Below are 57,671 nucleotides of genomic sequence, written 5' to 3'. Positions count from 1 at the left end.
TGGGCGGCGGGTGACGCCGGTCATCTGAGTACGCGGCGGAGAGGACCCGGCGGGCGTGAGCAGCCGGGTCCTTCACGAAGCTGAGCAGCGTACCTGGAGCCCGGTGCTGTTCATCCGCCCGAGGCGCTCGGGGAGGCCGCCCCTGACGCTGCTGCTGAGGGAGTGGCCGCACACTTGAAGACCTGGCCATCGAGATAGTTCGTGGCGAGAGTCAGGGCGGAGGCGAAGGCCTTGGTCAGCTCGTCGTCGAGGGTCCGCGCCGGGGGCGGCTCCTTCACCTCGATCTCGAGCATCGCGTGATCACGAGTCTTGTCTCCCGGCATGGCACAAGGCACAGCCAACCACGCCCGGTTCTGATGGATGTATCCCTTGGCGACCCGCACCTTGGTCCTCTCCAGGTATCCGGTGGTCGCACCGACCGTGAAGGTCTTGACGGTGCCGGGGCCCGGGGACTTGTAGCGATCGAGCTTTCCGAGGGTGTCCGAGTGAAAGAGGTAGTCGATATGTACGGCGTGTTCCTTTCCGTACAGATCGCATGACCCGGCAGCGGTCCACTCCGTGGGCGAGAACTTTCTGACGTCGTCCTGGACGACACCACCGTCACCGGCGAGCGTCTGGAACGCGTCTCCGCGAAGCTTGCCCCCGCACACTGGTTTGTTCACGTCATGGGTCTGTTCGCCCGAACTGGTGCAACCTGCCGCAGCCACCAACGCGACCGCGGACGTGATCAAGTAACCAGTTCTCCGGGCAGCGCGTGACAACACAGCGATCACCGTCCATTCACTGAGGAGTTCCAAGTGGCGCCCGCCGTGTGCCCCGACTTCGCGGCCTGCTCCACGGAGCCGGCCAGCACATTGAGGTTCTCGTCCGACATCTGCCGACCGGAGTTCTCGACGGCTTCCCTCACCGATTCGGCACTGGACTTTCCGACCGCGGTCCACCCTTGGGCATACTTGGTCGCCGCTTCCTGCTTCGCCTCGTCCGTGGTGTCCTTTTGAACCTGTTCCACCACCATTGCCTGGATGTCCTCGACGGCCCACCCGGCGATGGTTCCCACAATCGGTGCGGCGGTGCCCGTCGCCGCACCTACCGCCATGCCGAGGCCACGTCCAGCCCATTTGTCACCAGTGGCCACGGCGTCGTTGAAGTCCTTGTCGGAAGCAGAGTGCTCTTCGAAGATCGCCTGGTCACGAGAGTCGCTGAGGATCCCCGCCACGACGCCTCCGGGATAGGTGACGTTCTCCATGGCAGCGTTCAGGTCCGACGGGTTGCCCTTGGCCACCTCCTGCATCCAGATAGCCGTGTTCGCCTGTGACGCCTCGGTGATCGCTACATAGGCATCGGGATCCCGCCCGACCGTCGAAATGAACGGCTCCAGCGTGCCCGGGTCCAGGTGAGCATCCGCCCCGAAGGGCTTGATGGTTCCCTGTTCGTTGGCGATGGAAGCCTGTACGTCCGCCATGTACTCCGCCGTCATGTTGCCCAGGCTGTCGCGGAGCGCGTCCCGGTGGGAGTCAGTGGCCAGACTCGGGTCACCGCCGATGGTGTCGACCACTTCCTTCATCAGAGCCGCACGCTCAGGAGTGTGCTTGACGGGAGCACCGTCGTCGTCGAAGGCGCGACCCGAGGTGGCGGACTCCATCGCGTGACCGAGGTTGTTGTAGCCGCTCGGGTTGGCAGGGTCGCCCGTGTATCCGGGTCCCTCCGGCCAGTGCCGGTCCTTGAGCAGGTAGTCGAGGTGGTCCACCTTCTCACCGTCGATCGTGGCCTCCGAGGTGAGGAACTCGGTGGATGCGTCGGGGTTGTGCCCCAGGGCGTCCATGAAGCCGGTCATCGGGTCGAGCGCCCCGATGTTGGTCGTGCCCAGCGTCCGCGGGTAGCCCCAGTAGGCATCTGGGTTCTGCCCCCCGTTCGCGCCGTTCTTCTCCGCGGTGATCAGTGCGTCACCGTAGTCCTGGAGGAAGTCCTTGTCCCACTTGCCCTCGCTCATCAGGCTGCTGGTGAGCTGGTAGCCGCTGAGGCCGTACGGGGACTCGGTGGGGTTGGCGTTGAAGTCGCGCTGGCCCGCCTTGAGGAGGTCGTTCTGGAACTTGGTGATCTCCGGGTCGGGACCGCCCTTGCGGTGGTCGTCCGACGTCGTGGCCGTACCGATGGTCGTGCCCAGGTTCGCCTTGAGCTCCTTGAGTTGGGCCAGCTGCGCCTTGGAGAGCGTGGTGCCGGCCGGCGGGCTCATGAGCTCGTTGTACTTGCTGAGCATGTTCTCGCCGCCGGTCTTGACGGCGAAGTCCCTTGAGAACTCGGGGTCGTTCTTGTTGGCGGACAGAAGCAGGTTGAGCTTGGTGATCTCGGCGTCGGAGAGCCGGTCCTTCTTGTTCATCAGCGCGGCGGCCTGATCGGCCTCCACGGCATCGAGGGTGGTGTAGACGCTGGTGTTGAAGGACTCGCTGTCCCCGCCGTTGGCGTCGCGCTCCAGGGCCGAACTGGCCGCCTCGTCGGCGGCGGTGGCCACTTCCAGGACCCGCGTCAGCCGGGAGACGAGCGAGTCCAGCTTCTTCTTGCGCTCCTCGGCGAGGCCCGGCGAGGCGGACGCGGTCGGGCTGTCCTGCCGCGGGTCGACGTCCTCGACGCGGCCGTCGTCGTAGACCTTGTAGTGGTCGTCGCGCGCCTCGTCGAGCAGAGCGTGCAACTGCTTCTGGGAGGCGGCGAATTCACCGTGCGCGTCCTGCAACAGCTTGCCGATGCGCTCCGCCTCGGTGGCGGCGTTCTCGTACTCCGTACGGGCCTTGCCCATGGTGACGAAGGCGGCGTCGGCCGCGTCCCCGTCCCAGTGGCCCTTGAGGTGGTTGACGACGCGCTGCTCGAACTCCCTTTGCAGCGCCTCGTACTTGGCCGGCAGGGCAGCCCAGGACGCGGCGGCGTCGGCCAGCGGGGCGAGGTCGGCCTTGTCGAGGTAGGGAATGGACACCATGTGCGACTGCTCCTTGTGACGGGGTTCCGGTACGACTCGGTGGCGCTCCGGGTGCCGCGTCTCTACGACAACGCAGCCCCCGGGCCTCAACTCACCCGAAGGGCGTGCTGAACCGGTTCTGCCGGGCCCGTTCCTCCTGCTCGGTGCGGGTGTAGTGCCCGCTGGTGGTGTGGAGCTTGTCGCTGATGTCCTGGAGCAGTCGCTTGAGGTTCAGGACCTGGGAGCCCCAGCGGACGTCCATGGTCACCAGGGAGCCGGCAGTCGCCCAGGAGCCGCCCTCGGCCATCCCGCCTGCGGTGTGCTTGTTCAGGCCCCGGGAGGCGCTGAGGCAGTCGTCGTCGGCGCCCTTGTCGACGTTCTCGGTGTCACCGCGCAGCTCGACGAGGGCGTTGGCGGCTTCGTCGAGGCGCTGGGTGTCGACGTTGGTGCCACCGCCGCCACCGCCTCCGCCGCCGCCGTCCGCGGGCACGGAGTTCAGCCGCGTCCGAGGAGTTCCGCTCTGTGATGCCCCGTCGAAGGGAGTACTCATCCCTTGTCCCATCCCCGTTGTGTCAGTGGTGGACATGCCCGGTTCGCTCACAGGACCGCAGGTTGCGTTGCGCACGTGAACCATGAGGTGCCCATTCCGGCCGAACCGAGGGCTCGGCGCCTAGGCAAGGACATGCCAATCAAGCAGGCCGAACATACCGGATCTTTCTTTGCGTGGACCAGCCGTCATCGGACTGTGAGACCCAGGCGGCTTGACGGACTTCTGCCCGCCAAGCCATAAGTCGTCGATCGGCCGCTGACGCCCCCTACTGCCGAGGCGGCCATTGGCCAGGCGGTGGAGCGGGCTGCTGGTATGGATTGTGCTGTGGCGGAGCGGGCTGCTGGTAAGGGCTCTGCTGCGGCAGAGCGGTCGGCGGGACGGACTGCGCATAGGCGACAGGACCGTGGGGCTCGACACCCCAGGAGCCTTGCGCCTGCACTCGACGACCGCTCTTGAAGAGCCAGAAGCCGCAGAGCAGGAGGAAGAAGGTGATTAGTGCTCCTACAGCCGAAACGCCGACCTTGAAGAAGTCCACCCCCTGCGAGTACCTCTTGGGTGTGCCGTCATCTCCGGGCCCGAAGTGCAGGCCGGTCCCCGTCTCACCGATTGTCACCGTCTTTTCTGGAGTGAGTTTCGCCGCAGCCTGTAGTGCCGCTTCGGCATCGATCACCCCGTAGCCGGTCTCCGCGCTGTACCCACGGGTGGCATGTGAAGCAGTCCGCTCAAGGACGGTTTCCACCTGGCGCGGCGTGAGATCCGGGTACTTCGAGACGATCAGCGCGCTTACGCCCGCAGCCAGGGCGCAGGCAGCCGATGTCCCCCCACCGGACGTACGCCCGTTGGAGCGGGAATCCGCTTCGTTGATGGCAACGCCCGGGGCCGCGATGTCGATGTAGGAGTGCACGGACGAGAACGTCGCGCGCGAACCGTCCTGGGTCGAAGCGGCTACGGTGATCACGCCCGGGTAGGCGGAAGGGTACGAAATGGCGTTGTCATGCCCCGCCCGCTTGTCCCCCAGGTTGCCGACTGCACCAAGAATGGTGACGCCCTTCGACAGGGCGTAATCGATGGCTTTCAGATCCCCCACTTGGTAACTGTCAAAGAACTTCCTGGAACCGAGGGACATGGAGATGACATCGGCTCCGTGGTCCGTCGCATAGGTGATCGCCTGCGAAAGCGCGTCAGGGTTGCTCAGGCGGCCGCCCTGGTAGTCGGGGTCATCCTCATCTCGGATCACCCGCAGGCCGAGGACCTTCGCTCGGGGAGCGACGTCGAGGACGCTGGAGGCCATCGCTGTCCCGTGCTCGCCGTACCACGGCTGGGACTTGTCATTGGCCTTGAGGAAATCCGGCCCCTCGGTGGCACGGCCTTTCAGCTCTGGATGGTCGGTGCGGATGCCGGTGTCAATCACCGCGACGGTGACGCCCTCCCCCTGGCTGAGGGCGTGGGCGGCCGGCACGGACATGGCGGGGAGTTCCCAGCCCTGCGACGGAGCGGCGGATGCGGTGGTCGCCGTGCTCAAGGTCAGGGTCGCCGCCAAAAAGGCACCCGTCACGATTGGTTTTTTTCTCACTTCTCCAACACCGTCCTCCGCAGGTCCTCGGCGTAGATCGCCGCGAGGGCCTGTGCGGTTTCCCTGTAGGGATGCCGCTCCTCCCAGCCGATGAAAGTCCAGGGCTCAGGCAGCTGACCGACCGGACGTGCGGGGTCGATGGGCCCGGTGGTGATGGTCACGGCATAAGGCGAATCCGGCATGAAGACCTGGGCAGAAGCGCCTCCAATGCCCAATTTCTGGCTCCAGTCGGCAGCCTGTGTGCCAGGAACGGCAAACGGTCGAACCGTCGGCGCTCGATCCGAACCCACGGCGTCGCTCTGGATTCTCTCGATCTTGGAGTACACGGCGTTCGCGGCCGTGGGCGAATCAGCTACGACAAGTCCGATGGTCGCGGCCATTTCGCCGCTCAAGTCGGTGTACGTCGCTCGGAGTACGACCTTGCATCCGTTGGCCGTCACATCCCTCGCGAGATCAGCGGTGAACGCCACCTCACAGGAAGTGTTTTTGGAAATCCCTTGGCGGGCCCAAACGCTGGCATCACTGCCGACTGTCTCGCTGGTGAGGCGAGCCGGAAAAATCTCGTCGCTCTGCAAGTTGTGCCAGGCTTTGGGGATGAAGGCGTCATTCGAGTTGCGCTCCTGCGAACTCTGAAGGGTCTTATAGACAGTCAGAGTGGTACCGAGGAGCGGAATAATGCTGAACAAGATCAGCAAGATCCCGAATACTTTGCGGGCCCCACCTTGCGATTTACTCTGAGGAGCCGTCGGATATACCGACGAGGGCCCTGCCGAAGCAGGATACGGCATCCCTTGGGAAGGTCCACCGTATTGGGGAGAATCGGGCTGGATGTGCCCTGGAGGCGGCTGACTGGATTGCACTGACTTCCCTTTGCTTTGGCACAACTGAATCCAGCAGATGTGCCACCATCGCTCGCGCCATGTGGGTACGGTCTGCATCGATTGCCATATGAGCCCCTGGCACCACCGGGCGGCCGAGCGATTACTCGGCGGCCCCTTGCAGTACGGGTGGGGCGCCCAACGGCGTCCCACCCGTACAACGATTCAAGTCATTTTCGGCTACTGCTGCGGCGGCCACTGACTGTGGGGCGGCGCGGGCTGCTGGTACGGGTTCTGCTGTGGGGGGGCAGGTTGCTGGTACGGGTTCTGGTGCGGCGCGGGCGCGGCGGGTTGCTGGCCGTACTGGGGGTGGCTCGCGGGGCCACCAGGGCCGCCACTGTTATTCCTGTTCCGCTTGGACGCCCTGACGACCAGGAAAACGATCAGGCCGACAACAGCGAGGCCAAGGACACCGATGACAGCCCAGATGAGCATTGCTTTGTTGTCGGCCTTTTCTTGTTCAGTAGCCGATGAACCCGGCGACGAGGTCGCGGACTTTTCCTTCAAAGACTCTGGGACTGTGAGCGGGCCGTACTTCGAGCCTGCCGGGATATCCTCTTTGAGGGCTGCAAGCGGCTGGATGATCCCATACCCATATCCCTTATCCGGGAGGGATAGATCCTTCTCAGAATCCGGCAAAGCCGCCGTCTTCACCAAGCGGTTTACGATCTGCCCTGCCGTCAAATCAGGATACTTGGAACGGAGCAAGGCAACCGCCGCTGACGTGTAGGCAGCAGCGTCTGATGTACCGCTCGCCGCATGATAGCCGTCACCATCCGCGTTCGCGGAGACGATATTGGCGCCAGGCGCGCTCAGCGCGACGAAACTACCAGTGTTGGATCCACCCCAGAGGAGGCCGTCATTCTTTACGGCACCAACCCCCAGAGCTCCAGGCGAGGCGGCCGGATAACACTTTCCACCTTTATCATCCTCATTGCCAGCCGCGCCGACGACCAAAACGTCTTTACTCAAAGCATAAGCCACAGCATCTGATACATCTTTCAGCGCTTGCGGATCACTAGAACCAAAGCATGAAGAGACATTAATAACGGAGGCGCCATTGTCAACGGCGTACCTAATTGTCCCTGAGAGCTTCACCTTGACCGAGTCCCGAATCGGCAAAATTTTCGCCTTCGGGGCGAGCCCCATCACTCCATTGTCTACCCCGTGCCCATGGGCGGCGATGATCGAAGCCATGGCTGTTCCATGGTTTTCCCCAGGATTCGGCGCAGTGCTCCCCCCATCTACAAAATCCTTACCTTCTAGGACATTTCCTTTTAGGTCGATATGATCTGCATTCACCCCGTTATCGATTACAGCAACAACGACGCCACTACCCTGGGAGATTTTCCACACGGACTCGGCGTTAAGAGCCTTCAGCGCCCACTGATCATCTCTAACTTGATCTGCCGCTGCGGTCGGCGCAGATGCAATCAACACCCCGCTGACCGCTACGCCGGATCCCAAAACCCGAAGTGTTCGCCCGAAGCCCATCTGTGTTTCCTCCCTGAGGCCGACGCGGGGGATGCATCCCGCGAGTGCATCCCCCCGCCTTCCTACCAGCTACAGCACGCCGACTGGCTTATTCCTCGATGACCCGAGGCGCCACGTCACGCTGCGGAGTCCAGGTCTCTTCATCCTCGACCAAGTAGTCGGGACGCTCGCCCTCGCGCTGTTCGTCTTCCTTGCGTCGCCCAGTACGTGAGCCGGGGGCGCCTGCGATGCCGCCCTTGCGGACAGCACTGGCGCCCTTGCCTACGGCACCGCGGCTGCTGTGCAGACCCGACCCGCCGGCCGTGCCTCTGCCCGCGCCCGAACCAGACTTTGGCGTGCCGCCGACCACACCACCACGAGTCGTGCCTCCGACACGTCCGGTCGCACCCTTGGCACCGCCAGCGCCTCCAGCACCTACGCCGCCAACGCCTCCGGCACCAGCGCGACCCGCCATACCAGCAGCGCCCGCACCTGCACGACCCGCCATGCCGGCCCGAGCGGCACCGGCTCCAACGGCCCCGCCGCCCGCGGCACCACCGATGAAGCCGCCTCCGCCACCGATGCCACCACCGCTAGCCGTTCCACCACCGGCCGTGCCCGGGCCACCAACCGTGGTGCCCCCTGTACGGCCACCCGCGATGCCGTCAATTGCAGTCCCGACATGTCCTGTCGGTGGAGTCGGCTTGTGGGCTCCACCGGTAACTCCTGAAGGCGGAGTCACAGCCTTGGACGAGCCGATACCACTCGTCTGCGCCGTTCGGGCTGTACCAGAGGACACACTTTGCGGGCTCCGAGGCGAACGGGCCGTCGGCACTGGCACGGGTGTCGGAGCAATTCCGCCGGGATCCCCCGGATAGTCATGCTCATCTTCACGCCGGGGAAGCCTGTTCCACGACCCCATAGCCTTGGCCTGAGAGTTGTAAGAAGCCCCCAGCGTCTCCATCTTCGCGGCCATCTTCAGCTGCGCCTCCCGGCCTGCCGAAAGGTCGTCCGCGTTCGCGTCGAGGGCGTCCTGCGCGCCCTTTCCGGCAGCCAGGTCCTTCTTCAAGCCGTCGTCGCTGCGCGTGAAGCCGTCGCCCAGGCTGTTCATCGCGCTGGAAAGCTTGCTCGGCTTCTCCATCGCCATGACTTCGGGCTTGATGAGGCTCAGCGTGTGACCCGCGTTCGCCATCGCCGTCGAGGTGTGGCTGGCGTACTTGGCGGTGTCGCCGATGCTCTTGCTGACCTGCTTGGCCTTGGAGGCGAACCTGTCGGCAGCCGCGCCCTTCCAGTGTTCCTGGATGCGGGCCACTTCCTTCTCGAACTCCGACTGGATTCTCGTCAGCTGGGTCGACAGCCCCATCCAGCCCTTCGCCACGCCGGACACGAGTTCAGGCTTGGCGTGCTGCACCATGGCCTTCATCTCGTCCATGTCCTTGCCGCTGGCAAAGGGCGTTGTGTGCTTCTCGTTGAAGCACATATTCATCTCGGTGTAGTCGTAGTCGATGTGGCCGTCGCTCTCAGCCATGCCCCTGTGCCCCCTCGTTGATTCGCACCTCAGCCCTTACCATGATCATGGATCACTGCTTTCCCGCGTTGGGAAAGCTTGCCTGGGCGTCATAGTCGGAGTCCTGATACGCCCCGTGAGCGTATTTCGTCTTCTGGCCGAACTCGTCCATGACGGAATTGAGGTACCTCACAGCATCCTCGATGTACGTCTTGATCTCGTTGTGAGCGTTGGCGAGCTTTTCCGCCTCGCCAAAGCCCGTTCCCAGGGCACCTGCCGGAAGGTAGGTGTTGGTCTTCGAGTCGGTGTCCGCCTTGCCGAGATCACTGAGGACTCGGTTCAGTGCGGTGACGGTCTTCTCGAGCTCGTCGAGATCGACGCTTACTTCTTCAGCCATGCTCAGCTCCCCGTTGACTCCACGTTGTTACCCACACCCTGCTTGCGTCGCCAGTCGCCCAGTACCCGGCCGCCGCCCACCAGCAGCAGCACCAGGGCGAATCCCGCGGCGACCACGTACAGCGCGTAGCGTTCCGTGCGTTGCTGTTCCGTCTCGCCGAGGACCAGTGTCGCGGCCTGGACGTCGGCCGCGTCGCCCACGGGGCCGGCCGAGTCCGGCTTGGGGCCGTCGGCCGAAGGCGTCGTCGTGTCGTCGTTGACCGCTGCGGTCGGGTCGACGACGCCCCAGCCTACGAAGTCGTCACGACCCGCCTTGGTCCGGTCCGCCGTCTGCTCGATCTGGGTGATGACCTGCTTGTAGTCCCAGTCCGGGTGCTTGGCGCGGATCAGGGCGGCCACACCCGAGACGTAGGGCGCCGCGAAACTCGTGCCCTGGTCGACGCAGTTGCCGCCCACCGGGACCGTCGAGACCATGTCGATGCCCGGTGCCGCCACACCCACGAACGGGCCCGACTGGGAGAAGGGCGCGCGGGCGTTGTTGCGGTCCGACGCTGCGACCGCCAGGACGCCGGGGTACGCCGCCGGGTACGTCTCCTTGACCTTGCCGTCCGCCCCGTCGTTGCCGGCCGCGGCCACGATCAGCGCGTCCTTCGACTGGGCGAACCTGATGGCCGACTGGAACTCGGCGTCGACCGCCGGGTCCATCTTCGACGCGGTGTCCTGCGAGATGTTGATGACCTTCGCGCCCTGCGAGGCCGCCCACCTGATCGCGTTCATCATCGTGCCGACATTGCCGCTGCCCTGGTCGTCGTTCTGACGGACCGGCAGGATCGTCGCTTCCGGTGCGAGGCCGATGAAACCGGTGCCGTCGAGCTTCCGGGCCGCGATGATGCCCGCCACCTTGGTGCCGTGGCCCACCTTGTCCGTCTTGCCGTTGCCGCCCGCGTGCAGGTAGTCCTTGCCGTTGACGACGGCCGTCTTGAGCTGTGCGTTGACGGTGTCCACGCCGGTGTCGATGACGGCGACCTTGACGCCCTTGCCCTTGGTGTCCTTCCACAGCTGGTCGAGGACCACGCGCTGCAGCGACCAGGGCGTTCCCTTGATCACGTCGGACGGGAACGAGCAGCTGGTGTCGTCGACCTGGAAGCGCACGTCGTCGTCGGCCAACGCGGTCCGCACCCGGTCCGCGGCGGCTGCCGGCGCGGCGCCCGCGAAGGGCAGCCCACAGGCCAGGACCGCCAGGGCGGCGGTACCTGCGGCGCTCCGGCGCGCGGCGGCGGTGCCTGCGACGCGTCGACGCGCCGCGCGCGATGCCCCGGATCCCACGGATCCCACTTGTTACGTCCTCCCGTTGTGTTTCCCCGTACGGCGTGTGGACCAGCGGCGGCGAGCCAGTGGCCCGGCCCCGCTCAGAACTCGGTCCCACACGGGACCCGGCCCCGCACAGGTCAGGGGTCCGTCCCACACCAGCGACGCGCTACGCACCAAAGCCCCGGCTATGAACCGAAACGTCCACACACCCCGTGAAGCACCGATGGGGGCGAGCGCGCTGTCGCGCACTCGCCCCCATCAGGCGGTCACGTCAGCCGCCCCAGATCTGGGCGTTCTTCGACTCGGTCGCCTGGTAGTTCTGCGCGGCGCTGTCGAGGGCCTTGGCGATGGCCTCCAGCGTCTGCTGCATGGAGGCGGCGCGCTGGTCCCACTCGGCCTGCTTGGCGCGGTAGGACTCCTGGGCCGAGCCTTCCCAGCTCGCGGAGATCCGCTTCACACCGCTCTCGAGCTCGTCAAGCTGCGTACGGATCTTGCCCGCGGTGCTGCGGACGTCCTGCGCGGCCTGGGAGATCGTGGCGAAATTTACAAGAATCTGCCCGGACATCTCTTCTGTGTCTCCTCAGATGTATGGATGGTCGATCACGGACGTACGCCGCGGCGCACGGGTGCGATCATCCGAAGGGGGACGAGGCCGCGATGTTCTGGATGGACGCGCGCTGCTCCTCTTCCGAAGCCGCGTAGGCCTTGGTGCTCTGGTCGATCGCTTCCTTGATGTCGTTCAAGATCTGGTTGATCTTGTTGGCATCCTGGTTCACCTGCGACTGCAGGTTGTTGTACGCGGTGGCCGCCGAGCCCTTCCAGCCGCCCGTGATGGTGTCGATCACGGTCTGCAGGCGGGAGATTTCGCCCTGGATCGAGGAGTTGACCGAGGAGATCTTGCCGCTGAACGCGACCATCTCCTCCTCGGTCATGGTGAACTGCTGTCCAGCCATGTCGTGTCCCCCATGAGACGTAGGAGTTCTGAGTAGACCCTCGCTCGGAACGCCGGCCCCGAAGGGGGTCGGTCGTACCCAGTCCGGTCTGGTTCCACTCTAGTCGCATCCGCTGACAGAGCGAACATCAGTTGGGGCATGTAGCAAGATCGCGATGAAGTCAACTCACCATTTTCACAAGTGCGTTAGTGAAGTGTGAGCACCCCGCGACCATGTAGCGGGACTACGACCCCTGTGCCTGCTCCGCGTTCCCGCTGCTGAGTTCCGGCCCCGCCGCCAGCAGGTCCGCCCACATCGCCGGCACCACCGCCGCGCGGATCTTGCCGTAACCGAGGCGTACCTGGGACGTGTTGGTCTGCTGGGCGCCGTTGCCGTCGGCCTTCTCGCCGCCCGTGACCTCGCTGTCGTTGCGCGCGGGGACCGAGTAGCGCAGGCCGGTGTCGGTGACGAGGAAGGTGCTGCCGCCGCCGGCGTCGGTGCCCGTGACCCGCTTGAAGAGCAGGCCGCTGCCGGGCGAGACGTAGGTGCGCGAGCCGCTCTGGGAGAGGTCCTTCGGATAGTCCCGGCCGCTCCAGACCGTCATCAGGGGCCGGTTGGTGTTCTCGTTGACCGCGCCGCCGTGCCAGATGCTGCACGAGACCTTGTCGCCGCCCTGCTTCCAGTGCGTGTTGGCCTGCACCACCGTCTCTTCGGGCCACTTCTTCGGCGCCATCCACTCACCGTTCTCCGGGTGGATGTCGTTGAACCCGACCTGGACCGGCGCCGGGGTGGTGCCCGCGTACACGGCGTTGATGAACGGGCTGCTGAGCCACATCTCCGCGGTGAAGTCGGAGATGGGCCGCACCTCGTTCTTCAGCACGATGTACTTCTGCTGCCGCTCCCCGGTACGGGTCACCAGGACCATGCCCACCTTGGCGACGCGGGTCGGAAGGCCCTCGACGTTCGCCTGCGTCCCGGCGTCCCCGCCCAGCGAGGGGAACTGGAGGTCGCCCACGACGTTCAGCGTCTTGATGAAGTCCGGGCTGACGCGCTGCGGCTGCACCCCTTCGCCGAACACGGCCCGCTGGATGTCCTGGAGCGTGTTCTCGCTCGCGAGCCGCCAGCCCGTGCCGCCGATGAGATAGGCGCTGCCGTCCGGAGTGACCATGTACCGCGGTCCGTTGCCGCTGAGCGAGCCGGGGTCCTTCGGTCCCTCGACGTACAGGACCTTGTTCCCCTTCAGCTCCCCGCGCTTCTGCAGCAGCTTCTGGTAGTCGCTCTTGTCCAGCACGTACGTGGCGCTGACCGGCTGTCCGTCCTGGCCCGGGGCCTGGCACAGCGCCCAGGTCTTCGCCGTCTTGGCGTCCTCCGGGGACGGCAGCCGGTCCGGGGCGAAGGGGATGCCGACCGTGGCGCCCATCGAGTACTTGCTGTTGTCGAGCACCGACTCCTTGATCTTCAGGACCTGGGGGTTCTCGCCGTTCAGCAGCAGCTTGGCGGAGGCCAGGTTGAGGACCGGGTGCAGGCTCGCCTTGCTCTCGCCCTTGGTCTTCACCAGCACATAGCGCGTCGTCGACTCGCTGCCGACGAGGATGTTCTTGCCCTGCGCGTCCCAGCCCTTCGGCGCGGTCGGGCTGAGCATGCCCCAGGCGCCGAATCCGATGAGCACGAGGACCGCCACACCGAGACTCGGCAGGACGGTCTTGAGGGGCCGCGGTGCCGCCTCCTCCGAACCGTGCGGCGACGGCTGAAGAAACGCCGCCACCGTGCGCCTGCGCGCGAAGGAGTAAGCGTTCAGCTCATCCCGACGTGTCGCCATCGATGGGTCAACTCCCCGTTATTTCGCTTTGTTTCCGAATGCGGAACTCCCCAGGGCCGCCCGGTACTCCGTGGCGTTTGCTCCTGCAGGGGCCTCTACTATGCCGTGTGACGATCGCACCGTACGGTACGGGGTACGGTGATCCGCCGCCAGCTCGAGTCGCGGCCAGACAATGCAAAGGGGTTGTACCGGGGGATGAGCACTGCGACCAGGTCCCGGCGCCGAAACGGCAGCCGTCGTACCCAGGAGAACCAGGGACCGGGGCCGGAGCCGGAACCGGCACAGCCGTCCTCGGGCGCGCGGCCCGCGAGCCCGGCCGCACCCTCGCTCGCCCGGCGCCCCGGCAGCATCGGCCCCCTGCGCGTCCAGCAGCTGGTCGGCTTCGAACTGGCCGCCGCGGTGCTGCTGATCGGCTGGCTGCTGCGCCCCGTCGGCCTCACCGTCGGCATCGTGCTGGCCGTACCCCTGGTCCTGGCCGGGCTGCTGCGCCGCCGCGGCCGTCCGCTGCCCGAGTGGTTCACCACCGCCCGCGCGCTGCGCGACCGCCGCAGGCGCAACGCCGAACCCGTGCCGCCCGGCACCGACCCCGGCTTCGCGCCGGCCGTCGAGTGCGACCCGGCGCTGCGCACCTACAGCTTCCAGGACCGCGAGCAGCGCGAGATCGGCATGCTCGGCGACGGCACCTTCCTCACCGCGCTGGTCCAGGTGCAGGCCGCCGACACCCCGCTGCGGCCGGCCTACGGCACCGGGGACATCCCCCTGGACCTGCTCCAGGGCCTGCTGGAGGTGGACGACATCCGGCTCGCCTCCGTGCAGGTCGTCCAGCACACCCAGCCCGCGCCCGCCCCGCATCTTCCCCCGCAGGCCATGGCGGTCCGTTCCTACGGCCCGCTCCAGGCCCAGAGCATGACGCCCGGACTCCGTATCACCTGGGTCGCGCTCAAGCTCGACCCGGAGCTGTGCCCGGAGGCCGTGGAGGCACGCGGCGGCGGCATGCAGGGGGCCCGGCGGGCGCTGCTGCGGGTCGCCGACCAGCTGGCCAGCCGTCTCATGGGTGCCGGTATGCAGGCCAAGGTGCTGAGCGAGGCGGACATCTGCGGCGCCATCGCGACCTCCAGCTGTGTGAACCCGATGGCGACGACCGGCGGTGCCGCGCTCGACGGCAGCCGCTCCGGACGCCGTACGGCGGAGAGCACCCGCACCTGGCGCTGCGACGACCGGCTGCACACCACGTACTGGATCTCGAAGTGGCCCCAGTTCGGCGGCGCGGGCCCGGCCTTCCCCCGGCTGATCGGTGCGCTGACCTCGGCGCCGACGCTCGCCAGCACCTTCTCGCTGACCATCAGCAGGCGGCGCGGCAAGCTCCTCGCCCTGTCCGGGCACGTACGGCTGACCGGCCGCGGCGAGAACGAACTGGGCGAGGCCGCCCAGCACTTGGAGCGCGCCGCGTCCGCGTTCAAGGTCGGCCTGGTACGGCTCGACCGTGAGCAGCTGCCCGGAGTCCTGGCCACCCTGCCGCTGGGAGGTACCCGCTGATGTCCGCTCCCACCATGCGTCCCGGCGGCCGCTCCGGCTTCGGGAACTCCACCCCGGGCTTCCCCGGACAGCGTCCCGGGCATCTGCCCCGCTCCCCCGAACCCGCCCGGCTCGGTCCCGAGCGGCGCCTGCGGGAGGCGTTCGGCCTGCTCGGCCCGCGCCGTGAGCGCCACCTCGTCGACGCCGACGTGCTCGCGCAGCTGACCCTGCCGGTCGGCGACGACGGCCTGATCCTCGGCATAGACCAGGACAACCAGCCCGCGGTGCTGGGCCTGTGCCGCCCCACCCGCCTCGACATGGTGCTGGTCGGCGGCACCTGGATGGCCCAGGTCATCGCCCTGCGCGCGGCGGCGATCGGCGCGCGCGTGGCCGTCGAGACGGCCCGTCCGCAGCTGTGGGCGCCGATGGCGCAGGCGGCCGGCGGCGGCCAGCAGTGCGTGACCGTGCACCAGGTCGGGCGGATCGCCCCGCAGGGCCCGTCCCCGGCCAGCCCGGTGCTGATCATCCGCGACCTGGGCATCCGCCCGCCGCGCAGCCGTCTCACCACGACGCCCTGGCAGTCGGTGCTGACCCTGCTCCCCTACCTCGGCCCCACCGCGCCCCGGCTGCTCGCCAACGCGGACGTCGTCGGGGTGCAGCGGATCTCCCCGCAGGAGTCCCAAGTGGTCGGCAAGTCCATGCGGTTGCCCCAGGGCGACTCCGCGTCCCTGTCCTCGCTCGCCGACAACGTGGCCCTGTGGTGCACGCAGAAGTCCCGGCAGTACGTGATGACCCAGCCCACCGACGCGGAGACCGGTCTCCTCGGAGCGCCTCGCCGGATGGACTGACCGGCGCGGTCGCGGCAGGCCAAGGCGGCACCCCTTCACGTGAGTTCGTGATCGCACCGTAGCGCTGTGTGAGGGGGGCCAGGCCAAGTAGGGTGCTCCTGCACGAGGTTCGCTCAGGAGAAAGGGCCCGCTGACCATGGCTGACGCGGACGACATCGCCGCAAAGACACCGGACGAGGACGTCCGGGCGCGAAAGGCGAGGGAACGGGACGAGTTGTACGGCCTGGACATCTCCGGTGTCGAGTGGCACAGCGCGCCCGGCACCGAGGAGCACGAGGAACGCGTCGAGATCGCCTACCTCCCCGAGGGCGCGGTGGCCATGCGGTCCTCCCTGGACCCGGACACCGTGCTGCGGTACACGGAAGCGGAGTGGCAGGCCTTCGTACTGGGCGCCCGCGACGGCGAGTTCGACCTGGAGCCCGCCTCGGACCCCGGCGGTCTCCCAGCGGAGTAGGGGCGGCGGCCGGGCCGCGGAACCGACCGTCCCTCCAGAAGACAGACCGAAGACAGCCAGAAGACAGACAACCGTCACAAGGCCGACATCGGGGCAGGCGGACGTCCGGTGCGTGCGAGCGCACAGCGGACGGGCCTGCCCCGCTGACGGCTGTGGCGTTTAGGCTTGATGCGGGTGCGACGCAGGAACCCACGGGTGGGTCGTTCGCGTCCAGGGACTTCAGTCGGATCGGCCAACAGGAACGGTCGCCCCCGGCACGGCACATGAGTGCCCACACGGCACGAGGGTGCTCGACCAACCAGGAGGAATTGTGCAGAGCGATCGGGACGGGCTGCGCGCGGGCTGGACCACGCCCAGCGACGACCAGTCCGACGCGGAGTCCGCCACGGAGATGACGGGCGAGTTCACCATCGACTACGCCGCACCCGCCTGGTACACGCAGAGCGCGGCGCCCCAGCCCGAGCCCGAGCCCGAGGCAGCGCCTCCCGCGCCGACCCCTGCCCCCGCCGCGCCCGCACCCCACCCCGGTCACCCCGATCCGTCCGGTCCTCCGCCATGGTCGGGCGCCCCGGCGGCCCCTCAGCCGCCCGCACCCCCGCATCCTCAGAGCGGCTACGGCTACCCGCAACCGCCGAACCCGCAGGCGGCCTACGGCTACCCCCAGCCGCCCGCGCCGCCCAACCCCCAGAGCGGCTACGGCTATCCGCAGCCCCCGAACCCGCAGAGCGGCTACGGCTACCCGCAGCCCCCCGCGCCTCCTACGACGCCCCCCGCGGCCTCGGCACCCCCGGCGCCCCCGGTCGCTCCCGCGCCTCCGGTGGCCCCCGCTCCTCCGACCGCGCCCGTGGCCCCGGCGCCCCCTGTCGCCCCCGTCTCCGCCGGTGACGCGGAAGGCCGCGCCGACGCGCCCTCCGCCCCCGCCCCGACGACGAGCGCCCCCGAGCCCCCTACGGCCCCCACGGCCCCCTCGGTTCCAGCGCCCGCCGCCCCCGCCGTAGCCCCGCAGCCGTCCACGGAAACGGAAGCCGAGGCCCAGGCGCAGGCCCAGGCGCAGACGCAGACGCAGGCGGCCCCGGCCGAGCCCGCCTCGCCCGAGGAGACCGGACCCAGCGGCGAGGACACGGACCCCGCCCAGGCCTCCGAGGACACGGCACCCGCAGCCCACGAAGCCCCGGCCACCGCTCCCGCCGTCGACCCCGAGCCCGGCACCGAACCCCAGGCGGCCGCGCCCGAGGCCCCTGCCGTCCAGGCCGACGCCCCGGAGCAGCCCCCGGCCGCACCGGCCGTACCCCCGGAGGAGCCGCAGGCACCCCGGAGCGCCTCCGACGAGCAGCCCCAGGCCGCCCAGGTCCCGCAGGTCCCGGCACCGGAGCAGCCGCAAGCAGCAGCCACCGCGCCCGCTCCCGAGCAGCCGCAGCCCGACGCCCAGCACGAGGGCTGGCGTCCTCCGCCGGCGCCCCAGGGCGCGGTCCCGCCGCTGCCGCCGCAGTTCGCCCAGGCGGCCCCGGGTGCGGCCCCCGGCCCCGCCCCGGACTGGTCGACCGGCGGCCAGCCGCAGCCGCCCACCGCTCAGCCCGGCGCCCCGCTCCCGCCCGCCCAGCCGGCACCGACCGCGGGACAACCCCAAGCCCCCCAGGCTCCGCAGGCCCCGCAGCCCGCCCCGGGCAGTTGGCCGGCCACCCCGCACCACCCCGACGCCCAGGCGGCACCGGGTGGTTACGGCTACCCGCAGCCGCCGGCCCCCCAGCCTGGCTACGGCTATCCGCAGCCGCCCGCGCCCCAGCCTGGCTACGGCTATCCGCAGCCGCCCGCGCCCCAGCCCGACCAGAGCGGTTACGGCTACCCCCAACCGCCCGCCCCCCAGCCCCCGCAGAGCGGTTACGGCTACCCCCAGCAGCCCCCGGCACCTCAGGGACAGCCCGGTCAGCCGGGTCAGCCCGTGCCGCCGCCCCCCGCCCCGCCGGGGCCCCACGCCCAACCGGAGCAGCCGCAGCCGCAGTTCCCGGGGCAGCAGCCGCCCCAGGCGCCGAACCCCAACCCCTACGCGGGTGCTCCGGGCCAGCCCGGCGTGGACCCCCGTACCGGTGCCGGGTGGCCGGCCGCCGTCCAGCACGACCAGCGGCAGCAGGTCGCCGGCGCGGGTGCGCCACTGGGCTACAACGCCGCCGTCGAGCTGACCTCGGACCGGCTGGTCAACAGCAAGAAGCAGAAGGCCAAGAGCAGCCGGCCGACGCCGGGCGGATCGAAGTTCAAGCTCGGCGGCAAGAAGGAGGAGGCGGAGCGGCAGCGCAAGCTCGACCTCATCCGCACCCCGGTGCTGTCCTGCTACCGGATCGCGGTGATCAGCCTCAAGGGCGGCGTGGGCAAGACGACCACGACCACGGCCCTCGGCTCGACCCTCGCCACCGAGCGCCAGGACAAGATCCTCGCCATCGACGCCAACCCGGACGCCGGCACCCTCGGCCGCCGGGTGCGGCGCGAGACCGGGGCCACCATCCGCGACCTGGTCCAGGCGATCCCGTACCTCAACTCGTACATGGACATCCGCCGGTTCACCTCCCAGGCGCCGTCCGGCCTGGAGATCATCGCCAACGACGTCGACCCGGCCGTCTCCACGACGTTCAACGACGAGGACTACCGGCGCGCGATCGACGTGCTGGGCCGCCAGTACCCGATCATCCTCACCGACTCGGGCACCGGTCTGCTCTACAGCGCGATGCGCGGAGTGCTCGACCTCGCCGACCAGCTGATCATCATCTCGACGCCGTCGGTGGACGGGGCGAGCAGCGCCAGCACGACCCTGGACTGGCTCTCCGCGCACGGGTACGCGTCCCTCGTCTCGCGGTCCATCACCGTGATCTCGGGTGTCCGCGAGACCGGCAAGATGATCAAGGTGGAGGACATCGTCACCCACTTCGAGCAGCGCTGCCGGGGCGTGATCGTCGTACCGTTCGACGAACACCTGGCGGCCGGTGCCGAGGTCGACCTCGACATGATGCGCCCGAAGGTCCGGGAGGCGTACTTCGACCTCGCCACGATGGTGGCCGAGGACTTCGCGCGGGCCCAGCAGGAGCAGGGTCTGTGGACGGGCAACGGCACCAACCAGCCGCCGACCATGGCTCCCCCGATGCCGGGTCAGCAGCAGGCCCCCGGCCAGCCGCAGCCGCCGGCCCCGCAGCCGCCGTTCCAGGGCTTCCCCGGCGCCCAGCCCGGCCAGCCGTGGCAGACGGGGCAGCCCCAGCCCGGATACCCGCAGCCGCCGTACGACCCGAACGCGGGTCAGCCGCCGCAGCAGTGACCGGAACGTGAGAAAGGGGGCCGGCACCTCGAAGGTGCCGGCCCCCTTTCGTGTGTCCAGGTCAGCGCCCGGAACGTGTGTCCAGGTCAGTCCCGGGAAGCGGCCTCGATCAGCTCGCCGCACCGCTTCACGTCCTCGGCCATCGCCTTGAGCAGCGCGTCCAGGGTGTCGAACTTCTGCTGGCCGCGGACGTAGGCGAGGAAGTCCACCGCCACGTGCAGGCCGTACAGGTCGAGCCCGACGCGGTCGATGGCGTACGCCTCCACCGTGCGCTCGGTGCCGTCGAACTGCGGGTTGGTGCCGACGGAGATCGCGGCCGGCATCGCCTCGCCCTGGGCGTGCAGCCAGCCGGCGTAGACGCCGTCGGCGGGGATGGCGGTGTGCGGGAGGGTCTCGACGTTGGCGGTGGGGAAGCCCAACTCCCGTCCCCGCTGGGCGCCTCGGACGACCACGCCCTCCACGCGGTGCGGGCGGCCCAGGATCTCCCCGGCCCCCTCGACGTCCCCCTCGGCGACCAGGCGCCGGGTCAGCGTGGAGGAGAAGGGCTCGCCGCCGCCCGCCGTGCCGGACACGTACAGGTCGACGACCTCGACCTCGAAGTCGTACGTCTTGCCCTGCTCTACGAGGAAGTCGACGTTGCCCGCGGCCTTGTGGCCGAAGCGGAAGTTGGGGCCCTCGACGACCGCCTTGGCGTGCAGCTTGTCGACGAGGACCTTGACGACGAACTCGGCGGGCGAGAGCTTCGAGAACTCCGTGGTGAAGGGGAGGATCAGGACCGCGTCCACGCCCAGGTCCGCCATCAGCTCGGCGCGGCGGTGGTGCGGGGCCAGCAGCGGCGGGTGGCTGCCGGGGCGGACGACCTCGCTGGGGTGCGGGTCGAAGGTGACGACGACCGAGGGAACGCCCAGCTCACGCGCGCGGTCCACGGCGTGCCGGATGATCAGCTGGTGCCCGCGGTGGACCCCGTCGTAGGACCCGATGGTGACGACGCTGCGCCCCCAGTCCTCGGGGATGTCCTCCAAGCCACGCCAGCGCTGCACTGTGACCGCTCCTCGTCGAACCCGTGTCCGTATTGATTCTCAAGACCTGCGCAGGTCTAAGGGTGCCATGCCGGGCGCCCGTCGCTCGCATCGGCATGGGGGTGTGACCCGACGCACGCGCGCGCGGGACCTGGCGGACCTCAGGCGGGGACCCGTACGCCCGCAAGGTTGCCGATCATTCTCCGGGTGCTGGGTCCGACCACCGCCGCCCACTCCTGCGGGGCCTCGGCGAGCCAGCCGGCCACCAGCGCGGCGAACCCGGGCACATGCCGGCCTAGGTCGACGAGACCCCGGTCGAAGCGGGCGGCGCCGTCCGGGGTGCGGACCAGCAGGAGGCCGATACGGCGGACGAGGTCGCGGACGTCGGCGTCCGCGCGCGCGGCGGCCGCGGGCAGCAGGGCGATCAGGACCGCGGGCTCCTTCTCGTGGTCGAGGAGGTGGTCGAGGAGTTCGTCGCGCAGCGGGCGGGAGGCGGGGGTGCCCGGGCCCGCGAGGACCGCCGCCAGCACGGCCCGCACGCGTTCCGGACCGCCGTCGAGGAGCCCGGTGATCAGCGGCAGGAGCACGGCCCGGGCGGTGGGCCCCTGGTCGAGTCGCCGGTCGACGTACGCGGCCACGTCCCCGGCGGTCTCCGGGCGCCCCTGGACGGCCTCCCTCACCAGCGCGGCCACCCGGCGGGCCAGGGCGGGCGTGGTGACGTCGGCGAGGGTGTGCAGCGCCTCCCCGGCGCCGGGCCGCCGGAGCCGCTCCCGGAAGGCGTCCAGGACCGGGCCGGGGTGGCTGGCGAGGGCGGGGACCAGCGCGTCGGGCGGGAAGCGGGGGTCGCCGGCCGCGAAGTGCCCGAGCGCCTGCGGGAGATGACGGTCCCGTGTGTGCGGGTCGCGCACCAGCAGGGCGAGCGCGCCGCCGTGCAGGGTGGCGTCCTCGGGGCGGGCCAGCAGGGCGAGGGCGGCGTAGCGCAGCAGTTCGCGGTCGGCCTCGGTGCACACGTGCGGCGCGGCCCGCAGTCCGTAAGTCACCGCCGCCACCCTGCGGGCCGGCCGCTCGTCGTGGGCCCACCGGTCCACGGCCCGGCACACCGCCGACGGCTCGTCCTCGGCCAGCACGGCGAGCAGTTCGTCGCCCCGCCGGTGCGCGCAGGCGACGAGCACCTCGGTGAGGTCGTCCAGGGCCCGGGTCCGGTGGGTGTGCAGCAGTGCCTGGGCGGCCTCGGCGACGGTCGCGTGCGGGGTCGCGGGCAGCGCCCGGTCGTCGTCGAACCAGCGGGTCAGCTGCGGCTGTACGGCGGTCGGGTCGACGGCGAGCAGTTCCGCCACGGCGTCCAGGAACCGGGGTCCGGTTTCCTGCGGGGGCCCATCGGCGAGGACGAGCCGGCGCAGCAGGTCGAAGCGGGCGCCCGGCGGGAGCGGGAGGGCGGTCCAGAAGGCGGGTGCGAAGGCGGCCGGGACCGGCTCGCCGCGGCGTCGCCCGGCCACGAGGCGGTCGGCGAGCTGCCGCAGGACGTCGGTGTACGGCGTCGCGTCGGGCACCCGCCGGAGGGTCTCGGTGAGGAGCCGGGCGGCCCACCAGGAGTGCGGGTCGGCGTCGAGGGCGTGCAGCAACTCCTCGAGCCGGTGCGCGAGTTGCGGTGTGCCGTGCTGGCGGGCGAGGAGGAGCAGGGCCTGGACGACGGGGCCGATGCGGTGGTGCGGGACGGGCAGGGGGTGCTGTGGGCCGGAGCGGCGGCGGTGGACGAGTGCGCGCAGGGCCTCGTCCAGGTCGAGGTGCGTGCCCTGGATCCAGTCGGCGAGCTCCTCGTGGGCGAAGCGGTAGCCGGTGCCGGCCGGGACCAGGAGGCCCTCGGCGAGGACGGCGGAGGCCCAGCCGGAGCCGCCGAGCCGCTTCGGTGCAGGACCCCAGGGGAACACCGCCTCGAACGACGCGCGGTCCAGCTCGCCCTGGCCGGGACCGAGGCTGCGGCGGGCGGCCTCGTGGACCTGCCCGGAGACCTTCGCGGCGAGTCTGCGCACCACGGTGCCGCGCAGTCCGCCCGGGCCGGCCAGCCGGACCGCGATGCGCAGGCACATCAGGTCGAGGTAGGCCTCGAAGACCTGGTCGCGGTCGACGGGGGCATGGGAGGTGCCGGGGAGGGCGGCGCGGACCTCGGAGAGCAGCCGGAGGGTGAGGGGGTGCCGGTCGTCCGGGGCGGTGAGGGTGCCGTCGGGGAGGGCGTAGCGGGCTCGGGCCCGGCGGGCCTCGTCGTCGGTGAGGTCGGTGAGGGGCACGCGGGGCGGCATGTGCCGGCCGGGGTCGCCGTGGAGCAGGTCCGCTGGGAAGTCCGTGCCCTCCCAGTACTCCTCCCGGCAGGCGACCACCAGCCGGGCCCCCGTCTCCTCCAGCCAGCGTGCCGTGCCCCGGGTCCACTCGGCGAGGCGGTGGGCGAGGACGGGAGGCATCTCCTCGGGGCCGTCCAGGAGGAGGAACAGGGGGCGGCCGGCGTCCCGGGAGAGGTGGGCCAGGCGTTCGGGGGTGAGGTCGCCGAGGTCGGCCGGGCCGGTGTCCGCGGAGGTCGCGACGATACGGGCGGCCCTGCCGAGCGCACGGCGGGCCGCGTCGGCCACCGAGTCGTCGGTGTCCTCCAGGTCGGCGCCGCGCAGCCAGAGGGTGGGGGCCGGGGCGGGGCCGCGGTGGCGGCGGGCGGCGAGGGCCGCGAGTTCCGTCGTACGGCCGCTGCCGGGCGGTCCGACGAGCCCGAGGACGGTGGCCGTGCCGTCGGTGAAGGCGGCGAACTCCCGTGCTGTGACGGCTCGTTCGACCGGTTCCGGCGCGTCCTCCCGGCTCACGGGTGGGCCGTCCTGGCCCACGGAGGTGGCGGTCAGCTCCAGCACTCCGGCGAGGTTGAGGTCGGCGCCGTAGGCGGGGACGGTGGCCGCGTTCTCCGCGAGCAGGTCGGCGAGGGGGGCGGGCGCGTCGGTGCGGAGCGGGATCGCGTGACCGGTGTCGCGGCCGCTCTGGAGGGCGGTGCCGAGGACGGCGACGACGGCTCCCGTCGCGGCGTCGAGCACGGGTCCTCCGGCGGCCCCGCCGCCCAGCCGCAGCGCGTCGCGGCCGGCGGTGCCGATGGCCAGCTCCAGGACGCCGTCGAGGAGACGGTGGCGGTCGGTGGCCGTGTAGGTCACGGTGGCCGGGCCGAGCACGCGGGCCTCACGCCAGCAGCCCGCGGGCAGGCGCACATAGGTACCGGGTTCGACGGTGTCGCGCGGGGAGACGGGCAGCGGGTCCACTCCGAGGCCCTCGGTGCGGACGAGCGCCAGATCCCGCCCGGGCAGCGGGGTCACGGCGTCGGCGCCCACCACGCAGCTGCGGTCACCGGCGTGCAGAACGATCCGGGCCAGCCCGTCGACGGCCTCGTGACTGGTGACGACGGTGCCGTGGTGATCGGCCACGAAGCCGACCCCCCGGAGCCGTCCGGCCAGGTCGTGCAGCCGCACGAGATCGTCGTCCCGCCCGACCCCGCGCGCCGACCGCGCACGCCCGTGCCGCAACCGCCGCCCCCACCCCGGCGACCGCCCGCCGGCACACCCACCTCCACGGCCCTGCGTCCCGTCACCGACCGCGGGGGCCGCACCGACATCAGCCGAGGCAAGACCACCCACGGCAGGCCCCGCACCCGAGCCGACCCAGAAAACCTCACCACCAGCCTGGCCAGCACTCGCCCAATTGGCGTCACCATCCGCAGGACGCGCACCCGAACCCGCCCAAGAGGCGTCACCGTCTGTGAGAGCCGCGCCGGAATCAGCCAGCCCGCCGTCACCGGGCACAAAGCCCCCGCTCCCGCCAGGCAGCCGCCCCGCGGCACCGGCACCAGCACCGGCACCAGCACCAGCACCAGCACCAGCACCAGCACCAGCACCAGCGTCGCCCTCCCGCCCAGCCGACCGAAGCGTCTCCCCCACGCCCCCGTCGCCCCGTCCCCCGCTCTCCCCTGCGGAGCCACACGCTCCGCCGACGGAGTCACCCCCTGCCGTCATGGTCGAGCCTTCCCGCCGTACGCACGTTCCTGTTTTCGACGGTAGGTGCGGGGTGATCAGCGGGACAGATCGCGTGCGGAACGCGCCCCCTTCCACTCCCCCGGTTCACTCCGAGCGCCTGCCCGCGCGGGTGAATGGAAAGGGACCGGCGGATACACCCTAGGGGTGGGGGAACCGAGGGGGGACCGTGGAGCGGCGGCACAACCCCGTGATCGCCGCTCCACGGGCGAAGACCGCCCGGGTGCCCAGACCGCCCCGGTGCCCCGCGAAGAAGCCTCAGCCGAAGACGGCCAGGCTCTTCGCCTTGCCCTTCTGTTCCTCGACCAGCGCGAGGAAGGCGCCCTCGGGGCCGAAGACGGCGACCGTGCCGGCGCCCGCGTACTCCTCGGGCATGTCGAGCCGTACGCCGTTGGCGAGCAGCTTGGCCCGCCGTGCGTCGACGTCCCAGCGCCGGAAGGCGGCGGCAGCGGCCTCGCCGATGGGCATGACCGTCAGCTCCTGCTGGAGCTGGTCGAGGGTCCGCGCGGAGTCCAGCTTGTACGGGCCCACCCGGGTCCGGCGCAGAGCCGTCAGATGGCCGCCCACGCCCAGGTCGGCGCCCAGGTCACGGGCGAGCGCCCGGATGTAGGTGCCGGACGAGCAGACCACCGACACCACGAGGTCGAGGACCGGGGTGCCGTCCTCGGCGACCGCGTCCCGGACGTCGTACACGGCGAAGGACGAGATCCGCACGGGGCGTGCCGGGATCTCGAACTCCTCGCCCTCGCGCGCCCGCTTGTAGGAGCGCACACCGTCGATCTTGATGGCGCTGACCTTGGACGGCACCTGCATGATGTCGCCGCTCAGCTTGGCGATCCCGGCGTCGACGGCCTCCCGGGTGACCTTCGAGGCGTCGACCGACCCCGTGATCTCGCCCTCGGCGTCGTCGGTCAGGGTCGTCTGGCCGAGCCGGATGGTGCCCAGGTACTCCTTCTCGGTCAGCGCGAGGTGCCCGAGGAGCTTGGTCGCCTTCTCGACGCCGAGGACGAGCACGCCCGTCGCCATGGGGTCGAGGGTGCCGGCGTGCCCGACGCGGCGGGTCTTGGCGATCCCGCGCATCTTGGCGACCACGTCGTGCGAGGTGAAGCCCGACGGCTTGTCGACGATGACAAGGCCGTCGGGCGTCCGGTTCTTCTCGGTCATTCGGCGGCGTCGTCCGTCTCGTCCTCGTCGCCCGGCTTGCGGTACGGGTCGGCCTCGCCGGCGTACTTGGCGCCGGCCGAGACCTCGCGCACCTTCTCGTCGGACTGGCGGGCCTTGTCGAGGAGGTCGTCGATGGTCTTGGCGGTGTCGGGCAGCGCGTCGGCCACGAAGGTCAGCGTGGGGGTGAACTTCACGCCCGCCGCGGCTCCGACCGCGGAGCGGAGCACGCCCTTGGCGCTCTCCAGTCCGGCGGCCGCGGCCGCCCGCTCCTCCTCGCCCCCGTACACCGTGTAGAAGACGGTCGCCTCCCGCAGGTCCCCGGTGACCCGGGTGTCCGTGATGGTGACGTGTGAGCCGAGCCGCGGGTCCTTGATCCCGCGCAGCAGCTTCTGGGCCACCACCTCTCGGATGAGGTCCGCCAGCCTCTTGGCGCGCGCGTTGTCGGCCACTGGTCCGTCTCCTTAAGTACTTACTTGTTGCGTCAGTCTTCGTCGCTGTGGAGCCTGCGTCGAACCGAGAGCAGTTCCACCTCGGGCCGCCCGGCGACCAGCCGCTCGCAGCGGTCCAGTACGTCGCTGAGGTGTCCCGTGTCCCCGGACACCAGCGCCAGCCCGATCTCGGCCCGGCGATGGAGGTCCTGGTTCCCCGTCTCCGCCACGCTCACCGCGTACTTGCGCTGGAGTTCGGCCACGATCGGACGGACGAGAGAGCGTTTCTCCTTCAGCGAGTGCACGTCGCCGAGGAGCAGGTCGAAGGACAGAGTCCCCACATACATGTGTGTCCGGATGTCCCGCCGGTTCGGGGTACGGGCGCCGCGTCGGCGCCGATACGGGAACCGTACACGCAACGGCCGGGGCCGATCGACGGATATTCCCAGAGGGAACGGCTCCGCCGATCGGCCCCGATCGCGTGCTGTGACGGTCAGCCTCGCGGCTTCTCGCGCATCTCGTACGTCGCGATGACGTCGTCGATCTTGATGTCGTTGAAGTTTCCGAGGTTGATACCGCCCTCGAAGCCTTCGCGGATCTCGGTGACGTCGTCCTTGAAGCGGCGCAGGCCCTCGATGTTGAGGTTCTCCGCGATGACCTTGCCATCGCGCAGCAGACGGGCCTTGGTGTTGCGCTTGACCTCGCCGGACCGGATGAGAACACCCGCGATGTTGCCCAGCTTGGACGAGCGGAAGACCTCGCGGATCTCCGCCGTACCGAGCTCGACCTCTTCGTACTCCGGCTTGAGCATGCCCTTGAGGGCCGCCTCGATCTCCTCGATCGCCTGGTAGATGACCGAGTAGTAGCGGACGTCCACACCTTCGCGCTCGGCCATCTGCTGTGCCCGCCCGGCGGCGCGCACGTTGAAGCCGATCACGATGGCGTCCGAGCCCATCGCCAGGTCGATGTCCGACTCCGTGACCGCACCGACGCCGCGGTGCAGGACGCGGATGTCGACCTCTTCGCCGACGTCCAGCTGGAGCAGGGAGGACTCGAGGGCCTCGACGGAACCAGAAGCGTCACCCTTGATGATGAGGTTGAGCTGCTGGACCTCGCCGGCCTTGAGCACCTTGTCCAGGTCCTCGAGCGAGACACGGCGCGTGCGCTTGGCGAAGGCCGCGTTGCGCTCGCGGGCGGCACGCTTCTCGGCGATCTGACGGGCCGTACGGTCCTCGTCGACCACCAGGAAGTTGTCGCCGGCGCCCGGGACGTTGGTCAGGCCCAGGACCTGGACCGGCGTCGACGGGCCGGCCTCGGCCACGCTGTTGCCGTTGTCGTCGTGCATCGCCCGGACTCGGCCGTACGCGTCGCCGACCACCATGGTGTCGCCGACCCGCAGCGTGCCGCGCTGGACGAGGACCGTCGACACGGCGCCACGGCCGCGGTCGAGACGGGACTCGATCGAGATGCCCTGCGCATCCTGGTGCGGGTTGGCCCGCAGGTCGAGCGAGGCATCGGCGGTGAGGATCACGGCCTCCAGCAGGGAGTCGATGTGCAGACCCTGCTTGGCGGAGATGTCGACGAACATGGTGTCGCCGCCGTACTCCTCGGCCACCAGACCGTACTCGGTGAGCTGACCGCGCACCTTGGTCGGGTCGGCGCCCTCGACGTCGATCTTGTTGACCGCGACGACGATCGGTACCTCGGCCGCCTTGGCGTGGTTGAGCGCCTCGACCGTCTGCGGCATGACGCCGTCGTTGGCCGCGACGACCAGGATCGCGATGTCCGTCGACCGGGCACCACGGGCACGCATGGCGGTGAACGCCTCGTGACCCGGGGTGTCGATGAAGGTGATCTTGCGCTCTTCGTCGTTGACCTCGGTCGAGACCTGGTAGGCACCGATGTGCTGGGTGATGCCGCCGGCCTCGCCCGCGATGACGTTCGTCTTGCGGATGGCGTCGAGCAGTCGGGTCTTTCCGTGGTCGACGTGACCCATGACGGTGACGACCGGCGGGCGGACCACCAGGTCCTCCTCGTCGCCCTCGTCCTCGCCGAACTCGATGTCGAAGGACTCGAGCAGCTCGCGGTCCTCCTCCTCCGGGCTGACGATCTGAACCGCGTAGTTCATCTCGCCCGCGAGGAGCTGGAGCGTCTCGTCGGAGACGGACTGCGTGGCCGTGACCATCTCGCCGAGGTTCATCATGACCGCGACGAGGGACGCCGGGTTGGCGTTGATCTTCTCCGCGAAGTCGGTGAGGGAGGCACCGCGCGACAGGCGAATGGTCTCGCCGTTGCCGCGAGGCAGCATCACGCCGCCGACCGACGGGGCCTGCATGGCCTCGTACTCCTGGCGCCTCTGCCGCTTCGACTTGCGACCGCGACGCGCGGGACCGCCGGGACGACCGAAGGCGCCCTGCGTGCCACCACGGCCACCGGGACCGCCGGGACGACCACCGAAGCCGGGACGACCGCCGCCACCGGCACCGGGACCACCCGGACGGCCGGCGAAACCGCCACCACCGGCACCGGGAGCACCGGGACGACCGGCGAAACCGCCACCGCCGCCACCGGGACGACCGGCGAAGCCGCCGCCGCCACCCGGGCGACCGCCGCCGCCACCGGGACGACCGCCGCCACCGGGACCGCGGCCACCGGGGCCACCGCCGCCGGGACGCGGGCCGGCAGCCGGACGCTGCGGCATCATGCCGGGGTTGGGACGCGGGCCGCCGGGGCCGCCGCCGGGACGGGGACCGCCCTGCGGACGGGGCATGCCGCCCGGGCTGGGACGGGCGCCGCCCGGAGCCTGCGGACGGGGACCGCCCGCCGCGCCCTGGGGACGGGGACCGCCCTGGCCCTGACCCTGCGGACGCGGGGCGCCGCCGGGAGCGCCGCCGGGGCCACCAGGACCGCCGGGACGCGGGGCACCGCCCGGACGGGGCGCCTGCGGGCGCGCCATGCCGGTGGAGCCACCAGAGGTGAAGGGGTTGTTGCCCGGACGGGGACCGGCCGGACGGGCACCGGGACGAGCACCCTGGCCACCCGGACGCGGGGCGCCGGGACGGTCGGTGCGGTCACCGCGGCCCTGGCCGCCCTGACCGGGGGCACCGGCCGGACGCGGGGCGCCGGGACGCGGGGCCTGCTGGCCGGCCGGACGCGGGGCGCCCGGACGCGGGCCGGAGCCCTGGCCCTGCGAACCCTGGCCCTGGGAGGCCGGAGCGGCGGGAGCCGACGGGGGTGCCGTGAACTCGGGCGTGGTCGGAGCCGGGGACGCCGGCGCGGGGCGCGGCGCGGGCTTCGGGCCCGGGGTGGGACGGGGGCCGGGAGTGACCGGCGCGGCGGGAGCCGCGGGCCGCTCGGCGGCGGCCGGCTTGGGGGCCGGCGGGCGCGGGGCGGCCGGACGGGCTGCCTGCGCGGGAGAGGGGGCCGCCGGACGTGCCGGGGCGGCCTTGCGTGCGGGGGCGGACTTGCCGCCTCCGTTGCCCTGCTGGAGGGCGTCCGTCAGTTTACGGACGACGGGCGCTTCGATGGTCGAAGACGCCGAACGGACGAATTCACCGAGTTCCTGGAGCTTGGCCATGACGACCTTGCTCTCAACCCCGAACTCCTTGGCGAGTTCGTATACCCGGACCTTAGCCACTTCGCTCCTTTTAGGTCCGGGTGTGTCCGGACCGTCGCTACTTCATGGGCGTACTCATCGCGTGCTCATCGAGTGCTCATCGCAATCTCGACCTACTTCCAACTCGCGGGGTACCAGGGCCGCACGGGGGTTCCGCACGACCTTCCTTACGGTGTTGCCTGCCGGCAACTCTCTGTCTGCTCGACGTACTGGCGCAACGCGTTTGTGTCGAGCGCTCCCGGGGCGCGCAGCGCCCGCGTGAACGCCCGGCGGCGTACCGCCTGGTCGAGACAGACCAGGGCGGGGTGGATGTACGCACCCCGGCCGGGCAGCGTACCGCGATGATCGGGGACGCATGCGTCCTTGATCGCCACGATGCGCAGCAGATCGGTCTTGGCCGCTCGCTGCCTGCATCCCACACAGGTGCGTTCAGGGCATGCGCGGGCGTGCGTCCGGCCAGACACTCTTAAGTCTACCTCCCCGTAACGACCTCACCCCTTGGGGGCAGGGATCGAACGGTTGTTGTCGTGATCTCAGCGGCGTACGGCTTGGATCTATTCCTCGGCCCTGTTCCGCTGTCCTGTTCCGCGGTCCTAGCGGTCCTGGTCGGCGGGCTGCTCGGTGTCCGGCCGGATGTCGATCCGCCAGCCGGTGAGCCGGGCGGCGAGCCGGGCGTTCTGCCCTTCCTTGCCGATGGCGAGGGAGAGCTGGTAGTCGGGGACGGTCACGCGCGCGGAGCGGGCGGCCATGTCCACGACCTCGACCTTGGAGACCCGGGCCGGCGACAGCGCGTTCGCCACCATCTCGGCCGGGTCGTCCGACCAGTCGACGATGTCGATCTTCTCACCGTTGAGCTCGCCCATGACATTGCGCACCCGGCCGCCCATGGGGCCGATGCAGGCGCCCTTGGCGTTCAGGCCCGAACGGGTGGACCGGACGGCGATCTTGGTGCGGTGACCGGCCTCACGCGCGATGGCGGCGATCTCGACGGAGCCGTCGGCGATCTCGGGCACCTCCAGGGCGAAGAGCTTCTTCACCAGGTTGGGGTGCGTGCGCGAGAGGGTCACGGACGGGCCGCGCACACCTCGCGCCACCCGTACGACGTACGACCGCAGCCGCATGCCGTGCGGATACGTCTCCCCCGGGACCTGCTCCTGCACCGGCAGGATGGCCTCCAGCTTGCCGATGTCCACGAGGACGTTCTTCGGGTCGCGGCCCTGCTGGACCACGCCCATGACGATGTCGCCCTCACGTCCCGCGTACTCGCCGAGCGTCGCGTCGTCCTCGGCGTCGCGCAGCCGCTGGAGGATGACCTGCTTGGCGGTGGTGGCGGCGATCCGGCCGAAGCCCGAGGGGGTGTCGTCGAACTCGCGGGCCTCCTGGCCCTCCTCGATGTCGTCGGGGTCCTCCTTCGCCCACACGGTCACATGGCCGGTCTCCCGGTTGAGCTCCACGCGCGCGTGACGGCGGCTTCCCTCGGTGCGGTGGTAGGCGATGAGGAGGGCCGACTCGATCGCCTCGACCAACAGGGGGAAGGAGATCTCCTTCTCCCGCACCAAGCCCCGCAGGGCACTCATGTCGATGTCCACGGCTACGCCTCCTCTTCGTTCTTGTCTTTGCGGTTGAACTCGACCTGCACGCGCGCCCTGTCGATGTCGGAGAAGGCGATTCTGCGCGCGGTGGCCTTGCGGCCCTTCACACCGGGGACCTCGAGGTCGAGGCCTTCGTCGTCGACGGTCAGGATCCGCGCGACCAGTTCGCCGCCGTCGGTCAGCTGGAACTTCACCAGCCGGTCCACGGCGCGCACGTAGTGCCGGTGCTCCTTGAGGAGCCGCTCGGCGCCCGGGGTGCCGACCTCGAGGGTGTACTCCCCCGCGCCCATCGCGTCGTCCTCGTCGAGCTTCGCCGAGAGCGCACGGCTCACATCGGCGATCTGGTCCAGGTCGGCACCGGTGTCGGAGTCCACGACGACGCGCAGCACGCGCTTGCGGCCGACGGAGTCCACGGCGATCTCTTCGAGATCCAGGCCCTGGGAGGTGACGAGCGGTTCCAGGAGCTCTCGCAGCCTCTCGCTCTGGGTGGTGCTCATCCGGGTGACTCCTCGGCCGCGTGTGCTGTTGTGGGTAGGTCGCGTGTCTGGTCAAAGGGTATCCGGTCGCGGGGGGTGTTGCCGTCCAGGTGAGGTCGGATGCGCGGGTACCGTGATCGCCGGCGGGCCCGACCTCCCGCCCGTGTGTTCGTACGAGCTTCCCGAGGACGTCTGCCGTGTCGTACCCCCCTCCGCCGCGCGTTCCCCCGGGGCCGCGTAGAAGATCCCTGCTCGCGTCGGTCGCCGGGGGCGTCCTGCTGACGGGATGCTCCGCCGGCGCCGGGAGCGGTGAGGAGGGGACCTCCGGCAGTCCCTCCGTCGCGGAGCGGGTACGCGCGCGTGCGGCGCGGGACAGCCGGGGGATCGTCGAGCGGTACGACGCCGTCCTGGCCGCCTTTCCCACGCTCGCGGAGCGGGTGGGGCCGTTGCGGGCGGAGGCGGTGCGGCACGCGGAGGCGTTCGGGCAGACGGCCCCGAAGCCCTCGCCGAGCCCGTCGGACAGCCCCTCCGGCACACCGGACGGCGCCTCGCCCTCGCCGTCCGCCTCTCCGTCGGTCGCCGTGCCCGCGACCGAGAAGGACGCCCTCGTGCAGCTCGCCGCCGTCGAACGCGAGCTCGCCGACCGGCGGGCCAAGGCGCTGCTGGACGTGCCGGGCGAGCTGGCCCGGCTGCTGGCCTCGGTGGCGGCGGCCGGCGCGGCCCACGCCTATCTGCTGACGGAGGGTTCCCGATGAGCGAGAAGCGTGAGCTGGAGGCCCTTCAGGAGGCGCTGGCCGCCGAGCACGCGGCGGTCTACGGCTACGGCGTCGTCGGCGGCCGGATCGGAGCCGCCCGGCGCACGGAGGCCGTGGCCGCCTACGACTCCCACCGGGCCCGCCGGGACACCCTGGCGCGCGCCATAGGGGACCTGGGCGGCACCCCGGTGGCCGCGTCGGCCGCGTACGCGCTGCCCTTCCCGGTGCCGGACGCGGCCGCGGCCGTACGGCTCGCCGCCGTCCTGGAGGACCGGGTGGCCGGGGTGTACGCGGACGTGGTCCGGGCAACCGAGGGCGAGCGGCGCGGCACCGCCGCCGAGGCACTGCGGGAGGCCGCGGTGCGGGCGGTGCGCTGGCGGGGCGGCAGCGTAGCCTTCCCTGGGCTCGCGGAGCGGGCGGGAACGGCATCGCCCACGGCGTGACACGGCAGTCGCCGCGGCGGGACACGGCGGGACACGGCATCGGAAGGGAACGACTCGCGCATGGCTTTCGAACCGCCGCAGCGACTGGTACGGGCGCTCGCCGAGAGCGCTCCGGACGGTGACGCCTGGGTGGAGGAGCTGCCCGAGGCGACCGAACGAGCCGTCGCCGCGCGGGAGTTGACCGTGGAGCGCGTCCAGGTTCCGGGCGGGCGCAGCAGCCTGGTCGTGCTGGTGCGGCTGCCCGACGGCACCCCAGCGGCGCTGAAGCTGGCCCCGCCGCGGTACCGGCCGGAGGCGGAGCGTTCGGCCCTTGCGCACTGGGGCGGCCTGGGGGCCGTCCAGCTGATCGAGCCGACCGCGACGGACGGTGTCCCGCCGACGGACGGTGTCCCGCTGACGGAAGGCGTCCTGCTGCTTGAGCGGCTGCACCCGGATGTCTCCGTGCGGTCGCTGCCGGAGGCGAAGGCGTGGCTGGAGGCGGCGGGGACACTGCGGCGGCTGTGGGTGGCGCCGCCCGAGGGGACCGCCTTCGAGACGGTGGCCGAGCGGACCGGACGGCAGGCCGTGGCCATGCGGGGCGCGTCCGCCCCGGCGGAGGTGGCGGCACTGGTGGACGCGGCGCTCGCGGCCCGCGAGGAGCTGCTGGCCGCGCCGCCCGAGGTGCGGTTGCTGCACGGGACGTTCCGGCAGAGCAAGGTGCTGGCGGGCGACCGCGCCCCCTGGCTGGCGGTGGGGCCGGATCCGGTGGTCGGGGAGTGCGCGTTCGACCTGGCCCGGCTGGTGCGGGACCGGGTGGAGGACCTGATCGCCTCGCCGTCGGGGGCCGCGACCACGCGCCGCCGGGTGAAGCGGCTCGCGGAGTCCCTGGACGTGGACCAGGAACGGCTGCGCGGGTGGACGCTGTTCCGGGCCGTGGAGTCCGGAGTGCGGGCGCTGCGCGTGGGCCGGCCCCGGGACGCGGAACTGTTGCTGGAGTTCGCCGGGTGGCTGTGAGGCGGCGCTCGTGCACGCCGCCTCACCGTGTGCCGGTTCTCCCTACGCGCTCAGGCGGGCGATCGCCTCGTCCACCGTCAGCTCCTCGCGCTCGCCGGTGCGGCGGTCCTTGAGCTCCAGGACGCCCTCGGCGGCACGGCGGCCCGCGACCAGGATCTGCGGTACGCCGATGAGCTCGGAGTCGGTGAACTTCACGCCCGGGGACACCCCGGCCCGGTCGTCGACCAGGACCCGCAGGCCCGCCGCGCGCAGCTTCTCGGAGACGTCGAGGGCCAGGTCGATCTGGAGGGCCTTGCCGGCGGCGACGACGTGCACGTCGGCCGGGGCGACCTCGGCGGGCCAGCACAGGCCCTTGTCGTCGGCGGTCTGCTCGGCGAGGGCGGCGACCGCGCGGGAGACGCCGATGCCGTAGGAGCCCATGGTCACGCGGACCGGCTTGCCGTTCTGGCCGAGGACGTCGAGCTTGAGGGCGTCGGCGTACTTGCGGCCCAGCTGGAAGATGTGGCCGATCTCGATGGCACGGTCCAGCTTGAGGCCGGTGCCGCACTTCGGGCACGGGTCGCCCTCCTGGACGACCACGACGTCGACGTACTCGTCGACCTCGAAGTCCCGGCCGGCGACGACGTTCTTCGCGTGCGTGTGCTCCTTGTTGGCCCCGGTGATCCACGCGGTGCCGGGCGCCACCCGCGGGTCGGCGATGTACTTCAGCTTCTCCTGACGGCCCTGCGGACCGACGTACCCGCGGACGAGGTCGGGGCGGCCGACGAAGTCCTCCGCCGTCACCAGCTCCACGGCGGCGGGCGCGAAGTGCGCCTCGACCTTGTCCAGGTCGACCTCGCGGTCGCCGGGGACGCCGACGGCCACGATCTCGCCGTCGACCTTCACCAGGAGGTTCTTGAGGGTGGCGGAGGCCTCGACGCCGAGGTGGGCGGCGAGGGTCTCGATGGTCGGGGTGTCCGGGGTGGGGATCTCCTCGAGGGCGGGGACGGCGGTACCGTCCACCGGCTTCAGCTCGTAGGTGATCGCCTCGGTGTTGGCCGCGAAGTCGCAGTTCGGGCAGTCCGCGAAGGTGTCCTCGCCGGCCTCGGCGGGGGCGAGGAACTCCTCCGACTTGGAGCCGCCCATCGCACCGGCGGTGGCCGCGCAGATGCGGTAGTCGAGGCCGAGGCGCTCGAACACCTTCTGGTAGGCCTGGCGGTGCAGGGCGTAGGACCGGGCCAGGCCCTCGTCCTCGGTGTCGAAGGAGTAGGAGTCCTTCATCAGGAACTCACGGCCGCGCAGGATGCCGGCCCGGGGGCGGGCCTCGTCACGGTACTTGTGCTGGATCTGGTAGAGGATGACCGGCAGGTCCTTGTAGGAGGACGCCTGGTCCTTCACCAGCAGGGTGAAGATCTCCTCGTGGGTCGGGCCGAGGAGGTAGTCGCCGCCCCTGCGGTCCTGGAGCCGGAACAGCTCGGCGCCGTACTCGTCCCAGCGGCCGGTGGCCTCGTACGGCTCCCTCGGCAGCAGGGCGGGGAGCAGGACCTCCTGGGCGCCGATCGCGTCCATCTCCTCGCGGACGATCCGCTCGACGTTGGCCAGCACCTTCTTGCCGAGCGGCAGCCAGGACCAGATGCCGGCGGCGGTGCGGCGCACGTACCCGGCGCGCACGAGCAGCTTGTGGCTGAGGACCTCGGCGTCCGCCGGGTCGTCGCGCAGCGTCTTCGCCATCAACTGCGACATGCGCTGGACCGGTGCGTTCGCCATGGTTCTCGTACTCCTGCCGGGAAAGGGTGATGGCCGGGGATGCCTGGCACCTTCCCGTCGTCCGCCGGGAGGGCGGGCCGCGCGGAGTCCGGTGCGGGTGACCGCGAGGCGCCGGAGCCACCCTCGACGGGGATCCCCGGCGCGAGTTTAAGCCGGGGGCCGGTGCCGGTGGAAATCCGTCAGCGGCGGCGCAGCGGCAGTGGGGCGCCCATCACGGCGTACGGCTTCGGGGCGCTCGGGAAGAGGACCTGGCGGGCGAGGTCCTGGTAGCCGAGGGAGTGGTACAGGCCGCGGGCCGGGCTGTCGGTGTCGATCGCGGAGAGGATCGAGCGGGGCTGCGTGGCGCCGTCGGTGATGGTGGTGATGAGGGTCCGGCCGATGCCGCGGTTCTGGTGGTGGGGGTGGACGTGCAGCTCGGTGATCACGAAGGAGTCGTCGAGCCAGAGGTCGTTGTGCTGGGCGCGGAGGTAGGGCTCCACGACGGTGGACCACCAGTGGGTGCGGTCGTTGGGCATGCCGTACACGAACCCGACCAGGGCCCCGCCGACCGTCGCGCCGAGCGCTCTCGCGCCGGGGTAGGTCATGTGCCGCAGCACGATCTGCCGCCGCACCGCGACCTCGTCGGCCCCGAGACCGAAGGCGACGGCCTGCACTGCGAGGGCCTCGTCCACGTGGGCGGACAGGTCCAGGGGGCCGATGACGAGGTCCATGTCGGCAGGGTACAGGGGGTGTTCGGGCGGGGGGTGCGGGGCGGGGCGGCTGTGGGGCGGGGCTGCCGCGGAGCCGGGCTGCCGCGGAGCCGGGCTGCCGCGGGGCGGGGCTGCTGCGGCTGATCGGGCGGATCCGCGCGCTGCGTGCACTCCCTTCGGGTGCGGGACCCCCCGGCGACCGAGGTGGACCGTCACCCTCCGGCAGCCGGAGTCAGAACAGCACGCTCATGAACGCGCCGACCTCCTGGAAGCCCACGCGCGTGTACGTCCTTCTCGCGGGCGTGTTGAAGTCGTTCACGTAGAGACTCACCACGGGGGCCACGTCCGCGAGGGCGTAACGCAGCACCGCCGCCATGCCGGGGGCGGCCACTCCCCTGCCCCGGTACTCGGGGGCCACCCAGACGCCCTGGATCTGACAGGCTCGGTCCGTCGCCGCGCCGATCTCGGCCTTGAAGACGACCTTGCCGTGTTCGTCGAGACGGGCGAAGGAGCGGCCGGATCCGACCAGTTCGGCGACCCGGGCCTGGTAGAGCAGTCCCCCGTCGCCGGCCAGCGGTGAGACGCCGACCTCCTCGGTGAACATCGCCACGCAGGCCGGCATGATCGTCTCCATCTCGTCCTTGCGGATGCGACGGACGTACGGATCCGGGGCGACCTCGGTGGACATGCGGTCGGTGACCATGAGCGGCTGGTGGCCGCGGACCTCCCGGGCCGGGCCCCAGGTGGGTTCCAGCAACCGCCACAGCTGGGCGGTGGGTTCGGCGGGCCCGACGATGGAGGAGCAGCGGCGGCCGGCCCGTCTCGCCCGGTCGGCGAAGGCGCGCACGGCTCGCGGGGTCGCGCAGATGGGCACCAGGTTGGCGCCGGCGTAGCAGAGGGACGTCAGCATGCCGTCCTCGTACCAGCCCCACATCTCGCCGCCGAGCCGCCAGGGGTCGAGGCCGGCCACCTGAACCCTCGACGTCACGAAGGCGTTCGCGACCGGCTCACGGTCGAGGACGGCGAGCGCGGCGTCCAGGTCGCTCGGTTCGAGGACCCGGGAGGTCGTCTGGGTCAACACGGGCGGGGCCTCACGGTGGGGTCTGCTGATCTCCGCACTGTACCTGCGGAAGCTGAGCCGTGCCGACCTGTGTTCGGGCACCGGTCGGTTGAGAGACACCCGGCGCTCTGGGTGGCCGTCCCCTGGGGGCTGCGCCCCCAGACCCCGCTTCGGCCCGAAAGGGCCTCGTCCTCAAACGCCGGACGGGCTGGAATGCCTGACCGGCGCCGGGATGTGTTGCCTCTCCTGTGCCTGGGCGCTCAGCTCAGGCACAGGAGAGGCAGATGAGCTGTTCGCAACACGGCACGACACCCGGAACCGTATCCGACCCCGGGCCGTCGGTGCTGCGGGGCGACCGGGACGCCGGCCTCGGCCTCTACCGGGAGCCGAACGTCTGGATGCGGCACCGGTGAGCCGCAGGCGTCAGCCCGCCACCGACACCGAGGGCTCGCCCGACTCCACGCCCGCGTCCTGCATCTGCTCGGCGATCTTCATCGCCTCCTCGATGAGGGTCTCCACGATCTTGGACTCGGGGACGGTCTTGATGACCTCGCCCTTGACGAAGATCTGGCCCTTGCCGTTGCCGGAGGCGACGCCGAGGTCGGCCTCGCGGGCCTCGCCGGGGCCGTTGACGACACAGCCCATGACGGCGACGCGCAGGGGGACCTCCATGCCGGTCAGGCCTGCCGTGACCTCCTCGGCCAGCTTGTAGACGTCGACCTGGGCGCGACCGCAGGACGGGCAGGAGACGATCTCCAGGCCGCGCTGCTTGAGGTTGAGGGACTCCAGGATCTGGTTGCCGACCTTGACCTCCTCGACCGGCGGGGCCGAGAGGGAGACGCGGATGGTGTCGCCGATGCCCTGGGAGAGGAGGGCGCCGAAGGCGACGGCCGACTTGATGGTGCCCTGGAACGCCGGGCCCGCCTCCGTCACACCGAGGTGCAGCGGGTAGTCGCACTGCGCGGCGAGCTGCTTGTACGCCTCGATCATGACGACCGGGTCGTTGTGCTTCACGGAGATCTTGATGTCGCGGAAGTCGTGCTCCTCGAAGAGGGACGCCTCCCACAGAGCCGACTCCACCAGGGCCTCCGGCGTCGCCTTGCCGTACTTCTGGAGCAGGCGGCGGTCGAGGGAGCCCGCGTTCACGCCGATCCGGATCGGCGTGCCGTGGTCGCGCGCGGCCTTCGCGATCTCCTTGACCTTGTCGTCGAACTGCTTGATGTTGCCGGGGTTGACGCGTACGGCCGCGCAGCCGGCCTCGATCGCCGCGAACACGTACTTCGGCTGGAAGTGGATGTCCGCGATCACCGGGATCTGCGACTTGCGCGCGATGGTCGCCAGCGCGTCCGCGTCGTCCTGCGTGGGGCACGCCACCCGCACGATCTGGCAGCCGGACGCCGTGAGCTCGGCGATCTGCTGGAGCGTGGCACCGATGTCCGACGTACGCGTCGTGGTCATCGACTGCACGGAGACGGGGGCGTCACCGCCGACCGCCACAGACCCGACCTGGATCTGCCGGCTCTTGCGGCGCTCGGCAACCCTGGTCGGAACGGACGGCATGCCGAGAGAAATCGCAGTCATCTGCTGTGCAACCCCAAGTCGTGGATCAAGGTCCAGGTCCCGTCAGCGGCGGGCTCCAGACTTCGAGATTACGGCACCGACCGGCCCACGAGCACATCCCGCCCGCCAAACCCACTCAATGGAAGGCGGCCCGCCACATAGCGTGCCGGGCCGCCCTCGAACCCCGTACGGCTAGGAGATTCCGACCCGGCGAACGCCGTGGGACGAGCGAATGGACAGTTCCGGAGCGGCTGCATGAATCAGCACAGGAGTCCCCTCTCCGCCCTCACCGAGGAGCTCCATGATCTCCGCCCACACTCCGTCCGCCAACCAGGTGCGCTGCCGGAACCGGACCTTCCGAGGGTCACCGAAACGCTCCGGAAGATCCCGCCACAGAACACCCGTACGCAGTCGATGGAGCATCCCCGTGAGAGCAGCTCGTAGGTCGAGCGGCGAACGGAAGTGGTGAGACCGGTACCTGGAGCGGAGAAACGCCTCGACGCGGGCCCACTGAATGTCCGTCGGATCGGGAGGGACAGGCGTGCCCGTGCGCTCGTGCCACTGCGTCGTCAGACACTTCTTGCCCTCGCGGTACCGGAACTCCCGGTCCGCGATCTCGACCCGCACCTCCAGCGACTCGATCAGGTGCCGCTGCTCCGAAGGCGACAGGTCCCGGCTGTCCGGCGCGGCTGCCCCCAGGACAGCCGAGAGTCGAACATCCCTTCCGGCTCTGGCCTCAAGTTCCTCAAGCCGGTCCCGCGCATGCGCGAGGATGCGTTCCAGCGCTCCCTGATCAGCTGCGAGTTGCCGCACCGCGGCAGCGACGACGCGACTGTGCTGCGCCTGACACCGCAGTCCGCCCAGTTCCTCCGCACACTGCGCGACAAGTCGCTCCAGGGACCTCACCCGCTCGGCATGCTGGATCAACCCTGCCTGTGCCTCGGGGGATGCCGAGAGCATCGGCCGATCCCGTAGGGGCATGGCTGCCAGCTGAGCGTTGATGTGTCGTGCCACCTGTTCCTCGGCGTAGTCAGCGCGCAGGCACAGACAGCCGCAGGAGACGTCTTGCTGCCATCCCGAACAGCGGTACGTCCGTACTCCGTCATTGCTCCGGAAGCACCCGACATAGGGCCGGCCGCAGGGCCCATGAACTCGCCCGGTGAGCGGGTACTCCCCCAGAGGCGTCCTGCGCGGCCGGGCCAGCTCCGCCAGCGCCTGCTGGAAGGCGTCGGTTCGATCCGCCGCGAGGATCGCAGGCAGCGGGATCACCACGCTCTCGCCGTACAGCGGCTGTCCGGAGTCGTCGAGCCTTGTGCAATGACCGCCCCATTGCTGATCGGAGCGGCGAAATACTGCCTCTCCGAGAAATGCCGCGCCTCTCAGCCGTCGGTGCAGGTTGGCCCTGGTCCACTGCCTGCCGCTGCGCGTAGGGATGCCTCGCCGATTCAGTTCCTCGGCAAGGTCCATGAGAGTCCTGCCACCTTCGATCACAAGGTCCGCCAGCAGCCTCACCACTGCGGCCTCGGCCGGATCGATTTCAAGAGTCGATCCGAAGCCTCCCTTTCCATTGATCCGGTAACCGTAGGGAGCTGGGCCGCCTGGCCAACCGCCGCCGACTGCCTTGAGCTGCCTGCCCGTCTGGGTGCGGATGACGATGCGCGAGTAATCCGCCTCCACCGACCGCGCCAGCCGGTCGATCGTGAGCCACCTGTCGAGTCCCGGTTCCCCCAGATCCTGCTCACAGCACTCAAGTGCCGCACCTGCATCCTCGATCTGCCAGAGGCAGTGCCAGATGGCCGCTTCAGTCCGCCCCAAACGGTCAAGGCTGGACACGACCACGACGTCCACCCTGCCCTCGGCGATTTCCGTGAGCAGTTCATTCAATCCAGGCCTCGAAGTTGTCGAACCTGATTCGCCGAGGTCCTCCCAGGACCCCTCAAGTCGCCACGTCGCACGCTTCTCCACGAACGCCCTCGTGGCCTTGGCCTGAGCCGGAATTCCATACCTTCGCTTCTGCTCCGCCGTCGAGACGCGCATGTACGCGGCGACCGCGAGCGCTTGGGAGCTCCTGCCCTTGTCTTCTACTAGTGGCGCAGTACCTTGCTGCATGTCAGTCCCTTCGAGACTGGCCAGACCCCAGGGTGTTGGCGCACCGCTGGGGTCACCCATGAACAGCAAGAACGTACGAAGTCCGCACCTGCGCCACACGAACAAGCCCCGCCTTTCACCCATGTGAGCTATGGGGGTGAAAGGCGAGGCCTGTTTGCCTTGATAGAAAATGACCGATTCTCAGCTGATCCTGACCGGGTTAACTACATCGGCGACGAGGACCAAAAGGGTGAAGCAAATAAAGATGCCCGCCACCACATAAGCCACCGGCATCAGCTTCGCCACGTCGAACGGGCCCGGGTCCGGGCGCTTCAGCACCTTCGCCAGGTTGCGGCGGAGGGACTCCCACAGGGCGCCCGCGATGTGGCCTCCGTCCAGGGGGAGCAGCGGGAGCATGTTGAAGAGGAACAGGGAGAGGTTGAAGCCCGCGACCAGCATCAGCGCCATGGCGAGTTGCTGGGTGGGCGGGATGTCGAGGGTGAAGATCTCTCCGCCGACCCTGGCCGCTCCGACCACGCCCATCGGGGAGTCCGGCTGGCGCGGGGCGTTGTCGAACGCCGCGTTCCACAGGGCCGGGATCTTGCCGGGAAGGGCGGCCAGGGAGTCGACGGCCTCGCCGACGCGGTCGCCCATCCACACCACGGAGTCGCCGAAGTCCTGCTTGACGATGCCGGTGGCGGCGCTGAAGCCGAGGAAGCCCGCGGTGACGTACTCGCCCTGGACGTACTGGCCGCTGGAGTCCTTCTTGGCGACCTGGTTGGAGGCGATCTTCGCGGTGAGCGTGAGGTCCTTGCCGTCGCGCTCGACGACGATCGGGACCGTCTTGTCGGGGTTGGCGCGGATGAGGTCGGAGAGCTTGTTCCAGTCGTCGGTGCGGACGCCGTTGAACGCGATGATCTTGTCGCCCGCCTTGAGGCCGGCGGCCGCCGCCGGGGAGGCGGGGTCGGAGGCCTTGCAGGTCTCGCGGTTCTGGCTCTGGGCGATCACGCACTTGGAGACCGAGCTGACCGTGTTGGTCTGCTGGGAGATGCCGAAGCCCATGAGGACCGTGAGGAACAGGGCGACGGCGAGGACGAGGTTCGCGAAGGGGCCCGCGAACATCACGATGACGCGTTTCCAGGGCTTACGGGTGTAGAAGAGGCGCTTCTCGTCGCCGGGCTGGAGCTCCTCGAAGGCGGCCGAGCGGGCGTCCTCGATCATGCCGCGCCAGGGGGAGGTCGAACGGGCGCTTATCCGGCCGTCGTCGCCGGGCGGGAACATGCCGATCATGCGGATGTAGCCGCCGAAGGGGACGGCCTTGATGCCGTACTCCGTCTCGCCCTTCTTGCGGGACCAGACGGTGGGGCCGAAGCCGACCATGTACTGCGGCACGCGGATGCCGAACAGCTTGGCGAAGGACAGGTGACCCAGTTCGTGCCACGCGATCGAGACAAGGAGGCCGAGGGCGAAGAGCCCTATGCCGAGGATGAACATCAGGGTCGTCATGCACGGGCCTCCGCCGTCTGTGCCGTCAGTTCCCGGGCCCGGGTTCGCGCCCAGGTCTCCGCTTCGAGGACGTCCGCGACGGTGAGCGAGGTTCCCCGGCTCGGGGTGCCGTGCTCGTCCACCACCCGGGTCACGGTCTCCATGATCCCGTTGAACGGCAGTGCGCCGGCCCGGAAGGCCTCGACGCACTCCTCGTTGGCGGCATTGAACACCGCCGGGGCCGTGCCCGCGAGCTCGCCCACGTGTCGCGCGAGGTTCACCGAGGGGAACGCCTCGTTGTCGAGCGGGAAGAACTCCCAGGTCGACGCCTTGCTCCAGTCGAAGGCGGGGGCCGCGTCGGGGACGCGCTCGGGCCAGCCGAGACCGATGGCGATCGGCCCCCGCATGTCGGGGGGCGTCGCCTGGGCGATCGTGGATCCGTCGGTGAACTCAACCATCGAGTGGACATACGACTGGGGATGCACGACCACCTCAATGCGGTCGAAGGGAATGTCGTAGAGGAGGTGTGCCTCGATGACTTCGAGACCCTTGTTGACGAGGGTCGCGGAGTTGATGGTGATGACCGGGCCCATGGCCCAGGTGGGGTGGGCGAGGGCGTCCTCGACGGTCACCTGGGCGAGATCTGCTTTGGTACGGCCGCGGAAGGGGCCGCCGGACGCCGTGACGACCAGCTTGCGTACGTCGGCGCGCGTCCCCGAGGCCAGGGACTGGAAGAGGGCCGCGTGTTCGGAGTCGACCGGGATGATCTGGCCGGGCTTGGCGAGCGCCTTGACCAGCGGGCCGCCCACGATGAGGGACTCCTTGTTGGCGAGCGCGAGGGTGCGGCCCGCCTCCAGGGCGGCGAGGGTGGGGGCGAGGCCGATGGAGCCGGTGATGCCGTTGAGGACGGTGTGGCAGTCGGAGGCGGCGAGGTGGGTGGCCGCGTCGGGTCCGGCGAGTATGTCGGGGAGCGGTCGGCCCGGGCCGTAGTGACTGGTGAGCGCCTCGCGCAGCTGCGGGACGACGTCCTCCCGGGCGACCGCGACGGTCCGCACCCCGAGCCGGTGCGCCTGCTCGGCGAGGAGCGCGACCCGGCCGCCGTTGGCGGAGAGCCCGGTGACCCGGAACCGGTCGGGGTTGCGCAGCACGAGGTCGATGGCCTGGGTGCCGATGGAGCCCGTGGAGCCGAGGATCACCACGTCCTTGGGGCCGTCGCCCGCGAGGGGGTCGTAGACCAGGTGGGGGTCGGCGAGGGGGGCTGGACTGTCGCTCATCGTTCCATTGTGGCCGTAAGGGCCGTGTAGGAGGACAGCGCGTCCCCCGACGGGGGACGCGCTGTCCCGGGCCGTCACCGGATCGGGCGGTGGACGTTTTCCTTCTCGGAGGGGCCGGGGGTGGCGTCGGCGATCCAGACGCCTTCGCCGGAGGGGTCGACGATGCCGTCCTCCAGCCAGGCGTAGGTGCCGGACATGACGCCCTTGACGACCTTGCGGTCCTGGTCGTCGGTGTTGTTCCAGAGGCGGCCGAAGAGTTCCTCGACGCGCAGCCGGGACTGGTGGCAGAAGGCATCGGCGAGCTGGTAGGCCTCGCGGCCGTGGGACTCGGTGCTGCGCAGCAGTTCGGCCCGGACGCAGGCCGCGGACATGGCGAACAGCTCCGCGCCGATGTCCACGATCCGGCCGAGGAAGCCCTGCTTGGTCTCCATGCGGCCCTGCCAGCGGGACATCGCGTAGAAGGTGGAGCGGGCGAGCTTGCGGGAAGTGCGTTCGACGTAGCGAAGATGCGTCGAGAGGTCGACCTCGCGCTTGAACTCGGCGTAGGAGGTGGGAAGTTGTCCGGGGCCTGCGACCAGTTTGGGGAGCCACTTGGCGTAGAAGACGCCGGCGTTCGCGCCTGCCTTCGCCTTGTCGGACAGGGACTTGTCCGGATCGATCAGGTCGCCCGCCACGGAGAGGTGGGCGTCGACGGCCTCGCGGGCGATGAGCAGGTGCATGATCTCGGTGGAGCCCTCGAAGATGCGGTTGATGCGCAGGTCGCGCAGGACCTGCTCGGCGGGTACGGCCTTCTCGCCGCGGGCCCGCAGCGATTCCGCCGTCTCGAAGCCTCGGCCGCCGCGGATCTGGACGAGTTCGTCGGCGACGAGCCAGGCCATCTCGGAGGCGTAGAGCTTGGCGAGGGCGCCCTCGATGCGGATGTCGTTGCGGTTCTCGTCGGCCATCTGGGACGAGAGGTCGAGGACGGCCTCCAGGGCGAAGGTGGTCGCCGCGATGAAGGAGATCTTGGAGCCGACGGCCTCGTGGTGGGCGATCGGCTTGCCCCACTGCTCGCGGGCGGCGGACCATTCGCGGGCGATCTTCAGGCTCCACTTGCCTGCGGCCACGCAGGAGGCGGGCAGGGAGAGGCGGCCGGTGTTGAGGGTGGTGAGCGCGATCTTCAGGCCGGCGCCCTCGGGGCCGACCCGGTTCGCGGCCGGGACGCGGACCTGGTGGAAGCGGGTGACGCCGTTCTCGATGCCGCGCAGGCCCATGAAGGCGTTGCGGTTCTCGACGGTGACACCGGGTGAGTCGGTCTCCACGACGAAGGCGGTGATGCCGCCCTTGTGGCCCTCGCTCTTCGGCACCCGGGCCATGACCACGAGGAGGTCGGCGACCACGCCGTTGGTGGTCCAGAGTTTCACTCCGTCGAGGATGTAGTCGTCCCCGTCGGGCAGTGCGGTGGTGGCGAGGCGGGCCGGGTCCGAGCCGACGTCCGGCTCGGTGAGCAGGAAGGCGCTGATGTCGGTGCGGGCGCACCGGGGCAGGAACTTCTCCTTCTGCTCCTGGGTGCCGAACAGTTTGAGCGGCTGCGGTACGCCGATCGACTGATGGGCGGAGAGCAGCACGCCGATGGCGGGGCTCGCGGAGCCCACGAGGGCGAGGGCCTTGTTGTAGTACACCTGGGTGAGACCGAGGCCGCCGTACTTGGGGTCGATCTTCATGCCGAAGGCGCCGAGTTCCTTGAGCCCGTTGACGATGTCGTCGGGGATGCGGGCCTCGCGTTCGATGAGCGCGCCGTCGACCTTGGTCTCGCAGAAGTCGCGGAGCTGGGCGAGGAACTCCTCGCCGCGCCTCGCGTCCTCGGCGGGGGGCACGGGGTGCGGGTGGATGAGGTCGAGCCGGAATCGCCCGAGGAACAGTTCCTTGGCGAAGCTGGGCTTGCGCCAGTCCTGCTCCCGGGCGGCCTCCGCCACCTCGCGGGCCTCGCGTTCGGTGACGACGGGCTTGGTGGACGGTGCGGACATGCGGGCTCACCTCGTCGCGAATCGGGATCTTGGTGCCGATGCGTTACTGACCGGTGCTACTCGATCGTATGTACCTGATCCCGGGCGAGGTCACCACCCCGCGCGCGGCCGTTCGGCCGATGTCGACGGAACGCGACGCGGTGTCAAGCAGCCGGCGGCCCGGGGGCCCGCGGTCGGTGACCCGGGGGGCCCACGGTCGGCTACCCAGAGGCCCCACGATCGGCGGCCCGGGAGGCCCGGCACCGGCGGCGTACTCGTGTTCGGTGTTCCTGTCGTGGTAGGCAGGAGGCCTCGTCCCGCGCAGGAGTCTCTGTCGAAGCGCTTCGACAGCCTATGGACACCCACTCGCGGGGGAGCTACTGTCGAACCACCCCCACCCCCACCTGTTCGCACTGCGCACTGTCGAAGCGCTTCACAAAGCTTGGAGAGCTGGATGGTCACCCTCGCCGAGGTCGCCCAGCACGCCGGAGTCTCGGCCAGCACGGTGAGCTATGTCCTCAGTGGCAAGCGGTCCATCTCCACGACCACCCGGCACCGCGTCGAGCAGAGCATCCGGGAGCTCGGCTACCACCCGAACGCGGGCGCCCGCGCACTCGCCAGCAACAGGTCGAACATCATCGCGCTGATGGTCCCGCTCCGCACCGACATGTATGTGCCGGTGATGATGGAGATCGCCATCGCGGTGGCCACCACGGCCCGTACGCACGGCTACGACGTGCTCCTGCTGACCGGCGAGGAGGGTCCCGACGCGGTGCGCCGGGTCACCGGCAGCGGTCTGGCGGACGCGATGATCCTGATGGACGTCGAGCTCGACGACGAGCGGCTGCCGCTGCTGCGCGGCACCGACCAGCCGTCCGTACTCATCGGTCTCCCCGCCGACACCTCGGGCCTGACCTGCGTCGACCTCGACTTCCGGGCCACCGGCGCACTGTGCGTGGAGCACCTCGCGAAGCTCGGTCACCGCGACATCGCTGTCATCGGCGAGGCCCCCGCGGTCTACGAGCGGCACACCGGTTTCGCCGAGCGCACGCTCGACGGACTGCGGTCCCGCGCCCTGGAGTTGGGGGTACGACTGCTGCACCGGCCGTGCGACGGCGGGTACGACGCGATGGCCGTGACCGTCGCCCGCATCCTGGACGAGCGCCCTTCCACCACCGGGTTCGTCGTGCAGAACGAACAGGCGGTGGAGCCGCTCCTCGCGCTGCTGCGGCAGCAGGGACGGGCCGTCCCCGAGGACGTCTCGGTGGTCGCGATCTGCCCCGAACAGGTCGCCCTCCAGGCCTCGGTGCGGCTGACCTCGGTCTCCATCCCCGCCCAGGAGATGGGCCGGCACGCCGTGGAACGCCTCGCCGCGAAGCTGGAGGGCCGCGGCGAGGACGAAGTCGTCCTGCTCGAACCCGAGTTGACGGTCCGGTCGAGCACGGGACCGGCGCCTTCGGTGTCCTGACACCACCGGAGCCCGTCCACCGGCTCCCATCCGTCGGACCCCGCCCACCGGATCTCACCCACCTCGCACCACGCGTTCCGTGACTGTGCGGCACGCCCCTGTCCGCATGCCTTCAGGAGCCCCTCTCGTGAACCAGCCTGCCGCAGTACAGCCCAAGGTCAGCCTCGCGCAGTCCTCCCCCACCGTCGGCACGTTCCGGGAGCGGGACGGCGCGCTGGAGTGGAGCGGGCGCCAGGAGACCGTGCGCATCGAGCCCTGGGGCCCGGACGCGGTCCGGGTGCGGGCCCGGCTCGGCGGACCGGTCCTTGAGGGGCTGCCGGGCGCTCTGCTCGACGAGCCGCCGGCCACCGAGAGCACGGTCAAGTCCGGTGACGGGGAAGCCTGGTTGACCGTGGGCCGGCTGACCGTCCATGTCGACGCCGAGGGGCAGCTGCGCTTCCTGCGCACCGAAAACTCCACCGAGCTGCTCGCGGAGGCCCGAGCCCACTTCTGGTGGCCCGGCTCGCGGCTCTACACGGCGGTCGGCAACGGCCACCACCGGCTGGAGCAGCGCTTCGCCGCCTACGACGACGAGAAGCTGTACGGGCTCGGCCAGCACCAGCACGGCAGGCTGGACCAGAAGGGCCTGGTCGTGGACCTGGTGCAGCGCAACGCCGAGGTCGGCATCCCGGTCCTCGTCTCCAACCGCGGCTACACCCTGCTGTGGAACAACCCGGCGATCGGCCGCGTGGAGCTCGCCCACAACGGCACGCGCTGGGTGGCCGACTCGGCCCGCCAGATCGACTACTGGATCACCGCGGGCGACCCGGCGGACGGTCAGCGCCGCTACAGCGCGGTCACGGGCCGTACGCCGATGCTGCCCGAGTGGGCGGCCGGGTTCTGGCAGTGCAAGCTGCGCTACCGCACCCAGGACGAACTCCTCGCCGTGGCACGGGAGTACAAGCGGCGTGGGCTGCCCATCTCGGCGATCGTCTGCGACTTCTTCCACTGGACGCACCTCGGCGAGTGGAAGTTCGATCCGGCCGAGTGGCCCGACCCGGCGGCGATGGTCCGTGAACTGGACGAGCTGGGCATCAAGTTGGTGGTCAGCGTGTGGCCGTCGGTGTCGCCGCTCAGCGAGAACCACCCCGTGATGGAGCAGCGCGGGTACTTCATCGGCACCCAGTACGGCCCGATGGCGCACGCCGACTGGCCGGACAAGGAGGTCGCCTCCACCGTCCAGGTCGCCTTCTACGACGCCACGAACCCGGAGGCCCGGGAGTTCGTGTGGTCGCGCGTGAAGGAGAACTACCTGGAGCCGTACGGCATCACGGCGTTCTGGCTGGACGCGTGCGAGCCGGAGCTGAAGCCCGGGTTCCAGGAGAACCTGCGCTACTGGGCCGGGCCCGGCCTGGAGGTCGGCAACAGTTACCCGGCGGAGAACTCCCGTACCTTCCACGAGGGCCTGACGGCGGCCGGCGAGGAGGTCATCACCCTCAACCGCTCGGCCTGGGCGGGCAGTCAGCGGTACGGCGCCGCGCTGTGGTCCGGTGACATCGGCACCGACTTCGCGACCCTGCGCACCCAGATCGCGGCCGGACTCAACACCGCGTTGTCCGGGATTCCCTGGTGGAACACGGACATCGGCGGCTTCCACGGCGGCGACCCGGACGACCCGGCGTACCGCGAGGTCATGGTCCGCTGGTTCCAGTTCGGCGCGCTGTCGCCGCTGATGCGGCTGCACGGGTTCCGTGACCCGGGGATGCCGCTGGGGCCGGACATGACGGGCGGGCCGAACGAGGTGTGGTCGTACGGGGAGGAGGCCGGCGCGATCCTGGAGACGTACCTGCGGCTGCGGGAGCGGTTGCGGCCGTACGTGCTCCGGGTGATGCGCGAGGCGCACGAGGAGGGGCTGCCGCCGATGCGGCCGCTGTTCCTGGAGTTCCCGGAGGACCCGGTGGCGTGGGGGGTCGACGACGCGTATCTGTTCGGGGGCGATGTGCTGGTGGCGCCGGTGCTCACCGCTGGCGCGACGGCCCGTACGACGTATCTTCCGGTAGGTGCGTCCTGGACCGATGCGTGGACGGGTGTGACGTACGAGGGTGGGACCACGGTGACTGTCGATGCGCCGTTGGACCGGATTCCGTTGTTTTTGCGGGATGGGGCGCGGGTGCCGATTCAGGATGTGCCGCGGTAGGTCGTTTGTCGGGTGCGGCGCCGTCGTGGCTTGTCGCGCAGTTCCCCGCGCCCCTAAAGGCCCTTTCAGTCCCGGCAGATTGACGGCAGGGCTCGGTGCAGGGCCCGCGCGTGCAGCGCGTCCAGGTGGTTCTCGTAGTGGACCTGGAAAGTCGCCAGGGCCAGTTCGGGGCGGCAGGCGAAGGTGCCGCGGTTGTCGGAGCTGTCGGCCAGGGCCTGGACCAGTGCGCTGGTGATCTGGTTGATCTGCTGGCGTACGACGGTCAGGTCCGGCTTGGTGGTCGGGGCCTCGTCTGGGTGGTCGGTCCAGCGCTGGAACAGGCCGCGCTGGACGACCTTGTTGGCCTCGATCTGGTCGCGGAAGATCGTCCGGATCTCGTCCGGGTCGGCGCCGAGCTGCTGGGCCTGGGCGGCCACGTTGTCGAGGACCTGTTGTTCACGGGCCGGGTCGTCGATGGGGCTGTCGGTGCCCCACTTGGCGGCGGCGACGAGGTCGGCGGTGGCCAGGCGCTCGGCGGCCAGCTCGACGACGGGGTGCAGGGGGGACAGGGAGAGTGCGGCGGCGTGGGGGGCCGTCGCGGTGCCGGGGGACGGAACCGCGACCGCGGAACCCGTCGCGGTGAGGACGACGGCCGCGGTCGCGGTCACGGTGATCAGGGCACGTCGGAGGGGGGTGGTGGTACGCATGTCCCCATCAAACCCGACGTACACCCAAGATCAGGTCAACTGCTGCTCACGGTCAGGTTGTTGGTCGTGAAGTTCAGGCCGCCGGAGGAGCTGGTGATCTCGTAGCCGAACTGCACGTCACCGATGGTCTCGTTGCCGAACCAGCCCTTGGTGTCCTTGATCCACTTCAGGATCGGCAGGATGTCGACCGTGCCGGAGCTGGAGTTGGAGGTGCGGACGAAGGAGAAGACCTGGTTGGACCCGTTGGTGCCCTTGTAGACGGTCCAGGTGTGGCCGCCGAGCGACACGTTGCCCTGCGAGGTGCCGAGCGGGCCCACCGCTCCGGTCTTGTTGACCCAGAGCATGATCTCGTAGCGGTAGGCGGTGTCCCAGATGTCGTACGACGTGTTGAACGCGCCGGACGACGGGACCGAGACGTTGTAGTTGCTGGAGAGCGAACCGAGCGAGGTGATCGACTTGTTGATCACCTTCTTGGAGTCCGGGTAGGACTTGATGCCGCCGGTGTTGGGGTGGTTCGCCCAGACGCCCCAGTTGGTACCGGAGTTGGCCCAGATGCACTGGCTGCCGGCGCCGGAGCCCCAGATGTTGTTGTAGAGGGTGTAGCCGTTGAGGCTGGTGCTGCCCCACTGGTCGCAGGTGTTCCAGACGGCGGCGGACGCGGGGGCGGAGGCGAGGCCGACGAGGGCGCCGACGGCCATCGCGGGGGCCAGCATCGTCGTGGTGATCTTGCTCAGGGTGCTCTTTGCCATGGTGTCCCTTTCCATGGGTGGGGGGAAATGCGGGGGGGATTACCACGCCTCCAGACGGATGACGTGGTCTTCCCCGGCGACGAGGCCGAGCGGTTCGGCGCCGGAGGAAGTTCTCAGTTCGACCCGGTGGGTGCGCGTGGGGCGCAGCACCGCGGTCACTTCGGTGGGGTTCCAGGTGAGGTCGAGCTCCGCCCCGAACCGGGTGCGGACACCGCGGAGTTCGCCCCGGGGGCAGCCCGTGGGGAGCACCGGCAGCAGCACCAGCCGGTCGGGGGTGGACTGCACGAGCATCTCGATCAGGACGGCGGGCAGGGTGTGGGCGGCGTCCGCGTTGTAGACGTGCCGGTCGGGGTAGTGCGCGCTCATCAGCGAGTCGTGGAAGTAGTCGCCGTCGAGCACCTGGCTCAGGGCGTGCGCGACCCGTTCGCCGTCCCGCAGCCGGGCGGCGACGAGGGCGTGGTGCAGGTGTCCGTGGGCCGAGTCGTTCTCGGCGCCCCGGAGTTCGAGGGCCCGGTGGGCGGCCTTGGCGAGGTCGGGGGTGTCGTAGGGGGTGATCTCGTCGAGCGGCCAGACGCCGTAGAGGTGGCTGAGATGGCGGTGGTCGTAGGTGTCGTCGAGGCCGGGCCAGGCCCATTCGGCGAGGGCGCCCTCGGCGTTGGTCCGGTGCGGCGGGAGCCGGTCGGCGAGGGCGAGCCAGTCCGCCGCCCTGCCGGGGTGGTACGCGGCGGCCGTGCGCAGGGCGTGCCGGGCGGCCGACAGGTCCATGGCGGCGTTGATCGCGCCCGGGCCGGCCTTCGCGGGCCGGTTCTCGGGTGAGTAGGAGGGGACGACGACGAGACGGCCGTCGTCGTCGGTGCGCTGGAGGAAGTCCTCGTAGAACAGGGCGACTTCGGCGAGCGCGTGGGCCGTTCGGGGGTCCTGTTCGCCGCGGATCTCGTCGTGGTCGACGAGCGGTTTGAGCAGCCAGTCGGCTCCCGCCGTCCACAGGTGCAGCGGGTACTCGCGGTTGAAGTGGTACGTCAGCCCTGACTCGCCGTCGGAGTGCGCGGGGGCTACGGCACCGCGGGCGCCGAAGATCTCGCGGGCGTTGTCCTGCCAGTCCGGCAGCCGGCGGTGGATGAGGGAGGCCAGGGCTTCGGTGACCTCGGGGAGGGCGGCACAGGCCGCCGAGGCCGTCTGGAGGTTGACGTTGGCGTCGTTGGTGAACGCCCCCGACCAGGCCGTGTTCCAGTCGCCGGTCCACAGGCCGGTCAGGCGGGGCGGGTTGAGGCCGCTGGAGGAGAGCAGGTGGTAGCGGCCCGCGGCGAAGAGGCGTTCCAGCAGGGCCGGGCTCCGCGGCCTGCGGAGCAACTCCGAGCCGGGGAGGGCGCGTTCCGCGGGGTCCGCGCCGAGGTCCAGGGTCACGCGCCGGTAGGCGGTTGCGTGCAGTTCGGTGTGGCGGGCGAGGAGGTGGGCGTACGGGTCTCCGTGCCCCTCGGGCAGCAGCTCTGCCAGGGCCCTGGCCTCGGCGAGGACGTCCGGCTCCCCGGTGTGCCGCAGCACCCGGGTCAGCAGCAGGACGGAGTCCGCGCCGGTGATGCGGAGGCCGGGGGGTGTGAGGGCGGTCCGGCCGCCCGTGACCGCGACGAGGGTGACGCCGGTGTAGGCGCGGTCGCCGCCGGGGTAACGGGCCCGCAGGGTGAGCAGGGCGCCCTCGGGGGTGAGGACGGCGCTCTGGCCGACGGCCAGGCGGTGGGGTGCGCCGGGAAGCCGGTGGTCGAGGGAGATGTCCAGGGTGGCGGTGCTGACCTGCTGGACGATGACGTCGTCGGCGCGGGAGACGAAGACGCGGCTGAGACGGTCCTCGGACTCCGCCCGTACGACACCGGTGGCGAAGTCGACGGAGCGGCGGTGGTGGGTGTCCTCGGCGGGGGCCGTCCCGCGCAGCCGGATCTCGTAGGCCGGGTGGAAGGACTGCACCCACTGGAGCGGACGTCCGTCGGTGAAGCCGTCGGCGGCGTCGGGCTCTCCCGCGAGCAGCCGGTCCTGGAGAGCGGGGAGCCGGGCGGCGAGCCGTGGCGGGCGGGCGGTTTCGGCGCCGTTGGGGCGGACCAGGGTGTGGTGGGTGACGACGACCCGCTCGTCCTGCGGATCGCCGAACAGCAGGGCGCCGTGCCGGCCGTTGCCGCTCAGGAAGCCGTCCTCCCAGCGCGCGGCCGGGGCGGGTTCCCAGGTGCCGTGGACGGGGCCGTCGTTCATCGTTCGAGTACCGCCGCTCCGTAGCGGCCCAGCGTCAGCCGGTCGGTGCCGCCCTGCCCCGTCAGCAGGTCCCGGTGCGGGCCGGGCACCTCGACGGTGACCGCCTCACGGCTGTGGTTGAGGAGGAAGAGCAGGTCACCGCGCTGAACCGCCTCGACCCGGTCGGGGAGTCCGGCGAGAGCGGGCCGCACTCCCGCGTCGTGGGCGATCCGGGCGAGCAGCTCGCGCAGGGCGTGCGGTTCGGGGAGCGTGGAGAGGTACCAGGCGCGGCCCCTGCGGAGGATCGCGGGCATCCCGTCGAGCTCACCGCCCTTGTAGGCGGCCTCCGTGACGGCGTCCTCGGTCGCGTCGATCTCCTCGGACCACAGCGTGCCCCGGAAACCGCCCGGTGCGCTCTCGCACTCGGTGTGCTCGCCCGCGTCCAGCGGCCACCACTCGTGCAGGGTGCGGATGCCGAACAGGGCGCGCAGCCGGGCGTCCATGCCGCCGGGGCGTATCCGGTCGTCCTCGTCGGCGATGCCGGTGAGGAAGCCGGAGACAAGGGTGCCGCCCTGGCGGACGTAGGCGAGCAGGTTGTCGATCGCGGTGTCGGTGAGGAGGTAGAGCTGGGGGACGACGACCACCTTGTAGCGGGTGAGGTCGTGGTCGGGGTGGGCGAAGTCGGTGGTGAGGTGGGCCTCCCAGAGGGCGCGGTGCCAGGACGTGAGGATGTCCGCGTGGTCGACCTCGCTGGAGAGCCGGCCGTCCTGGGCGCCGGCCCACCAGGCGTGCCAGTCGTGCAGGATCGCGATGTCGTTGACGGTGTGACTGCCCATCACTTTTGCTGCCAGCAGCCCTAGTTCGGCGCCGAGCTGCTTGACCTCCTGGTAGGTGCGGCCGTCCTCCCCCGCGTGGCTGACCATCCCGGAGTGGAACTTCTCCGCGCCCTGGGGGGACTGGCGCCACTGGAAGTAGCAGACGGCGTCGGCGCCGCGTGCGACGGCCTGGAGGGACCAGAGCCGGTTCAGGCCCCGGGGTTTGGGGTGGTTCACGCCCCGCCAGTTGACCGGTCCCGCGGCCTGCTCCATGAGCATCCAGGGGCCGCGGGCCTGGGAGCGGGTCAAGTCCTGGACGAGGGCGCCCTGTTGGGCCCCGAGGGGATCACGCGGGTCGGGGTAGATGTCGACGGAGACGACGTCCTCCTCCTCGGCCCACCGCCAGGCGTCCTGCCCGGACCACAGCGGCATGAAGTTGGTGGTCACGGGGAGGTGCGGGGTGGCCCGGCGGACGATGTCCCGCTCGGCGAGGTAGCACTCCAGGAGCATGTCGGAGGTGAACCGCCGGAAGTCGAGGACCTGGGTGGGGTTCTTCATGTAGTGCGCGTGCCGGGGCGTGTGCACCTCGGCCCAGTCGCCGTAGCCCTGGCTCCAGAACGCGGTTCCCCAGGCGGAGTTGAGGGCGTCGAGGGTGCCGTAGCGGTGCTGGAGCCAGACCCTGAAGCGGGCGGCGGCCTCCTCGCTCCAGTCGTAGGTGCAGTACTCGTTGTTGATGTGCCACATGGTGAGGGCGGGATGGCCGCCGTAGCGGGCGGCGAGGTCCTCGGTGATGGCGGCGGCGAAGCGCCGGTAGGCGGCGCTGGAGTGCGAGAAGTGCTGGCGTCCGCCCCAGTGCTCGGTGCGGCCGTCCTGGTCGACGGGCAGGGTGTCGGGGTGCAGGTGGCCCAGCCACGGGGGCGGCGAGGCGGTCGGGGTGGCCAGGACGACACCGATGCCGTTCTCGTGCATCAGGTCCATCAGCCGGTCCAGCCAGCCGAACTCCCGCTCCCCCGGCCTCGGTTCGAGCTTCGCCCAGGAGAAGACGCCCAGCGTGACGGAGTTGACGCCGGCGGCCGTCATCAGCCGGACGTCCTCCCGCCAGGTCTCCTCCGGCCACTGCTCGGGGTTGTAGTCGCCGCCGAAGAGGATGCGGCCCCGGGTCGCCGTGCTCAGGCCGGGCATCAGACCGGGTCCCCGTACTGGATGCCCCGCCCGTTCGTGGCGATGTAGACGCGGCCGTACACCCGAGGGTCGCCGCTGATCGTCTCGCCGGTCCAGCCCCACTGATGCCGGTCGTCGTTGATCCGCACCCAGGTTCTCGCCTCGTCGTCCGAGCGGTACACGGCGGTGCTGCTCTCGGTGGAGCCGACCAGGTAGAGCGCCGGGTAGTCGGCACCCTCGGCGGCCTTGCCGAAGCCCAGCGTGTACGCGGCCCGGCAGCTGGTGATCCTGGTGAAGGTCGCGCCGCCGTCGGTGGACCGGTGGAGGCCGTTCGACTTGACGGAGAGCCACAGGTCGCCGACCCGTCCGGGCGCCGCGACCAGCTCGAACTGGGTGTCCCCCGAGGGCAGTCCGGTGGCGCCCGCCGTGAAGGAGAGGCCGCCGTCGGTGCTGGCGTACAGCGTTCCCGTGTCGGTGTCGTAGGCGTAGAAGCGCTTCGGGTCGGCCGGGTCGGCGACCGGCGTGGCGCCCTCGGGGAAGGTCGGGACCTCGGACCAGCCGGAGCCGTTGTCCGTGGAGCGCTGAGCCGGGTACTTGGTGCCGTCCCAGTGCACGAAGGTCCACAGCAGCACACTGCCGTCGGTGTTGACGGCGATCGGTCCCGGCGCGTCCTTGGCGAGGGCGGGCTGGGCCGCGAAGGGCGCCCAGGTCCTGCCTCCGTCGTTGGAGAAGGCACCGTTGCCGTGGTCGCCGAAGCCCGTGCGGACGACGTACGAGGGCTTGGCGGCGGCCTGGGCGAGGCCCGTCGCCGACCCGAACGCGGGGTTGCTCGCCATGCCCCGCGAGGGCGACGCCGTGAGCCGCTCGTGGTACATCACCCCGACGTCCCCGAGCCCGCTGAGCAGGTGCGCCTGCCCGGTCGGCGGCGAGATCAGGTGCCGTACGGCCGTCTCCTCCAGGCCACGGATCTGCGGGGCCCAGTGCTTGAGGTCCCGGGTGCCGTAGAGGGTGGCGCCGGTGCCGTACACGATGTGCTGCGAGTCGTACGGGTCCAGGGCGAGGGCCTGGATCCACCAGCCGAACTTGGGCTTGTCGGCGCCGAAGGTGAGGAACGGTGTCTCGGAGACGTCGAGGACCGCCGAGTCCTTCAGGGAGGTCCAGGTGCGGCCACCGTTAGTGGACCGGTACACGGTGTCGCCGGCCGCCCAGCGGTCGTTGGTGGAGACGACTAGGGTGCCGGGGCGGCGGGCGTCGACGGACACCCCGCCGTAGCCGAAGGTGTCGGAGGAGCCGTCGCTCGTGGTCCCGCCGGGCTTGACGGGCGTGACGTCCGTCCAACTTCCCTTGCCCGTGGCCAGCTTGTGCACACTGCCGTCGGTCTGCCCGTTGGGACCGGGTGCGTCGGCGTAGGTGACGTACAGCTCGCGGGTGTGGCAGTCGTAGGAGGCCCGGATCGGCACCTTGGCGCCGGTGCCGGACGGCTGTCCGGGGACCGCCTCCCAGGTGGTGCCGTCCGAGGTGCGGAACAGGTTGGGGGCGGTGCCGTCGGAGTCGCCCCAGCCGGCGTAGAGGGTCCGGCCGGCGGCGACGAGCAGGGTGACGCCCTGGCCGCTGCCGCTCGGGGTTCCCGGGAAGCCGCTCACAGCTCCCCAAGTGGCCCCGCGGTCCGTGGACTTGAGCAGCCCGTCGTGTCTGGTCCCCAGCCACAGCGTGTCACTGTCACGGGGATCGACGAGCAACCGCTCCCCCGTCCCCCGTCCGTCCTCGTTCCCGCCGAGCTTCACGGTGAGGTCGGTCCGCGCCCAGGTGGCACCCCGGTCCTCGGACCGCAGCACGGCACCGTTGCCGGCCCAGGACTGGGTGTAGGTGCCGAGCGCGAGGTAGACCCGGTCGGGGTGGGCGGGGTCGACGGCCATGGCCTCGACGCCGAGCAGGTTCCAGTCGTCCCACCCGAGATCGTCGTTGAGCGGGATCCAGCGCGCGCTCCGGTCGTCCCAGCGGTAGGCCCCGCCGATGTCGGTACGGGCGTAGGCGAGCCCACGGACCGAGGGGTGGAAGAGCACCCCGCTGACGAACCCGGTCCCACCGATGACGACTTGGCGCCAGCGGTAGGAGGGGGTGGCGGCCGCGGCGACCCCCGAGAAGGACGGAATGACGGTGATCGCGGCGGCGGCCGCGGTCCCGGCAAGAACAGCACGACGGCTAGGACCTGACGCACGCATGACACATACCTCGCTGTGTGAGGAGGGGTGGACACACCCACCCAGGGGCGCGGGGAACTGCGCGACCAGCCAAAGCGAAGCCGCAGACGACGAACGACGGTCAGCCCTTCACGGCCCCCGTCAACATGCCCTTCTTGAAGTGCCGCTGCACGAACGGAGAAGCCACGGCAACCGGGATCAACGCCATCACCATCACGGCCATCTGAAGCCCCAGCGGCGACAACTGCCCCGTACGCACCGCCTGCTGCAACCCC

Annotated in this window: 46 protein-coding genes (2 of these 46 only partly in view); 11 read left to right on the top strand and 35 right to left on the bottom strand. The window is 70.5% G+C overall.

Features of this window, described 5'->3' with window-relative positions; translation table 11 throughout:
- Positions 1-14, top strand: partial view of a type VII secretion system-associated protein gene (locus H295_RS44795; RefSeq protein ID WP_158691070.1) — the 3' end only. It extends 541 nt beyond the left edge of the window; only the last 14 of its 555 coding nucleotides appear in the window; the start codon falls outside the window, past its left edge; it ends in the stop codon at positions 12-14.
- A gap of 96 nt (positions 15-110) precedes the next feature.
- On the opposite strand, the gene H295_RS0128985 is transcribed toward H295_RS44795, so the two are convergent.
- The 12 genes from H295_RS0128985 to eccB all read right to left on the bottom strand — a co-directional run bounded on the left by H295_RS0128985 (position 111) and on the right by eccB (position 13,386).
- Complete coding sequence (locus H295_RS0128985; protein ID WP_158691069.1) at positions 111-731, bottom strand: hypothetical protein; 621 nt, start codon at positions 729-731, stop codon at positions 111-113.
- A gap of 38 nt (positions 732-769) precedes the next feature.
- Positions 770-2,968 carry a DUF6571 family protein gene (locus H295_RS0128980; RefSeq protein ID WP_020138855.1) on the bottom strand — a complete coding sequence of 733 codons (2,199 nt, stop codon included), beginning with the start codon at positions 2,966-2,968 and terminating at the stop codon, positions 770-772.
- A 91-nt stretch (positions 2,969-3,059) separates the two neighbouring features.
- On the bottom strand, positions 3,060-3,497 hold the full coding sequence (locus tag H295_RS0128975; protein ID WP_199788629.1) for a hypothetical protein: 438 nt from the start codon (positions 3,495-3,497) through the stop codon (positions 3,060-3,062).
- Between the two features lie 265 nt (positions 3,498-3,762).
- A complete protein-coding gene (locus H295_RS43630; RefSeq protein WP_020138853.1) occupies positions 3,763-5,052 on the bottom strand; it encodes a S8 family serine peptidase in 1,290 nt (429 codons plus the stop codon).
- A 14-nt stretch (positions 5,053-5,066) separates the two neighbouring features.
- Complete coding sequence (locus H295_RS0128965) at positions 5,067-5,765, bottom strand: hypothetical protein (RefSeq protein ID WP_020138852.1); 699 nt, start codon at positions 5,763-5,765, stop codon at positions 5,067-5,069.
- Positions 5,766-6,128: 363 nt separating this feature from the next.
- The gene (gene mycP / locus H295_RS45740; protein ID WP_199788628.1) at positions 6,129-7,442 is read right to left on the bottom strand and encodes a type VII secretion-associated serine protease mycosin; all 1,314 of its coding nucleotides are present in this window, start codon (positions 7,440-7,442) and stop codon (positions 6,129-6,131) included.
- Between the two features lie 88 nt (positions 7,443-7,530).
- On the bottom strand, positions 7,531-8,949 hold the full coding sequence (locus H295_RS45735; protein WP_078616771.1) for a WXG100 family type VII secretion target: 1,419 nt from the start codon (positions 8,947-8,949) through the stop codon (positions 7,531-7,533).
- A gap of 52 nt (positions 8,950-9,001) precedes the next feature.
- Complete coding sequence (locus tag H295_RS0128945; protein WP_020138848.1) at positions 9,002-9,325, bottom strand: hypothetical protein; 324 nt, start codon at positions 9,323-9,325, stop codon at positions 9,002-9,004.
- A 2-nt stretch (positions 9,326-9,327) separates the two neighbouring features.
- Entirely contained in the window at positions 9,328-10,659 is a 1,332-nt protein-coding gene (mycP, locus tag H295_RS0128940) for a type VII secretion-associated serine protease mycosin (RefSeq protein WP_020138847.1), read from the bottom strand.
- 247 nt (positions 10,660-10,906) lie between these two features.
- Positions 10,907-11,200: a WXG100 family type VII secretion target gene (locus H295_RS0128935; RefSeq protein WP_007385065.1), complete on the bottom strand. Its 294-nt coding sequence runs from the start codon at positions 11,198-11,200 to the stop codon at positions 10,907-10,909.
- A gap of 67 nt (positions 11,201-11,267) precedes the next feature.
- Positions 11,268-11,588, bottom strand: a complete 321-nt coding sequence (locus tag H295_RS0128930; protein WP_007385064.1) for a WXG100 family type VII secretion target — start codon at positions 11,586-11,588, stop codon at positions 11,268-11,270.
- A gap of 223 nt (positions 11,589-11,811) precedes the next feature.
- Positions 11,812-13,386 (bottom strand): type VII secretion protein EccB, encoded by a 1,575-nt coding sequence (eccB, locus tag H295_RS0128925; protein ID WP_028809842.1) that lies wholly within the window; start codon positions 13,384-13,386, stop codon positions 11,812-11,814.
- Between the two features lie 195 nt (positions 13,387-13,581).
- Here eccB and eccE point away from each other — a divergent pair, with 195 nt between their 5' ends.
- The 4 genes from eccE to H295_RS0128905 all read left to right on the top strand — a co-directional run bounded on the left by eccE (position 13,582) and on the right by H295_RS0128905 (position 19,501).
- Positions 13,582-14,922, top strand: a complete 1,341-nt coding sequence (gene eccE, locus H295_RS0128920; protein WP_020138845.1) for a type VII secretion protein EccE — start codon at positions 13,582-13,584, stop codon at positions 14,920-14,922.
- Positions 14,922-15,749, top strand: a complete 828-nt coding sequence (locus H295_RS0128915; RefSeq protein ID WP_020138844.1) for a hypothetical protein — start codon at positions 14,922-14,924, stop codon at positions 15,747-15,749. Before eccE ends, H295_RS0128915 begins: the two co-directional genes overlap by 1 nt.
- Before the next feature lie 136 nt (positions 15,750-15,885).
- Positions 15,886-16,203: a DUF397 domain-containing protein gene (locus H295_RS0128910; RefSeq protein WP_020138843.1), complete on the top strand. Its 318-nt coding sequence runs from the start codon at positions 15,886-15,888 to the stop codon at positions 16,201-16,203.
- Between the two features lie 310 nt (positions 16,204-16,513).
- A complete protein-coding gene (locus H295_RS0128905) occupies positions 16,514-19,501 on the top strand; it encodes an SCO5717 family growth-regulating ATPase (RefSeq protein WP_020138842.1) in 2,988 nt (995 codons plus the stop codon).
- 86 nt (positions 19,502-19,587) lie between these two features.
- Here the strand turns inward: H295_RS0128905 and H295_RS0128900 are convergent, their stop codons facing one another.
- The 9 genes from H295_RS0128900 to rimP all read right to left on the bottom strand — a co-directional run bounded on the left by H295_RS0128900 (position 19,588) and on the right by rimP (position 31,866).
- Positions 19,588-20,541, bottom strand: coding sequence for a bifunctional riboflavin kinase/FAD synthetase (locus H295_RS0128900; RefSeq protein WP_028809841.1), 954 nt, complete (start codon positions 20,539-20,541; stop codon positions 19,588-19,590).
- 140 nt (positions 20,542-20,681) lie between these two features.
- Positions 20,682-24,011 (bottom strand): trypsin-like peptidase domain-containing protein, encoded by a 3,330-nt coding sequence (locus H295_RS0128895; RefSeq protein WP_020138840.1) that lies wholly within the window; start codon positions 24,009-24,011, stop codon positions 20,682-20,684.
- An 816-nt stretch (positions 24,012-24,827) separates the two neighbouring features.
- Positions 24,828-25,733 carry a tRNA pseudouridine(55) synthase TruB gene (gene truB, locus H295_RS0128890; protein ID WP_020138839.1) on the bottom strand — a complete coding sequence of 302 codons (906 nt, stop codon included), beginning with the start codon at positions 25,731-25,733 and terminating at the stop codon, positions 24,828-24,830.
- Positions 25,730-26,182 (bottom strand): 30S ribosome-binding factor RbfA, encoded by a 453-nt coding sequence (rbfA, locus tag H295_RS0128885; RefSeq protein ID WP_020138838.1) that lies wholly within the window; start codon positions 26,180-26,182, stop codon positions 25,730-25,732. Before rbfA ends, truB begins: the two co-directional genes overlap by 4 nt.
- Positions 26,183-26,214: 32 nt before the next feature.
- Positions 26,215-26,508 (bottom strand): DUF503 domain-containing protein, encoded by a 294-nt coding sequence (locus H295_RS0128880; protein WP_020138837.1) that lies wholly within the window; start codon positions 26,506-26,508, stop codon positions 26,215-26,217.
- A gap of 146 nt (positions 26,509-26,654) precedes the next feature.
- Positions 26,655-29,798, bottom strand: coding sequence for a translation initiation factor IF-2 (gene infB / locus H295_RS45730; RefSeq protein ID WP_078616770.1), 3,144 nt, complete (start codon positions 29,796-29,798; stop codon positions 26,655-26,657).
- 146 nt (positions 29,799-29,944) lie between these two features.
- Positions 29,945-30,241: a YlxR family protein gene (locus H295_RS45725; RefSeq protein WP_078616769.1), complete on the bottom strand. Its 297-nt coding sequence runs from the start codon at positions 30,239-30,241 to the stop codon at positions 29,945-29,947.
- 129 nt (positions 30,242-30,370) lie between these two features.
- Positions 30,371-31,366: a transcription termination factor NusA gene (gene nusA / locus H295_RS0128865; RefSeq protein WP_020138834.1), complete on the bottom strand. Its 996-nt coding sequence runs from the start codon at positions 31,364-31,366 to the stop codon at positions 30,371-30,373.
- Between the two features lie 2 nt (positions 31,367-31,368).
- Positions 31,369-31,866: a ribosome maturation factor RimP gene (gene rimP / locus H295_RS0128860; RefSeq protein ID WP_020138833.1), complete on the bottom strand. Its 498-nt coding sequence runs from the start codon at positions 31,864-31,866 to the stop codon at positions 31,369-31,371.
- A 176-nt stretch (positions 31,867-32,042) separates the two neighbouring features.
- Here rimP and H295_RS0128855 point away from each other — a divergent pair, with 176 nt between their 5' ends.
- Genes H295_RS0128855 through H295_RS0128845 form a run of 3 tightly spaced genes read left to right on the top strand, consistent with a single transcriptional unit; the run spans position 32,043 to position 34,036 of the window.
- Complete coding sequence (locus H295_RS0128855) at positions 32,043-32,600, top strand: hypothetical protein (RefSeq protein WP_020138832.1); 558 nt, start codon at positions 32,043-32,045, stop codon at positions 32,598-32,600.
- The gene (locus tag H295_RS0128850) at positions 32,597-33,043 is read left to right on the top strand and encodes a ferritin-like domain-containing protein (RefSeq protein WP_020138831.1); all 447 of its coding nucleotides are present in this window, start codon (positions 32,597-32,599) and stop codon (positions 33,041-33,043) included. Before H295_RS0128855 ends, H295_RS0128850 begins: the two co-directional genes overlap by 4 nt.
- Before the next feature lie 60 nt (positions 33,044-33,103).
- Entirely contained in the window at positions 33,104-34,036 is a 933-nt protein-coding gene (locus H295_RS0128845; protein WP_020138830.1) for an aminoglycoside phosphotransferase family protein, read from the top strand.
- A gap of 42 nt (positions 34,037-34,078) precedes the next feature.
- Here the strand turns inward: H295_RS0128845 and H295_RS0128840 are convergent, their stop codons facing one another.
- From H295_RS0128840 to H295_RS0128830, 3 genes are all read right to left on the bottom strand, one after another.
- A complete protein-coding gene (locus tag H295_RS0128840; protein WP_020138829.1) occupies positions 34,079-35,782 on the bottom strand; it encodes a proline--tRNA ligase in 1,704 nt (567 codons plus the stop codon).
- Positions 35,783-35,961: 179 nt separating this feature from the next.
- Positions 35,962-36,492, bottom strand: coding sequence for a GNAT family N-acetyltransferase (locus H295_RS0128835; protein WP_020138828.1), 531 nt, complete (start codon positions 36,490-36,492; stop codon positions 35,962-35,964).
- A 211-nt stretch (positions 36,493-36,703) separates the two neighbouring features.
- The gene (locus tag H295_RS0128830) at positions 36,704-37,552 is read right to left on the bottom strand and encodes a GNAT family N-acetyltransferase (protein ID WP_020138827.1); all 849 of its coding nucleotides are present in this window, start codon (positions 37,550-37,552) and stop codon (positions 36,704-36,706) included.
- A gap of 263 nt (positions 37,553-37,815) precedes the next feature.
- Here H295_RS0128830 and H295_RS48430 point away from each other — a divergent pair, with 263 nt between their 5' ends.
- Positions 37,816-37,944: a hypothetical protein gene (locus tag H295_RS48430; RefSeq protein WP_020138826.1), complete on the top strand. Its 129-nt coding sequence runs from the start codon at positions 37,816-37,818 to the stop codon at positions 37,942-37,944.
- 10 nt (positions 37,945-37,954) lie between these two features.
- Here H295_RS48430 and ispG read toward each other — a convergent pair whose 3' ends face one another.
- The 5 genes from ispG to H295_RS0128800 form a co-directional block, all read right to left on the bottom strand.
- On the bottom strand, positions 37,955-39,112 hold the full coding sequence (gene ispG, locus H295_RS0128820; RefSeq protein ID WP_028809840.1) for a flavodoxin-dependent (E)-4-hydroxy-3-methylbut-2-enyl-diphosphate synthase: 1,158 nt from the start codon (positions 39,110-39,112) through the stop codon (positions 37,955-37,957).
- 171 nt (positions 39,113-39,283) lie between these two features.
- The gene (locus tag H295_RS0128815) at positions 39,284-41,200 is read right to left on the bottom strand and encodes a recombinase family protein (protein WP_158691068.1); all 1,917 of its coding nucleotides are present in this window, start codon (positions 41,198-41,200) and stop codon (positions 39,284-39,286) included.
- A gap of 180 nt (positions 41,201-41,380) precedes the next feature.
- Positions 41,381-42,673 carry a M50 family metallopeptidase gene (locus H295_RS0128810; RefSeq protein ID WP_106960964.1) on the bottom strand — a complete coding sequence of 431 codons (1,293 nt, stop codon included), beginning with the start codon at positions 42,671-42,673 and terminating at the stop codon, positions 41,381-41,383.
- A gap of 8 nt (positions 42,674-42,681) precedes the next feature.
- On the bottom strand, positions 42,682-43,938 hold the full coding sequence (gene dxr, locus H295_RS0128805; RefSeq protein WP_020138822.1) for a 1-deoxy-D-xylulose-5-phosphate reductoisomerase: 1,257 nt from the start codon (positions 43,936-43,938) through the stop codon (positions 42,682-42,684).
- 74 nt (positions 43,939-44,012) lie between these two features.
- The gene (locus H295_RS0128800) at positions 44,013-45,944 is read right to left on the bottom strand and encodes an acyl-CoA dehydrogenase family protein (protein ID WP_020138821.1); all 1,932 of its coding nucleotides are present in this window, start codon (positions 45,942-45,944) and stop codon (positions 44,013-44,015) included.
- Positions 45,945-46,377: 433 nt separating this feature from the next.
- Here H295_RS0128800 and H295_RS0128795 point away from each other — a divergent pair, with 433 nt between their 5' ends.
- The gene (locus H295_RS0128795) at positions 46,378-47,391 is read left to right on the top strand and encodes a LacI family DNA-binding transcriptional regulator (RefSeq protein WP_020138820.1); all 1,014 of its coding nucleotides are present in this window, start codon (positions 46,378-46,380) and stop codon (positions 47,389-47,391) included.
- Between the two features lie 127 nt (positions 47,392-47,518).
- A complete protein-coding gene (locus H295_RS0128790) occupies positions 47,519-49,567 on the top strand; it encodes a TIM-barrel domain-containing protein (RefSeq protein ID WP_020138819.1) in 2,049 nt (682 codons plus the stop codon).
- Between the two features lie 65 nt (positions 49,568-49,632).
- Here the strand turns inward: H295_RS0128790 and H295_RS0128785 are convergent, their stop codons facing one another.
- The 6 genes from H295_RS0128785 to H295_RS0128760 form a co-directional block, all read right to left on the bottom strand.
- Positions 49,633-50,253 carry a chorismate mutase gene (locus tag H295_RS0128785; RefSeq protein ID WP_020138818.1) on the bottom strand — a complete coding sequence of 207 codons (621 nt, stop codon included), beginning with the start codon at positions 50,251-50,253 and terminating at the stop codon, positions 49,633-49,635.
- Positions 50,254-50,288: 35 nt separating this feature from the next.
- Positions 50,289-51,002: a glycoside hydrolase family 12 protein gene (locus tag H295_RS0128780; protein ID WP_020138817.1), complete on the bottom strand. Its 714-nt coding sequence runs from the start codon at positions 51,000-51,002 to the stop codon at positions 50,289-50,291.
- Positions 51,003-51,041: 39 nt separating this feature from the next.
- Positions 51,042-53,240: a glycosyl hydrolase family 95 catalytic domain-containing protein gene (locus tag H295_RS0128775; protein ID WP_020138816.1), complete on the bottom strand. Its 2,199-nt coding sequence runs from the start codon at positions 53,238-53,240 to the stop codon at positions 51,042-51,044.
- Positions 53,237-55,216, bottom strand: a complete 1,980-nt coding sequence (locus H295_RS0128770; protein WP_020138815.1) for a beta-galactosidase — start codon at positions 55,214-55,216, stop codon at positions 53,237-53,239. The genes H295_RS0128775 and H295_RS0128770 overlap by 4 nt, the downstream gene beginning before the upstream one ends.
- Entirely contained in the window at positions 55,216-57,417 is a 2,202-nt protein-coding gene (locus H295_RS0128765) for a WD40/YVTN/BNR-like repeat-containing protein (RefSeq protein ID WP_020138814.1), read from the bottom strand. The genes H295_RS0128770 and H295_RS0128765 overlap by 1 nt, the downstream gene beginning before the upstream one ends.
- A 100-nt stretch (positions 57,418-57,517) precedes the next feature.
- Positions 57,518-57,671 carry the end of a carbohydrate ABC transporter permease gene (locus H295_RS0128760; RefSeq protein ID WP_020138813.1) on the bottom strand. 773 nt of this gene lie beyond the right edge of the window, so 154 of the gene's 927 nt are visible here — the last part of the coding sequence; the start codon falls outside the window, past its right edge; its stop codon occupies positions 57,518-57,520.

The sequence above is a fragment of the Streptomyces sp. 351MFTsu5.1 genome (assembly GCF_000383655.1).
Lineage (GTDB): Bacteria > Actinomycetota > Actinomycetes > Streptomycetales > Streptomycetaceae > Streptomyces > Streptomyces griseorubiginosus.
The sequence above is the reverse complement of the archived record's forward strand: the minus strand, read 5'-3'. Positions and strand labels throughout refer to the sequence as shown.

Excerpts from the sequence above, each read along its gene's own strand:
- H295_RS0128980 (WP_020138855.1), bottom strand. The coding sequence starts at position 2,968 with ATGGTGTCCATTCCCTACCTCGACAAGGCCGACCTCGCCCCGCTGGCC.
- H295_RS0128975 (WP_199788629.1), bottom strand. The coding sequence starts at position 3,497 with ATGAGTACTCCCTTCGACGGGGCATCACAGAGCGGAACTCCTCGGACG.
- mycP (WP_199788628.1), bottom strand. The coding sequence starts at position 7,442 with ATGGGCTTCGGGCGAACACTTCGGGTTTTGGGATCCGGCGTAGCGGTC.
- H295_RS45735 (WP_078616771.1), bottom strand. The coding sequence starts at position 8,949 with ATGGCTGAGAGCGACGGCCACATCGACTACGACTACACCGAGATGAAT.
- H295_RS0128945 (WP_020138848.1), bottom strand. The coding sequence starts at position 9,325 with ATGGCTGAAGAAGTAAGCGTCGATCTCGACGAGCTCGAGAAGACCGTC.
- H295_RS0128935 (WP_007385065.1), bottom strand. The coding sequence starts at position 11,200 with ATGTCCGGGCAGATTCTTGTAAATTTCGCCACGATCTCCCAGGCCGCG.
- H295_RS0128930 (WP_007385064.1), bottom strand. The coding sequence starts at position 11,588 with ATGGCTGGACAGCAGTTCACCATGACCGAGGAGGAGATGGTCGCGTTC.
- eccB (WP_028809842.1), bottom strand. The coding sequence starts at position 13,386 with ATGGCGACACGTCGGGATGAGCTGAACGCTTACTCCTTCGCGCGCAGG.
- eccE (WP_020138845.1), top strand. The coding sequence starts at position 13,582 with ATGAGCACTGCGACCAGGTCCCGGCGCCGAAACGGCAGCCGTCGTACC.
- H295_RS0128915 (WP_020138844.1), top strand. The coding sequence starts at position 14,922 with ATGTCCGCTCCCACCATGCGTCCCGGCGGCCGCTCCGGCTTCGGGAAC.
- H295_RS0128910 (WP_020138843.1), top strand. The coding sequence starts at position 15,886 with ATGGCTGACGCGGACGACATCGCCGCAAAGACACCGGACGAGGACGTC.
- truB (WP_020138839.1), bottom strand. The coding sequence starts at position 25,733 with ATGACCGAGAAGAACCGGACGCCCGACGGCCTTGTCATCGTCGACAAG.
- H295_RS0128880 (WP_020138837.1), bottom strand. The coding sequence starts at position 26,508 with ATGTATGTGGGGACTCTGTCCTTCGACCTGCTCCTCGGCGACGTGCAC.
- rimP (WP_020138833.1), bottom strand. The coding sequence starts at position 31,866 with ATGAGCACCACCCAGAGCGAGAGGCTGCGAGAGCTCCTGGAACCGCTC.
- H295_RS0128850 (WP_020138831.1), top strand. The coding sequence starts at position 32,597 with ATGAGCGAGAAGCGTGAGCTGGAGGCCCTTCAGGAGGCGCTGGCCGCC.
- H295_RS0128845 (WP_020138830.1), top strand. The coding sequence starts at position 33,104 with ATGGCTTTCGAACCGCCGCAGCGACTGGTACGGGCGCTCGCCGAGAGC.
- H295_RS0128840 (WP_020138829.1), bottom strand. The coding sequence starts at position 35,782 with ATGGCGAACGCACCGGTCCAGCGCATGTCGCAGTTGATGGCGAAGACG.
- H295_RS0128835 (WP_020138828.1), bottom strand. The coding sequence starts at position 36,492 with ATGGACCTCGTCATCGGCCCCCTGGACCTGTCCGCCCACGTGGACGAG.
- H295_RS48430 (WP_020138826.1), top strand. The coding sequence starts at position 37,816 with ATGAGCTGTTCGCAACACGGCACGACACCCGGAACCGTATCCGACCCC.
- ispG (WP_028809840.1), bottom strand. The coding sequence starts at position 39,112 with ATGACTGCGATTTCTCTCGGCATGCCGTCCGTTCCGACCAGGGTTGCC.
- H295_RS0128815 (WP_158691068.1), bottom strand. The coding sequence starts at position 41,200 with ATGCAGCAAGGTACTGCGCCACTAGTAGAAGACAAGGGCAGGAGCTCC.
- H295_RS0128810 (WP_106960964.1), bottom strand. The coding sequence starts at position 42,673 with ATGTTCATCCTCGGCATAGGGCTCTTCGCCCTCGGCCTCCTTGTCTCG.
- dxr (WP_020138822.1), bottom strand. The coding sequence starts at position 43,938 with ATGAGCGACAGTCCAGCCCCCCTCGCCGACCCCCACCTGGTCTACGAC.
- H295_RS0128800 (WP_020138821.1), bottom strand. The coding sequence starts at position 45,944 with ATGTCCGCACCGTCCACCAAGCCCGTCGTCACCGAACGCGAGGCCCGC.
- H295_RS0128795 (WP_020138820.1), top strand. The coding sequence starts at position 46,378 with ATGGTCACCCTCGCCGAGGTCGCCCAGCACGCCGGAGTCTCGGCCAGC.
- H295_RS0128785 (WP_020138818.1), bottom strand. The coding sequence starts at position 50,253 with ATGCGTACCACCACCCCCCTCCGACGTGCCCTGATCACCGTGACCGCG.
- H295_RS0128780 (WP_020138817.1), bottom strand. The coding sequence starts at position 51,002 with ATGGCAAAGAGCACCCTGAGCAAGATCACCACGACGATGCTGGCCCCC.
- H295_RS0128775 (WP_020138816.1), bottom strand. The coding sequence starts at position 53,240 with ATGAACGACGGCCCCGTCCACGGCACCTGGGAACCCGCCCCGGCCGCG.
- H295_RS0128770 (WP_020138815.1), bottom strand. The coding sequence starts at position 55,216 with ATGCCCGGCCTGAGCACGGCGACCCGGGGCCGCATCCTCTTCGGCGGC.
- H295_RS0128765 (WP_020138814.1), bottom strand. The coding sequence starts at position 57,417 with ATGCGTGCGTCAGGTCCTAGCCGTCGTGCTGTTCTTGCCGGGACCGCG.